This is a genomic window from Pseudomonas sp. TWI929 (assembly GCF_039673335.1).
Classification (GTDB): domain Bacteria; phylum Pseudomonadota; class Gammaproteobacteria; order Pseudomonadales; family Pseudomonadaceae; genus Aquipseudomonas.
Map to the genome: position 1 here is coordinate 1 of NZ_JBDJLK010000018.1, position 57671 is coordinate 57671.

Annotated in this window: 48 protein-coding genes (1 of these 48 running past the window's edge); 23 read left to right on the forward strand and 25 right to left on the reverse strand. The window is 64.2% G+C overall.

Translation table 11 applies throughout. The annotated features are described in order from the left end of the window. The first annotated feature begins 162 nt into the window (after positions 1-162). Positions 163-1056, forward strand: a complete 894-nt coding sequence (locus tag ABE456_RS10370) for a pyridoxal-phosphate dependent enzyme (RefSeq protein WP_346643813.1) — start codon at positions 163-165, stop codon at positions 1054-1056. Here the strand turns inward: ABE456_RS10370 and cybB are convergent. Together cybB and ABE456_RS10380 are read right to left on the reverse strand one after the other, a co-directional pair. Further along, positions 1047-1592 (reverse strand): cytochrome b561, encoded by a 546-nt coding sequence (gene cybB / locus ABE456_RS10375; RefSeq protein WP_346643814.1) that lies wholly within the window; start codon positions 1590-1592, stop codon positions 1047-1049. The genes ABE456_RS10370 and cybB overlap by 10 nt on opposite strands. A gap of 316 nt (positions 1593-1908) precedes the next feature. After that, a complete protein-coding gene (locus ABE456_RS10380; protein ID WP_346643815.1) occupies positions 1909-2841 on the reverse strand; it encodes a DUF1853 family protein in 933 nt (310 codons plus the stop codon). Between the two features lie 88 nt (positions 2842-2929). On the opposite strand from ABE456_RS10380, the gene ABE456_RS10385 reads away from it, so the two are divergent. The 11 genes from ABE456_RS10385 (at position 2930) to ABE456_RS10435 (ending at position 15007) form a co-directional block, all read left to right on the forward strand. Then, complete coding sequence (locus ABE456_RS10385; RefSeq protein ID WP_008090067.1) at positions 2930-3820, forward strand: NAD(+) kinase; 891 nt, start codon at positions 2930-2932, stop codon at positions 3818-3820. After that, the gene (locus ABE456_RS10390; protein WP_346643816.1) at positions 3820-4791 is read left to right on the forward strand and encodes a metallophosphoesterase; all 972 of its coding nucleotides are present in this window, start codon (positions 3820-3822) and stop codon (positions 4789-4791) included. The genes ABE456_RS10385 and ABE456_RS10390 overlap by 1 nt, the downstream gene beginning before the upstream one ends. After that, entirely contained in the window at positions 4788-5675 is an 888-nt protein-coding gene (locus tag ABE456_RS10395; RefSeq protein WP_346643817.1) for a rhomboid family intramembrane serine protease, read from the forward strand. Before ABE456_RS10390 ends, ABE456_RS10395 begins: the two co-directional genes overlap by 4 nt. 13 nt (positions 5676-5688) lie before the next feature. Then, positions 5689-5949: a DUF1315 family protein gene (locus tag ABE456_RS10400; protein ID WP_003260154.1), complete on the forward strand. Its 261-nt coding sequence runs from the start codon at positions 5689-5691 to the stop codon at positions 5947-5949. Beyond that, a complete protein-coding gene (locus ABE456_RS10405; protein ID WP_346643818.1) occupies positions 5946-6776 on the forward strand; it encodes a DUF2797 domain-containing protein in 831 nt (276 codons plus the stop codon). Before ABE456_RS10400 ends, ABE456_RS10405 begins: the two co-directional genes overlap by 4 nt. Positions 6777-6789: 13 nt before the next feature. Beyond that, positions 6790-9462 (forward strand): aminopeptidase N, encoded by a 2673-nt coding sequence (gene pepN / locus ABE456_RS10410; RefSeq protein WP_346643819.1) that lies wholly within the window; start codon positions 6790-6792, stop codon positions 9460-9462. A 268-nt stretch (positions 9463-9730) separates the two neighbouring features. Next, on the forward strand, positions 9731-10759 hold the full coding sequence (locus tag ABE456_RS10415; RefSeq protein ID WP_346643820.1) for a YCF48-related protein: 1029 nt from the start codon (positions 9731-9733) through the stop codon (positions 10757-10759). Between the two features lie 20 nt (positions 10760-10779). Then, a complete protein-coding gene (locus tag ABE456_RS10420) occupies positions 10780-13155 on the forward strand; it encodes an RND family transporter (protein ID WP_346643878.1) in 2376 nt (791 codons plus the stop codon). A gap of 163 nt (positions 13156-13318) precedes the next feature. Continuing rightward, positions 13319-13609, forward strand: coding sequence for a DUF5629 family protein (locus tag ABE456_RS10425; RefSeq protein ID WP_346643821.1), 291 nt, complete (start codon positions 13319-13321; stop codon positions 13607-13609). After that, a complete protein-coding gene (locus tag ABE456_RS10430) occupies positions 13575-14705 on the forward strand; it encodes a lactonase family protein (RefSeq protein ID WP_346643822.1) in 1131 nt (376 codons plus the stop codon). Before ABE456_RS10425 ends, ABE456_RS10430 begins: the two co-directional genes overlap by 35 nt. A 122-nt stretch (positions 14706-14827) precedes the next feature. Then, positions 14828-15007, forward strand: coding sequence for a hypothetical protein (locus ABE456_RS10435; protein ID WP_346643823.1), 180 nt, complete (start codon positions 14828-14830; stop codon positions 15005-15007). A 33-nt stretch (positions 15008-15040) separates the two neighbouring features. On the opposite strand, the gene ABE456_RS10440 is transcribed toward ABE456_RS10435, so the two are convergent. From ABE456_RS10440 to ABE456_RS10485, 10 genes are all read right to left on the reverse strand, one after another. Continuing rightward, the gene (locus tag ABE456_RS10440; protein WP_346643824.1) at positions 15041-15634 is read right to left on the reverse strand and encodes a glutathione S-transferase; all 594 of its coding nucleotides are present in this window, start codon (positions 15632-15634) and stop codon (positions 15041-15043) included. Next, a complete protein-coding gene (locus ABE456_RS10445) occupies positions 15631-19275 on the reverse strand; it encodes an AAA family ATPase (protein WP_346643825.1) in 3645 nt (1214 codons plus the stop codon). The genes ABE456_RS10440 and ABE456_RS10445 overlap by 4 nt, the downstream gene beginning before the upstream one ends. Continuing rightward, positions 19272-20510, reverse strand: a complete 1239-nt coding sequence (locus ABE456_RS10450) for an exonuclease SbcCD subunit D C-terminal domain-containing protein (RefSeq protein WP_346643826.1) — start codon at positions 20508-20510, stop codon at positions 19272-19274. Before ABE456_RS10450 ends, ABE456_RS10445 begins: the two co-directional genes overlap by 4 nt. 169 nt (positions 20511-20679) lie before the next feature. Continuing rightward, positions 20680-20946: a hypothetical protein gene (locus ABE456_RS10455; protein ID WP_346643827.1), complete on the reverse strand. Its 267-nt coding sequence runs from the start codon at positions 20944-20946 to the stop codon at positions 20680-20682. Between the two features lie 605 nt (positions 20947-21551). Then, positions 21552-23183, reverse strand: coding sequence for a BatD family protein (locus ABE456_RS10460; protein ID WP_346643828.1), 1632 nt, complete (start codon positions 23181-23183; stop codon positions 21552-21554). Beyond that, the gene (locus ABE456_RS10465; protein WP_346643829.1) at positions 23180-24898 is read right to left on the reverse strand and encodes a tetratricopeptide repeat protein; all 1719 of its coding nucleotides are present in this window, start codon (positions 24896-24898) and stop codon (positions 23180-23182) included. Before ABE456_RS10465 ends, ABE456_RS10460 begins: the two co-directional genes overlap by 4 nt. After that, on the reverse strand, positions 24895-25971 hold the full coding sequence (locus tag ABE456_RS10470) for a VWA domain-containing protein (protein ID WP_346643830.1): 1077 nt from the start codon (positions 25969-25971) through the stop codon (positions 24895-24897). The genes ABE456_RS10465 and ABE456_RS10470 overlap by 4 nt, the downstream gene beginning before the upstream one ends. Further along, positions 25964-26458 (reverse strand): DUF4381 domain-containing protein, encoded by a 495-nt coding sequence (locus tag ABE456_RS10475; RefSeq protein ID WP_346643831.1) that lies wholly within the window; start codon positions 26456-26458, stop codon positions 25964-25966. Before ABE456_RS10475 ends, ABE456_RS10470 begins: the two co-directional genes overlap by 8 nt. Beyond that, complete coding sequence (locus tag ABE456_RS10480) at positions 26455-27399, reverse strand: DUF58 domain-containing protein (protein ID WP_346643832.1); 945 nt, start codon at positions 27397-27399, stop codon at positions 26455-26457. The genes ABE456_RS10475 and ABE456_RS10480 overlap by 4 nt, the downstream gene beginning before the upstream one ends. A gap of 4 nt (positions 27400-27403) precedes the next feature. Next, positions 27404-28363 (reverse strand): MoxR family ATPase, encoded by a 960-nt coding sequence (locus ABE456_RS10485; RefSeq protein WP_016714824.1) that lies wholly within the window; start codon positions 28361-28363, stop codon positions 27404-27406. 229 nt (positions 28364-28592) lie between these two features. Here ABE456_RS10485 and ABE456_RS10490 point away from each other — a divergent pair, with 229 nt between their 5' ends. Then, a complete protein-coding gene (locus tag ABE456_RS10490; protein WP_346643833.1) occupies positions 28593-29903 on the forward strand; it encodes a DUF2235 domain-containing protein in 1311 nt (436 codons plus the stop codon). 174 nt (positions 29904-30077) lie between these two features. Here ABE456_RS10490 and ABE456_RS10495 read toward each other — a convergent pair whose 3' ends face one another. From ABE456_RS10495 to ABE456_RS10515, 5 genes are all read right to left on the reverse strand, one after another. After that, positions 30078-30806, reverse strand: a complete 729-nt coding sequence (locus tag ABE456_RS10495; protein ID WP_346643834.1) for a type 1 glutamine amidotransferase — start codon at positions 30804-30806, stop codon at positions 30078-30080. 72 nt (positions 30807-30878) lie between these two features. Next, the gene (locus ABE456_RS10500; protein WP_346643835.1) at positions 30879-31772 is read right to left on the reverse strand and encodes a dihydrodipicolinate synthase family protein; all 894 of its coding nucleotides are present in this window, start codon (positions 31770-31772) and stop codon (positions 30879-30881) included. Positions 31773-31816: 44 nt separating this feature from the next. Next, positions 31817-32599, reverse strand: a complete 783-nt coding sequence (locus ABE456_RS10505; protein ID WP_346643836.1) for an aldolase — start codon at positions 32597-32599, stop codon at positions 31817-31819. A gap of 226 nt (positions 32600-32825) precedes the next feature. After that, a complete protein-coding gene (locus tag ABE456_RS10510) occupies positions 32826-33686 on the reverse strand; it encodes a CAP domain-containing protein (RefSeq protein WP_346643837.1) in 861 nt (286 codons plus the stop codon). 409 nt (positions 33687-34095) lie between these two features. Further along, complete coding sequence (locus ABE456_RS10515) at positions 34096-35001, reverse strand: LysR family transcriptional regulator (RefSeq protein ID WP_346643838.1); 906 nt, start codon at positions 34999-35001, stop codon at positions 34096-34098. 214 nt (positions 35002-35215) lie between these two features. Here ABE456_RS10515 and ABE456_RS10520 point away from each other — a divergent pair, with 214 nt between their 5' ends. Then, positions 35216-35902 carry a hydrolase gene (locus ABE456_RS10520; RefSeq protein ID WP_346643839.1) on the forward strand — a complete coding sequence of 229 codons (687 nt, stop codon included), beginning with the start codon at positions 35216-35218 and terminating at the stop codon, positions 35900-35902. A 122-nt stretch (positions 35903-36024) separates the two neighbouring features. Here ABE456_RS10520 and hutH read toward each other — a convergent pair whose 3' ends face one another. The 4 genes from hutH to ABE456_RS10540 all read right to left on the reverse strand — a co-directional run bounded on the left by hutH (position 36025) and on the right by ABE456_RS10540 (position 40286). Then, positions 36025-37548, reverse strand: a complete 1524-nt coding sequence (gene hutH / locus ABE456_RS10525) for a histidine ammonia-lyase (protein WP_346643840.1) — start codon at positions 37546-37548, stop codon at positions 36025-36027. Positions 37549-37560: 12 nt separating this feature from the next. Continuing rightward, positions 37561-38394, reverse strand: coding sequence for a glycine betaine/L-proline ABC transporter ATP-binding protein (locus ABE456_RS10530; RefSeq protein WP_346643841.1), 834 nt, complete (start codon positions 38392-38394; stop codon positions 37561-37563). Then, a complete protein-coding gene (locus tag ABE456_RS10535; protein ID WP_346643842.1) occupies positions 38391-39242 on the reverse strand; it encodes a proline/glycine betaine ABC transporter permease in 852 nt (283 codons plus the stop codon). The genes ABE456_RS10530 and ABE456_RS10535 overlap by 4 nt, the downstream gene beginning before the upstream one ends. Before the next feature lie 75 nt (positions 39243-39317). Beyond that, a complete protein-coding gene (locus tag ABE456_RS10540; RefSeq protein ID WP_346643843.1) occupies positions 39318-40286 on the reverse strand; it encodes an ABC transporter substrate-binding protein in 969 nt (322 codons plus the stop codon). 174 nt (positions 40287-40460) lie between these two features. Here ABE456_RS10540 and ABE456_RS10545 point away from each other — a divergent pair, with 174 nt between their 5' ends. Further along, the gene (locus tag ABE456_RS10545) at positions 40461-41375 is read left to right on the forward strand and encodes a LysR family transcriptional regulator (protein WP_346643844.1); all 915 of its coding nucleotides are present in this window, start codon (positions 40461-40463) and stop codon (positions 41373-41375) included. Positions 41376-41418: 43 nt separating this feature from the next. On the opposite strand, the gene ABE456_RS10550 is transcribed toward ABE456_RS10545, so the two are convergent. Next, a complete protein-coding gene (locus ABE456_RS10550) occupies positions 41419-42318 on the reverse strand; it encodes a LysR family transcriptional regulator (protein WP_346643845.1) in 900 nt (299 codons plus the stop codon). Between the two features lie 147 nt (positions 42319-42465). Here ABE456_RS10550 and ABE456_RS10555 point away from each other — a divergent pair, with 147 nt between their 5' ends. The 5 genes from ABE456_RS10555 to ABE456_RS10575 all read left to right on the forward strand — a co-directional run bounded on the left by ABE456_RS10555 (position 42466) and on the right by ABE456_RS10575 (position 48071). Continuing rightward, positions 42466-43545, forward strand: a complete 1080-nt coding sequence (locus tag ABE456_RS10555) for a 4-oxalomesaconate tautomerase (protein ID WP_346643846.1) — start codon at positions 42466-42468, stop codon at positions 43543-43545. A 74-nt stretch (positions 43546-43619) separates the two neighbouring features. Further along, on the forward strand, positions 43620-44936 hold the full coding sequence (locus ABE456_RS10560) for a dicarboxylate/amino acid:cation symporter (RefSeq protein WP_346643847.1): 1317 nt from the start codon (positions 43620-43622) through the stop codon (positions 44934-44936). 123 nt (positions 44937-45059) lie between these two features. Beyond that, positions 45060-46364: a citrate:proton symporter gene (locus ABE456_RS10565; RefSeq protein WP_346643848.1), complete on the forward strand. Its 1305-nt coding sequence runs from the start codon at positions 45060-45062 to the stop codon at positions 46362-46364. Positions 46365-46430: 66 nt separating this feature from the next. Next, complete coding sequence (locus tag ABE456_RS10570; protein WP_346643849.1) at positions 46431-47684, forward strand: OprD family porin; 1254 nt, start codon at positions 46431-46433, stop codon at positions 47682-47684. Between the two features lie 90 nt (positions 47685-47774). After that, positions 47775-48071 (forward strand): DUF3144 domain-containing protein, encoded by a 297-nt coding sequence (locus ABE456_RS10575; protein WP_346643850.1) that lies wholly within the window; start codon positions 47775-47777, stop codon positions 48069-48071. A 62-nt stretch (positions 48072-48133) separates the two neighbouring features. Here the strand turns inward: ABE456_RS10575 and soxR are convergent, their stop codons facing one another. Beyond that, a complete protein-coding gene (gene soxR, locus ABE456_RS10580; RefSeq protein ID WP_346643851.1) occupies positions 48134-48589 on the reverse strand; it encodes a redox-sensitive transcriptional activator SoxR in 456 nt (151 codons plus the stop codon). Between the two features lie 85 nt (positions 48590-48674). Here soxR and ABE456_RS10585 point away from each other — a divergent pair, with 85 nt between their 5' ends. Beyond that, positions 48675-49772 carry an efflux RND transporter periplasmic adaptor subunit gene (locus ABE456_RS10585; RefSeq protein ID WP_346643852.1) on the forward strand — a complete coding sequence of 366 codons (1098 nt, stop codon included), beginning with the start codon at positions 48675-48677 and terminating at the stop codon, positions 49770-49772. Next, positions 49769-52849, forward strand: coding sequence for a MexW/MexI family multidrug efflux RND transporter permease subunit (locus ABE456_RS10590; protein ID WP_346643853.1), 3081 nt, complete (start codon positions 49769-49771; stop codon positions 52847-52849). Before ABE456_RS10585 ends, ABE456_RS10590 begins: the two co-directional genes overlap by 4 nt. Positions 52850-53140: 291 nt before the next feature. Here the strand turns inward: ABE456_RS10590 and ABE456_RS10595 are convergent, their stop codons facing one another. Continuing rightward, entirely contained in the window at positions 53141-53878 is a 738-nt protein-coding gene (locus ABE456_RS10595; protein WP_346643854.1) for a GntR family transcriptional regulator, read from the reverse strand. 284 nt (positions 53879-54162) lie between these two features. Here ABE456_RS10595 and ABE456_RS10600 point away from each other — a divergent pair, with 284 nt between their 5' ends. After that, the gene (locus ABE456_RS10600; protein WP_346643855.1) at positions 54163-55086 is read left to right on the forward strand and encodes a LysR substrate-binding domain-containing protein; all 924 of its coding nucleotides are present in this window, start codon (positions 54163-54165) and stop codon (positions 55084-55086) included. Between the two features lie 178 nt (positions 55087-55264). Here the strand turns inward: ABE456_RS10600 and ABE456_RS10605 are convergent, their stop codons facing one another. Next, a protein-coding gene (locus ABE456_RS10605; RefSeq protein WP_346643856.1) for a TonB-dependent siderophore receptor crosses the window boundary here: on the reverse strand, positions 55265-57671 show its 3' portion. It continues 65 nt past the right edge of the window; 2407 of the gene's 2472 nt are visible here — the last part of the coding sequence; its start codon lies beyond the right edge, outside the window; its stop codon occupies positions 55265-55267.

Here is a 57671-nt window from a genome sequence, read left to right on the forward strand (position 1 = left end):
TGAATGGCAGCTTGTGCTCCCACACGTGCTCAAGGCACCTCCGGCATTCAGCTTGCCATTCACCGCTCTCACTCCAGATTCTAATCCCCTCTCAAGACACAAGCGGCCTTGTCGCGAAAGGGGCGCACAGCGCCCCCAGGGTTTCCCTGTAAACTGCAACCCATGCATGTATTCGACCTCCCCCAAGCCCCCCTACACCCCCTGAACCTGCCTTGGCTGGCAACCGCCAAGGTCAACGCCGCCATCCTGCGCCTGGACCTGATCGACCCCCTGATCAGCGGTAACAAGTGGTTCAAGCTCCGCCATCACCTGCAACAGGCCGCTACCAGCAACGCCCCAGGCCTGATCAGCCTCGGCGGCAACCATTCCAACCACCTGCACGCCCTGGCCGCCGCCGGCAAGCGCTTCGGCTTCGCCACCGCCGGCCTGTTACGCGGCCACGCCCAGGACACGCCAACCGTGCGTGACCTGCACGCGCTGGGCATGCAATTGCACTGGCTCGGTTATGGCGGCTACCGCACGCGTAACGAACCTGGCTTCTGGGAGCCCTGGCAGGCACGCTACCCCGGCTGGCACTGCATCCCCGAGGGCGGCGGCGGGCAGGCGGGTGCACAGGGCTGCGCGCTGATCATGCAGCAGGTGCGCGCACAAATCGCAGCACTGGGCTGGGCGGACTACGACGCCTGGTGGCTGGCTGCCGGAACCGGTACGACCCTGGCCGGCCTGGTCTTGGCCGAGGCGGGCGCGCATGCCGTGCACGGCGCATTGGCGGTACCCAGGGATCATGGTGTACCGGAGATGGTAGCGACACTGGCTGGCGCGCATGGCTACCAGCTACACGACGCCTGCCGTGGCGGTTTTGGCAAGTTCGACGATGACCTGTTGGCCTTCATCGCCGATTGCGAGCAGCACACGGGTGTGCCGCTCGAAGCCCTTTACACGGGCAAGGCCCTGCTAGCCCTGCGTGATCAGGTGGTGGCCGGGCTGTTCGCACCCGGCACCCGCCTGATCGTTGTACACACCGGCGGCCTGCAGGGCCGGCGCGGTTACTTGTAGGGCAGCATGCGCAGCAGCGTGTTGTCGCGCTGCACATAGTGGTGATACAGCCCGGCCAGCGCGTGCAGGCCGATCAGCCAGTAGCCCCAGCTGCCGATACGTTCATGCCAGCCTTTGATGAACTTGGCCTGGTCCGGGTTCGGGCCGATCAGGTGCGGCAGCTCCAGGCCGAAGAACGGCACCGGTTTGTCGGTGGCGCTGAGGATCAGCCAGCCGGCCAGCGGCAGGCCGATCATCAGCAGGTACAGCGCCAGGTGCATCAGGTGCGCAAGGCCAGTCTGCCAGGCGGGTGGCTTGGGCACGATGGGCGGGGTAGGGCGGCTCAGGCGGATGGCCAGGCGTAGCCAGACCAGTACGAATACGCTGAGCCCGAGCATGAAGTGCAGGTCTTTCATCAGATTGCGTTCGGCGCTGTCCTTGGGGAACAGGCCACGCAGTTCGATAAGGGCGTAGACAGCGGCCAGCAGCACCAGCATCAGCCAATGCAGGGCGATGGACAGGCGCGCGTAATGGGTCGCGGGGGTGGATGAAACCATGATCGGTCCTCGTCATCAGGTCGGAATGGCGCTCTTGCTGGCGCTCAGGTGTCATTTTAATGGCTACCGGGAACAGATCTTTGCGCTGGGTCTGTGAAAATTGTGTTGTCTTTACTTTGAAACCTGCGCAGTACCTGTAGGAGCGGCCTTGTGTCGCGAAAGCAGCCCCGGCAATTTGTGCATCTGCGCTGAAACCCTGGGGCCGCTTTGCAGCCCTTTCGCGACACAAGGCCGCTCCTACAGGGATCGCGCCGGCTTGTGGGGGGCGGGTTTATCTAGGCGTCGAACCGCCGCGATAGGGCCGGTACAGGCAGCATCAGGTATTGGGCAAGTGCGGCCAAGCATCAGCCACCAGAAACACCCGCCCAGCCTCCTGCCAGGCGCCATCAGCATCCACCTCCAACCGCACCAGCAACTGCGCCGGTGCCTGCCGCTCCAGTACATGCAGCCACGCTGCAAACTGCTCCGCCTGCCAACACTCACTCGCCTCGACCCGCGCCGGTGCCAGCCAGGCATGCCGCTGCAACGGCTGCCAACGCTCACCCTCTGCCATGAGCCAATCCCGCCGCCGCACCCAGCGCCCGCGCAAATGCAGCGGGTTGGCGCCCTCAGGCGGCTCGGCATGCCCAGGCCATGGATAGAACAGATAGCCACCCAGCCACACATGCGCCTGCACCTGCTCAACCCCCAGCCGGGCCAGTACCTCGCGGCTGTGCACAGCAGCCGACATGGGCAGCTGGTGTCCTGCCAGGTGCGCAAGCTTGGTTCCCAGCCGGTCATGGCAACCAGGCCCAAGCCAGGCGGCAGGGTCGTACCCAGCGCGCTCCGGGCCCAGGTACAACTTGATCGCCAGTTCCAGGTGGTGCACGCCGTCGCGGTCGCGCAGCACCACGTCCAGTTCGCCCAAGGTGCGCCCACCATCGCGAATCGCCAGGTTGGCCGCCAGCAGCTCGATGCCTGGCGCCTGGCCCAGGGCAAATTGCCACAGGCGTTCGTAGTAGTGCCCTAGCCGCCGGCTGCCCAGCTTGGCCAGCCAGTCGCGCAAGGGACGGTCGTCGGCATCCAGCGCCCGCAGCCACTGCTCAAGGCGCTGCGGCTGGTCCGCCCACAGGCTGCCCGCCAGCGGGTGGCGCTGGGGGCAGGGCGGGGCGCTGAGCAAGGGCGGCGACAGCAGGGCCCAGGCCAAGTCGCGCACGGCGGGGCGGCGTAACTGCCGGGGCAGGTCTTTGAGCAGGGCAAATGGCATCATCCTGCGAGCATAGCCGGTTTGCCGCTACCCAGTGGTTTCGCCCATAATCGGCACATCGTCACCCGCCGCAGAGCCTCGCAGGAGCCCCATGGAGCAATTTCGCAATATCGGTATCATCGGCCGCCTTGGCAGCTCGCAGGTGCTCGACACCATTCGCCGACTGAAAAAATTCCTCCTCGAGCGCCACCTGCACGTGATCCTCGAGGACACCATCGCCGAAGTGCTGCCCGGCCATGGCCTGCAAACCTCCACCCGCAAGCTGCTGGGCGAGGTCTGCGACCTGGTCATCGTGGTCGGCGGCGACGGTAGCCTGCTGGGTGCCGCCCGCGCGCTGGCCCGGCACAATATTCCGGTGCTGGGCATCAACCGTGGCAACCTGGGCTTCCTCACCGACATCCGCCCGGATGAGCTGGAAGAGAAAGTCGCCGAAGTACTCGACGGCCACTACCTGGTGGAAAACCGCTTCCTGCTGCAGGCCGAGGTGCGCCGCCATCACGAAGCCATTGGCCAGGGCGATGCGCTGAACGACGTGGTGCTGCACCCGGGCAAGTCGACGCGCATGATCGAGTTCGAGATCTACATCGATGGCCAGTTCGTCTGCAGCCAGAAGGCCGACGGCCTGATCGTCGCCACCCCCACCGGCTCCACCGCCTATGCGCTGTCGGCCGGCGGCCCGATCATGCACCCCAAGCTCGACGCCATCGTCATCGTGCCGATGTACCCGCACACCCTGTCGGGCCGGCCGATCGTGGTCGATGGCAACAGCGAACTGAAGATCGTGGTGTCCAAGGACCTGCAGATCTACCCGCAGGTGTCCTGTGACGGCCAGAACCACTTCACCTGCGCCCCCGGCGACACCATCACGGTGAGCAAGAAGCCGCAGAAGCTGCGCCTGATCCACCCGCTGGACCACAATTACTACGAGGTCTGCCGCACCAAGCTCGGTTGGGGCAGCCGCCTGGGGAGCAGGGACGACTGATGCTCGATCCGGCGCGAAGTTTCGACATCATTGGTGACGTGCACGGTTGTGCGCTGACCCTTGAACGCCTGCTCGACGCCCTCGGATACAAGCGTGTGGCCGGCGTGTGGCGCCACCCGCGGCGCCAGGCGCTGTTCCTCGGTGACATCGTCGACCGTGGGCCACGCATCCGCGAGGCGCTGCACATCGTCCACGACATGGTCGAGGCCGGCCAGGCGTTCTGCATCATGGGCAACCACGAGTACAACGCCCTGGGCTGGGTTACCCCGGCGCTGCCCGGCAGCGGCAAGGCCTATGTGCGCGAGCACACGCCACGCCACGCCCGGCTGATCGATGAAACCCTGACCCAGTTCGCCCACCACCCCGGTGACTGGCACGACTTCGTCAACTGGTTCTACCAGCTGCCGCTGTTCATCGACGCCGGGCGCTTCCGCCTGGTGCATGCCTGCTGGGACCCGCGGCTGATCGAGCCGCTGCGCCAGCAATACCCCAATGGCTGCATTGATGAGCACTTCATCCAGGCCTCGGCGGTGAGCAACAGCTTCGCTGCCACCGTGTGCAACCGCCTGCTGCGCGGTACCGACATGCGCCTGCCAGACGGCCTTACCCTGACCGGCGGCGACGGCCTGACCCGCGCCTTCTTCCGCACCAAGTTCTGGGAAGAAGACCCGCAAACCTACGGCGACATCGTGTTCCAGCCCGACGCCTTGCCTGCGGAAGTGGCCAGCACCCCACTCAGCCACAGCCAGAAAAACGCCTTGCTGCGCTATGCCGAAGACGAGCCGCTGCTGTTCGTCGGCCATTACTGGCGCAGTGGCCGCCCGGCGCCGATCCGCGCCAACCTGGCCTGTCTGGACTACAGCGCCGTGCTTTACGGCAAGTTGGCCGCCTACCGGCTGGATGATGAAACCCGTATCGACCCGCACAAGTTCGTCTGGGTCGACGTCGACCGCCCACAGGCCAACCAATGAACATTATCGAAGTGATGCGCCTGCCGCTGTCGGTCGACCTCAGCGGCTTCGTCCACCTGCTGCAGCGCCTGCAGGTGCCGCACCGGGTCAGTGAGGAGGGCGACGCCCAGGTGCTCTGGGCCCCCGATACCCTCGCCGAAGATGTCCGCGAGCTCTACCAACGCTTCCCCGAAGGTAACGCCGACATCCAGGCAACTGATGCCCCTGTGGGAGCGGGCATGCCCGCGAATGCCCCAACACAGCCCTCCCTGGCAGAACAGGCCAAAGCCTGCAAGATCACCACCCTGACCCTGCTGCTGTGCTTCATCGTCGCCGGCCTGACCAACCTGGGCGACAACTTCACCACCATCAGCTGGTTCACCTTCCTCGACTTCCGCGTGCAGGGCGATTACCTGTACTTCACCTCGCTGGCGCAAAGCCTGGACCAAGGCCAGTGGTGGCGCCTGGTATCGCCCATGCTGTTGCATTTCGGCGTGCTGCACCTGGCCATGAACAGCCTGTGGTACTGGGAACTGGGCAAACGCATCGAACTGCGCCAGGGCCCATGGATGCTGCTGGGCCTCACCCTGTTGTTCAGCCTGGTGTCCAACCTGGCCCAGCACTACACCAGCGGGCCGAGCCTGTTCGGTGGCCTGTCTGGTGTGCTGTATGGCCTGCTGGGGCACATCTGGCTGTACCAGTGGCTGGCGCCCAACCACTACTTCAACCTGCCCAAGGGCGTGCTGGTGATGATGCTTATCTGGCTGGTGGTGTGCCTGACCGGCGTGGTCGGCACCCTCGGCCTTGGCCAGATCGCCAACGCCGCCCACGTCGGCGGGCTGCTCATCGGATGCCTGACCGGGCTCTTGGGTGGGGCGCTGGCCCGGCGTAAACTGTCGGCTTGAATCAGGAGACACTATGTCCACTTTCGCGCAAATGATTGAAAACATCACCCCGGAAATCTACGAGAGCCTGAAACTGGCCGTGGAAATCGGCAAATGGTCGGATGGCCGCAAGCTCACTGCCGAGCAGAAAGAGCTGTCGCTGCAGGCAGTGATCGCCTGGGAAATGAAAAACCTCCCCGAAGACCAGCGCACCGGTTACATGGGCCCGCAGGAATGCGCGTCGAAATCCGCGCCGATCGCCAACATTCTGTTCAAGTCGGACTCGGTACATTGATCGAACTCGCTCGTGGCTCGTTGAGCAAGATGGCGGTAAGCCTGCAGGCACCGGTGGTGCAGTACAGCTTCCGCCTGGATGACACGCAGGTGCCGGTCAACCCGCTGATCGGCCAGCGCCTGCGCCTGGAATACCTCGGCGCCATTCACTGCAGCCATTGCGGCAAGCGCACCAAAACCAGCTTCAGCCAGGGTTACTGCTACCCGTGCATGACCAAGCTGGCCCAGTGCGACGTGTGCATCATGGCCCCGGAAAAATGCCACTACGACGCCGGCACCTGCCGCGAACCGTCGTGGGGCGAACAGTTCTGCATGACCGACCACGTGGTCTACCTGGCCAACTCGTCGGGGATCAAGGTTGGCATTACCCGCGCCACCCAATTGCCTACCCGCTGGCTCGACCAGGGCGCCAGCCAGGCCCTGCCGATCATGCGCGTGGCCACCCGCCAGCAGTCGGGCCTGGTCGAAGACGTGCTGCGCAGCCAGGTGCCAGACCGCACCAACTGGCGTGCGCTGCTCAAGGGCGACGCCGAGGTGCTCGACCTGCCGGCTATTCGCGACCAGGTCTTCGACGCCTGCGCCGATGGCCTGCGTGAACTGCAAGGGCGTTTTGGCCTGCAGGCGATCCAGCCACTGCCGGACGCCGAAGTGGTGCAGATGAACTACCCGGTCGAGGCCTACCCGAAGAAAATCGTCAGCTTCAACCTCGACAAGGACCCGGTGGCCGAAGGCACGCTGCTGGGCATCAAGGGCCAGTACCTGATCTTCGACACCGGTGTGATCAATATTCGCAAGTACACGGCCTACCAGTTGGCCGTGCTCCAGTAAAAAGGACCTGCACATGCGTACCGAACAACCGCAAGTGATCTACCTGAAGGATTACCAGGCGCCCGAGTACCTGATCGACGAGACGCACCTGACTTTCGAGCTGTTCGAGGACCACACCCTGGTTCACGCGCAACTGGTGATGCGCCGCAACCCGGCACGCGGTGCCGGCCTGCCGCCACTGGAACTCGATGGCCAGCAGCTGGAGTTGCTGCGTGCCTCGCTGGACGATCAGGAGCTGCAGCCGGGCGACTACCAGCTGGGCGCCGACAGCCTGACCGTGCAGCCCAAGGCCGAGCGCTTCACCCTCGACACCAGCGTGAAGATCCACCCCGAAAGCAACACCGCGCTGGAAGGCCTGTACAAGTCCGGCAAGATGTTCTGCACCCAGTGCGAGGCCGAAGGTTTCCGCAAGATCACCTACTACCTCGACCGCCCGGACGTGATGAGCACCTTCACCACCACGGTGATCGCCGAACAGCATCGCTACCCGGTGCTGTTGAGCAACGGCAACCCGATCGGTAGCGGGACCTTCGAGAAAGGCCAGGGCGAAGACGGCCGCCACTGGGCGACCTGGGAAGACCCGTTCATGAAACCGGCCTACCTGTTCGCCCTGGTGGCCGGTGACCTATGGTGCGTGGAAGACAGCTTCACCCGCCAGTCCGGCCGCGATGTGACCCTGCGCATCTACGTCGAGCCCGAGAACATCGACAAGTGCGACCACGCCATGGTCAGCCTGAAGAAGTCCATGCGCTGGGACGAAGAAGTCTACGGTCGTGAGTACGACCTGGACATCTTCATGATCGTTGCGGTCAACGACTTCAACATGGGCGCCATGGAAAACAAGGGCCTGAACATCTTCAACTCCAGCTGTGTGCTGGCCCGTGCCGAAACCGCCACCGATGCCGCGCACCAGCGCGTCGAAGGCGTGGTTGCCCACGAGTACTTCCACAACTGGTCGGGCAACCGCGTCACCTGCCGCGATTGGTTCCAGCTGTCGCTGAAAGAAGGCTTTACGGTGTTCCGCGATGCCGAGTTCAGCGCCGACATGAACTCGCGCACGGTCAAGCGCATTGAAGACGTGGCCTACCTGCGTACCCACCAGTTCGCTGAAGACGCCGGCCCCATGGCCCACCCGGTGCGCCCGGACAGCTTCATCGAAATTTCCAACTTCTACACCCTGACCGTGTACGAGAAGGGGGCCGAAGTGGTGCGCATGGTTCGCACCCTGCTGGGCGCCGAGGGCTTCCGCAAGGGCAGCGACCTGTACTTCGAACGCCACGATGGCCAGGCGGTGACCACCGACGACTTCATCAAGGCCATGGAAGACGCCAACGGCGTCGACTTCAGCCAGTTCAAGCGCTGGTACAACCAGGCCGGCACCCCGCGCCTGGACGTCAGCGAGGCGTATGACGCCGCCGCGCAAACCTACAGCCTGACGTTCCGCCAGAGCTGCCCGCAAACCCCGGACAAGGCCGAAAAGCTGCCGTTCGTGATCCCGGTGGAACTGGGCCTGCTGGATGCCGCCGGCAACGACCTGCCGCTGCAACTGGTCGGCGAGGCCGCTGCTCACGGTACCAGCCGCGTGTTGTCGGTGACCGAGGCCGAGCAAACCTTCATCTTCCAGGGCATCGCGGCCAAGCCGCTGCCGTCGCTGCTGCGTGGTTTCAGCGCCCCGGTGAAGCTGAGCTTCCCCTACGACCGCGACCAGCTGATGTTCCTGATGCAGCACGACAGCGACGGCTTCAACCGCTGGGAAGCGGGCCAGCAGCTGTCGGTGCAAGTGCTGCAGGAACTGATCGGCCAGCATCAGCGCGGCGAAGCATTGAAGCTCGACCAGCGCCTGATCACTGCCCTGGGCACCGTGCTCGGCAACGAAGCGCTGGACCCGGCCATGGTTGCCGAAATGCTCTCGCTGCCAGGTGAGGCCTACCTCACCGAGATCAGCCAGGTGGCTGACGTGGATGCCATCCACGCCGCCCGCGAGTTCGCCCGCCAGCAGATCGCCGCGCAGTTGTTCGACGCCCTGTGGGCGCGCTACCAGGCTAACCGCGAGGTGTCGCGCAATACCGCCTACGTGGCGTCTGCCGAGCACTTCGCCCGCCGCAGCCTGCAGAACATCGCCCTGTCGTACCTGATGCAGAGCGGCAAGCCGCAGGTGCTGGAAGCGACCCTGGAGCAGTTCGAGCAGTGCGACAACATGACCGAGCGCCTGACCGCCCTGGCGGTACTGGTCAACTCGCCGTTCGAGGCCGAGCGGGCCAAGGCCCTGGAAGCCTTTGCCGAGCACTTCAAGGACAACCCGCTGGTCATGGACCAGTGGTTCAGCGTGCAGGCGGCCAGCGCGCTGCCGGGCGGGCTGGCGCGGGTCAAGGCGCTGATGCAGCACCCGGCGTTCACCCTGAAGAACCCGAACAAGGTGCGTGCGCTGATTGGGGCGTTTGCCGGGCAGAACCTGGTCAACTTCCATGCGGCGGATGGCTCGGGGTATCGCTTCCTGGCGGAGCTGGTGATCGAGCTGAATGCGCTGAACCCGCAGATTGCCTCGCGTCAGCTGGCGCCGTTGACCCGCTGGCGCAAGTATGACGATGCGCGCCAGGGCCTGATGAAGGGCGAGCTGGAGCGGATCCTGGCTTCGGGTGAGCTGTCCAGTGATGTGTATGAGGTTGTGAGCAAGAGCCTGGCTTGAGTCTCCATAGCCTGAGCTGGCCTCTTCGCGGGTAAACCCGCTCCCACAGGTACTGCACTGCTCTCACGGGCGGTGGAGGACCTGTGGGAGCGGGTTTACCCGCGAAGCTTTTTTTGGCCGATAACAAAACATAACACCCCGCCCGTTGTCTTCCCGCAAACATCCCCGCTACGATCCCCTCAAGCTATTGCAGGCCTCTAGATCAGGCTTTTTCGCAGTACCTGCAATGCATTGACCCACCAAATAAGAACACAACAGGGGGACAGTCATGAGGGAACAGAACAGGCGCCTCGCCTGGCCATTGGCAGCTGCAGCGGCACTGGCGCTGGCACTTGGCACGTGGGCTGACAGCGTGCAAGCTGCTGCCGCCGACGAATACTCCACAGAATCGGCCAAGGCCAGCCAAAGCCTGCTGATCGGCGCCACCCATGCCGGCAAGCGCCTGGTGGTGGTAGGCGACCGTGGCCATATCCTGTTCTCCGACGACCAGGGCAACACCTGGACTCAAGCCCGGGTGCCCACCCGGCAACTGCTCACCGCCGTATTCTTCCTCGACGACAAGCGCGGCTGGGCCGTCGGCCATGATGCGCAGATCCTCGCCAGCAGCGATGGCGGCGCCACCTGGAGCAAGCAGTTCGAAGACCTGGCCCGTGAAGCGCCCTTGCTCGATGTCACCTTCCTCGACGCACAGCACGGCTTTGCCGTGGGTGCCTACGGTGCATTGCTGGAAACCACCGATGGCGGCCAGCAGTGGCAGGATGTGGCTGAGCGCCTGGACAACACCGACCAGCTGCACCTGAACGGCATTGCCCGGGTGCGTGATGCCGGCCTGTTCATCGTTGGCGAGCAGGGCGGCATGTTCCGCTCTGCCGACAACGGCCAGACCTGGGCCAAGGTCCAGGGCCCCTACGAGGGCTCGCTGTTCGGCGTTATCGGCACCGCCCAGCCACACACCCTGCTGGCCTACGGCCTGCGCGGCAACCTGTTCCGCTCTACCGACTTCGGTGACAGCTGGCAGCCGATCGAACTCAAGGCCGCGCGTGGCACCCTCGAATTCGGCCTGGCAGGCGCTACGCTTGTCGAAGATGGCAGCCTGGTGCTGGTCGGCAATGGTGGCAGCGTGCTGCGCAGCACCGACGACGGCCAGACCTTCAGCGTGTACAACCGTGCTGACCGCCTCGCCTTGGCTGGCGTCAGCGGCCTGGCCAATGGCGGCCTGCTGCTGGTGGGGCAGGGTGGTGTGCACCTGGCCAGTGCCGAAGGTGCAGACCAGGCAGCCAAGGAGGTGCGTCCATGACCAGCAAGGAGAGCATCACCATGCGCCCGCATCATCAGGACAAGGCCACGCTGCTTGAGCGCCTGATCTTCAACAACCGCCCCGTGGTCATCGCCCTGTGCGTGCTGGTCAGTATTTTCCTGTTCTGGCAGGCCACGCAGATTCGCCCGTCCACCAGCTTCGAGAAGATGATCCCGCTGCAGCATCCGTTCATCGAGCAGATGATGGAGCACCGCAACGACCTGGCCAACCTCGGCAACACCGTGCGCATTTCGGTGGAGGCGGTCAACGGCGACATCTTCGACAAGGACTACATGGAGACCCTGCGGCAGATCCATGACGAAGTGTTCTACATCCCCGGCGTCGACCGTGCCGGGCTGAAGTCGCTGTGGAGCCCCAGCGTGCGCTGGAGCGAGGTCACCGAAGAGGGCTTCTCCGGTGGCGAGGTGATCCCCAACACCTACAACGGTTCGCAGGACAGCCTCGATACCCTGCGCGACAACGTGCTCAAGTCGGGCCAGGTGGGGCGCCTGGTTGGTAACAACTTCAAGTCCAGCATCGTCGATGTGCCGCTGCTGGAAAGCTACCCCGACCCGCAGGACCCAGGCAGGCAGGTGAAGCTGGACTACCAGCAGTTCTCGCACCTGCTTGAAGAAAAGATCCGCGACAAGTTCCAGGCGCAGAACCCCAATGTGAAAGTGCACATTGTCGGCTTCGCCAAGAAGGTCGGTGACTTGATCGACGGCCTGGTCATGGTGGCGATGTTCTTCGGCGTCGCCTTGGCGATCACCTGGGTGCTGTTGTACTGGTTCACCTGGTGCATCCGCAGCACCATCGCCGTGCTCATCACCACGTTGGTGGCGGTAGTCTGGCAGTTGGGGCTGATGCATGCGGTGGGCTTTGGCCTGGACCCATACTCGATGCTGGTGCCGTTCCTGATCTTCGCCATTGGTATTTCCCACGGGGTGCAGAAGATCAACGGCATCGCCTTGCAGTCGAGTGATGCCGACAACGCGCTTACCGCCGCGCGGCGTACCTTCCGCCAGCTGTTCCTGCCGGGGATGATCGCCATCCTCGCCGACGCGGTGGGCTTCATCACCCTGCTGATCATCGACATCGGGGTGATTCGCGAGCTGGCGATTGGTGCCTCCATCGGTGTCGCAGTGATCGTGTTCACCAACCTGATCCTGTTGCCGGTGGCCATCTCCTACGTCGGTATCAGCAAGAAAGCCATCGAACGCAGCAAGAAGGACGCTACCTGCGAGCACCCGTTCTGGCGCCTGTTGTCCAACTTCGCCAGTGCCAAGGTGGCACCGGTGTCGGTGGTGCTGGCGCTGGTCGCCTTCGCCGGTGGCCTGTGGTACAGCCAGAACCTGAAGATCGGCGACCTTGACCAGGGCGCGCCAGAGCTGCGCCCCGACTCGCGCTACAACCAGGACAACAACTTCATCATCAGCAACTACTCGACCAGCTCCGACGTGCTGGTGATCATGGTCAAGACCCCGTCGGAGCAGTGCTCGATCCACTCGACCATGGCCCCGATCGACGAGCTGATGTGGACCATGCAGAACACCCCTGGCGTGCAGTCGGCAATATCCCTGGTGACCGTGTCCAAGCAGGTGATCAAGGGCATGAACGAGGGCAGCCTGAAATGGGAAACCCTGTCGCGTAACCCGGACATTCTCAACAACTCCATTGCCCGTGCCGACGGTCTGTACAACGGTGACTGCTCGCTGGCACCGGTGCTGGTGTTCCTCAACGACCACAAGGCCGAGACCCTGGAGCGGGTGACCGCCGCGGCCAAGGCATTTGCCGACAGCCACAACAAGGAGGGCCTGCAGTTCCTGCTGGCAGCGGGCAACGCCGGGATCGAGGCAGCGACCAACGAAGTGATCAAGTCGGCAGAATTGACCATCCTGATCCTGGTGTACATCTGCGTGGCGGTGATGTGCCTGATCACCTTCCGTTCGTTCGCCGCCACCCTGTGCATTGTGCTGCCGCTGGTGCTGACCTCGGTGCTGGGCAACGCGCTGATGGCCTACATGGGCATCGGCGTGAAGGTGGCGACCTTGCCGGTGGTGGCGCTGGGCGTGGGTATTGGCGTGGACTACGGCATCTACATCTACAGCCGGCTGGAGAGCTTCCTGCGTGCCGGGTTGCCGTTGCAGGAGGCCTATTACGAGACCTTGCGCTCGACTGGCAAGGCGGTGCTGTTCACCGGGTTGTGCCTGGCCATTGGCGTGTGCACCTGGATTTTCTCGGCGATCAAGTTCCAGGCGGACATGGGGCTGATGCTGACCTTCATGCTGTTGTGGAACATGTTTGGAGCGCTGTGGCTGTTGCCGGCGCTGGCGCGGTTCCTGATCAAGCCGGAGAAGATGGTGGGCAAGGAAGGGGGGTCGATTTTCGCCCATTGAATTGCAGGGGGCCGCTTTGCGGCCCAATCGCGACACAAGGCCGCTCCCACAGGTACTGCACCGTCCCATGTGGGAGCGGCCTTGCCGGGGCGCCGGACCGGTCGGATGGGCTGCAAAGCAGCCCCAGGGCTATAATGCCAACTCATTTCTGATTGGTACCCCCATGTCCCCCCTCGCCACCGCCCTGCAGTCCTGCGACATGCTCCTGATCGACGGCCTGCACGCCTTCGACTTCACCTCCAACGATTCCGGCCTCACCGTCGAATGCATGGACGGCCGCCAACTGCGCCGCTGGTCGTTCACCCCCGAGCAAATCACCGCCGCCATCGCCAGCGGTGATGAATGGCAGCTCAACGATGCCAATGGCGAGCATCGGCTAGTCTGTATGAGTGCCTTTCGTGCCCCGGACGAGGACCAAGATGAAGCGGATCTGGACGAGCCTGCTGACCGCTAGCCTGATGAGCCTGACTATCCATGCCCACGCCGCCACGTTGCTGGTGGGCAGTTACACCGATGGCGCCAGCCAGGGCATCTACCGCTATCAGTTCGACGACAAGACTGGCCACATCAACCCCACACCGCAGCAAGTGGTGAAGAGCGTAAGCCCGTCGTGGCTGGTGTTGTCGGCCGACCAGCGCCAGTTGTTTGCGGTCAATGAAACCCCCGACGGCCACGCCAGCAGTTTCAGTGTCAGCGCCAAGGGCGAGATCAAGCCGCTCAACCAGGTGGCTACCCGAGGCGACGAGCCGACCCACGCCAGCCTCAGCCGTGACCAGCGTTATCTGTTCGTGGCCAACTACGCGGTCAACCCCGCCCCCGGCGGCAGCCTGGTGGTAATCCCGGTGGCCAAGGACGGCAAGCTCAAGGCCGTGGTGCAACAGGCTCGGCACAAGGCGAGTGGGGTCAACCCCGAGCGCCAGGCCGGGGCCCATGTGCATTCACTGGTGCTTTCGCCCGATGGCCAGCATGTCTATGCCTGCGACTTGGGCGCCGACAAGGTGTTCATCTACCGCTACGATGGTGCCAGCCCGGACCACCCGTTAAGCCCGGCGATTCCGGCCTCGGTAGACTTGCCACCAGGCAGCGGGCCACGCCACCTGCTGTTCGACGCCAAGGGCCGGCATGCCTACCTGACGCTGGAAATGAGTGGCGAGGTGGTAACGTTCGACGTCAAGGACGATGCCCTGCTTGAGCGCCAGCGCCTGCCGCTGACCGAACAGCAGGATGCGGCAGCCAAGGCGGCGGGAGGCCTGCACCTGTCGGCGGACGGGCGCTTCCTGTATGTGAGCAACCGCGGCACGGCCAATGAGATCGTGGTGTTCAGCGTGGGCAAGGGCGATGGCCAGCTGACCTTCCTGCAACGCCGTGCGGTGGAGGGTGATCACCCGCGGGAATTCGCCCTCGACCCGAGTGACAACTTCCTGCTGGTGGCCAACCAGAAGAGCAACCAGATCGTGGTAATGCGCCGCGACCCGCGCAGCGGCAAGCTGCTGGAGACGGTGCAGACGCTGAAGCAGGAGGCACCCTCGGACCTGAAGTTCATCGAGTGATATCGATCGGCGTGATAATCGATACTGCCGCAATGAATTTTTGCCTGCGGCTGCGGCGGCGTAAGTTTGACCCAAGGCCCAAACGGGCCAACGTCAAACCACCGCCGTCGAGGTCAGCCCAGATGAACTTCAATCTCTTCCCGGTCATTGCCGCTTCCGCCATTTCTGCTTCGGTCGTACTGCCGGCACACGCCCATGCCGACACCAGCGGCAAGGCGTCCGCTACCCACAGTTATACCGAGCAGTACCTGCGCCAGAGTGCCCATTTTCATGCGGCATTGAGTGGCAAGCACCACTCGTGAAGCTGACTCGCTCCTACAAGGGATCGTGTGAACCTATTTGGCCATGACTGACCTGAACAGCTCCGAAGCCAGCCACCCCTCCAGCCAGCTCCGCACGCGCGGATAAGCCGCCTCGGCGAACCACTGCGGTTCGACCCCGGCAAACTGGCGCATCAGGGGCAACAACGCGGCATCGGCAATGCTCGGGTGGTCGGCCAGCAAGTAGGGCCGGCTAGCCAGCAGGCCTTCGAGCTCCGCCAGCCAGGCCTCGGCCTGCTGGCGGTAATGCTCGCGGGAATGCTCCGGGTAGCGCTCGGCGTACTTGTACAGGTTCACCTGCGCCTTGAACGTGCTGTCGTTGCGCACGATCAGGGCTTCAGCCTGCTGCGCCGCCGCAGGGTCGGCCTGTAGCTGCCAGTCCTGCGGGTCGTTTTGCGCCAGCGCCCAGCGCATGATGTCCAGGCTCTCCTCCAGCACACCGGCACCGGTATCCAGCACCGGCACCGTACCTTTCGGCGACAAGGCCAGCAGTTCTGCCGGCTTGTTCTTCATCGCCACCTCGCAAATTTCCACCGCGCAGCCGGCATAGCGCAGGGCCAGGCGCGCGCGCATGGCCCAGGGGCAGCGGCGGAACGAGTAGAGGATCACCCGCACACCTCCACATCGCTCAGGCCATTACCCTGGCGGCGCACCTGGATCTGCACCGGGATGCGCTCGTGCATTTCCTGCACGTGGGAAATCACTGCCACCTTGCGGCCTTGCGCCTGCAAGCCGTCGAGGGCGTCCATGGCCAGTTGCAGCGACTCGGGGTCGAGGCTGCCGAAGCCTTCGTCGATGAACAGCGACTCGATGCGCAGCGTGCTGGAAGCCATCGAGGCCAGCCCGAGGGCCAGGGCCAGCGACACCAGGAAGGTTTCCCCGCCTGACAGCGAGTGCACCGAACGCAGTTCGTCGCCCATCTCGGTGTCCAGCACCAGCAGGCCGAGGGCGCTGCCGCCACGCTTCAGGCGATAACGGCGGGCCAGTTGGCGCAGCTGAGCGTTGGCGTGGTGCAGCAGCAGGTCGAGGTTGTAGCCCTGGGCGATCTTGCGGAACACATCGCCCGAGGCCGAGCCGATCAGGGTATTCAGGCGGGCCCAGCGTTGCCACTGCTGGTGGGCCTGTTCGATTTCTGCCGCCAACGCCTGGTGGGCCTGCTGGCGGCGCTGGTCGTCGGCCTGCTGTGCGCGCAATTCGGCGCATTGCTGCTCATGGCCGGCCAGGCGTTCACGCAGCTCGGCCAAGGCTTGCTCCAGGGCTTCAGCCGACGTGTCCACGGTCATTTGCGCGGCGTGTCGTTGCAGGCGCTGTTCACGTTCCTGCAGCAATACGCGGCCTTGCTCGATGGCTTTTTCGGCGCCTTGCAGGCGTTGGCGCAGTTCGTTTACTTGCGCGTCGTCCATGGCCAGCAGGCGATCCAGGCCGGCATCGTCCAGTTCCGGGTGTTCGCTGCGCCACTGGGCGATATGGCCTTGCAATTGCTGGCACTCGGCGTCCAGCGCCTGCTGCTGCTGGGCGTTGGCCTTGAGTTCGCTGGCCAGTTGCACGCCTTGGGTACGCAACTCCTGCAGGCGCTGGGCGGTGTCGGCGTCGAGGGCACGGGCGTGTTGCAGTGCGGTGTCCATATGCTGCTGCCAGGCTTCGGCGCTGGCGTGCTCGCCAAGCAGTTCGCCAAGCGAGGCCTGGGCCTGCTGGCGCTGCTCATCAAGGGCAGCGAGTTTCTGCTGCAACTGCTGCAGGCCTTGCACACGCGCCTGCTGCTGGTCGCGCAGCTTGTCTAGCTGGGTTTGCCGGGCAAGCTGTTCTTCCTGTTCGTCCTTGCGCTGCTCCAGTTGCTGCAGGCGCTGGGCAATCTGCTGGTCGAGGGCAAGGAAGGCATTGGCCGGGTCGTCATTCAGGGCCTTGAGCGCTTCCTCGGGCAATACGCCGGCCAGGTCGTTCAAGCCTTGCTGTAACTGCTGCTCGTCGTTGGCCAGCGCCTGGTGCTGGTGCTCCAGGTGGCGCTGCGCCTGCTGCTGGGCGTCGTGGGCAGCCTGCAGTTGCTGGTTGAGGCGGGCGGCGTCTTTCTGCAGGGCGAGCAGGGCGCTCAGGCGTTTCTCGTCCTGGTTGATCTCTTCTTCCAGGCGCCGCAGCTGGCTGTCGAGCCAGGTGCTGCGGGCCTTGTCGTCTTGCGGGGCGAGAGCGGGCCAGAGGCTGTGCGCCTGGACTTCGGCCACCAGTGGTTGCAGCTGCTCACCCAGTTGCTGCTGTTGCTGCTGGTAGTCCTTGAGCTGGGCGTTGACCACACCCAGCTGAGTACGCAGGTCCACCAGCTTGCCATTGAGGGTTTCGACCTGCTTCTGCGCGGCGTCTTCTTCGGCCTGGTCATGGCGACCCAGGCTTTGCAGCAGCGCTTCGGGCTGATGGAACGGGTGTTCGGCGCTGCCGCATACCGGGCAAGGTTCGCCGTTGCGCAGCTGGCCACGCAGTTCCTCGACGCTGGTGTTACGGGCCAGGCGCTGGCGTTCCAGCAACTGGCGGGTGAGGTTGAGCGCCTGTTCGGCGGCCTCCAGCTCGGCCTTGGCGGCGGTGCCTTCGCTGATCAGTTGCTGGCGTTGCTGCATGGCCTGCTGTTGCCGCTCACGCAAGGCATCCAGCTGCTGGCGCAGCTCCAGCTCACGGCCATGCAGGCGCGCAAGCACTTCGACGGTGCGTTGCTGCTTGCGGTTGTCCTGCAGCATGCCACCGAGCAGGTCGATCTGCTCGGCCAGGGCCTGGGGCTCGGCCTTGGCCTCGCGGAACAGCATGTCGTAGGCGTCGCGCTCGGCCTGCAGGTGCGCATTGGCCTGGCTGGCCTGGGCCTGCAGGCTGGGCAGTTCTTCACGGCCCTTGGCCAGCCGGCCACCGATCAGCATCACCTGCTTCAGTTGCGGCAAGTAGGCGTGCCAGGCATCGGCCAGGCCGGCCAGGTGCTGGCTGTCGGCGAGCGCGGTGTCGATCTGTGCCAGTTGCTGCAGGCTGCGCTGTTGGTTGTCCTCCAGCTGCTGCAGCTGCTGCTGGCCGTCGGCGACTTGCTGCTGCGCCTGTTGGCTGCTGCTGTGCTGGGCGGCCAGCTCCTGGTCGAGGCGTGCCAGGTTGTCCTGGGCGGCAAAGGCCTGGCGCAGGCGTGGGGCGTTTTCGCCGTGCTGGGCCTGGCTATCGGCCAGTGCTTGGCGTGCCGCGTTCAGCGCCTGTTCGTGCTCGGCGGTACGTACCTGCAGTTCGGTTTGCAGCTGCTGTTGCTCAGCGATCTTCGCTGCCACTGGCGCCAGTTGCGCGGCCAGTGTCTGCTGGCGGTGGAACTGGTGGCGCTGTGGGGCCAGGCGCTCCAGGCGCACCAGGTCCAGGCGCGGCTCGGCCAGTTGCTGCCAGTCGTGTTCGGCGGCCTGCAGCGCGGCGCTGGCTTCGGCGTGCTGGGCCTGCAGCTGACGCTGCTCGCTCAGCCAGTTGCGCTGCTGTTCCAACTGGCGCTCGCCGGCCTGGTCGGCCTTGAACTGCTGCTGTGCCTGTTCCAGGTGCTGGTCAAGCTCGGCGCGCGCTTCGGCAACCATTGGCAGCAGGTGGCTGGCGCGGTCTTTCAGGGCGTTGTGCGCCTCGCCGGCTTCGCGCGCCTTGCTGAAGGCGCGCTGGCCCAGGCGGGTGTAGATGGCGGTGTTGGTGAGCTTTTCCAGCAGCTCGCTGCGCTCTTTGTCGTCGGCCTTGAGAAACGCGCCAAACTCGCTCTGGGCCAGCATCACCGCCCGGGTGAACTGCTCGAAGTTCAGCCCCAGGCGGGCTTCGACCAGTTGCTTGTATTCGTTCTTGCCACTGCCCAGCACCTGCTCGCTGTCCAGGTCGTAGAAGCTCTGGCGGCTAAGTTGCAGCTTGCCGTTGGCCTTGTCGCGAGCGCGGTTGGCTTCCCAGCGGGCGCGGTAGCGGCGGCCATCGATGCCGACGAAATCGACTTCGGCAAAGCCACTGCCGGTGCCACGGCGCAGCAGGTTGCGCGGGTCAGAGGTGGGGATTTCGCCGTCGGCGTCCGGCACCTTGGCCTCGCGGCCGATGTCATTGAGCCGTGGTACGGTGCCGAACAACGCCAGGCACAGGGCGTCGAGCAGGGTGCTCTTGCCGGCACCGGTAGGCCCGGTGATGGCGAACAGGCCGGCGCTGGCCAGCGGTTCGGCGGTGAAGTCGATGTCGATTGGGCCGGCCAGCGATGCCAGGTTCTTCAGGCGGATGGCGAGAATCTTCATGGCTGTTCCTCTTCCTGCTGCACGTCCTGCAACAGCAGGGCAAAGTCGGCCAGCGCCTGCTCGTCGGCGGGGTTGCCGTAGGCCTGCTCCCAGGCACGGCTGAACAGGTCTTGCGGGGTCATCTGGGCCAGTTCGACAAAGGCCAGGTCATCGTCTTCGGCGTTGTTGCGGCCGGCGTACTCGGCGCTGATGCGGATCAGCCGTACGGCCTTGCCTTCCAGTGCTGTTTCGATCTGCTGGCGCAGATCGGGTTGCGGTTCGTCGAGTATCACCCGCACTTCCAGCCAGGGCTGGCGGTTGGGGTCCTCGAGCAGGTCGATAACCGGCAAGTCGGCCAGTTGCTGCAGCAGCTCGCCCAGCGGCGCCGGGCCCACCCGTTGCAAGGCCACGGCGCGTGGTACCGGGCGCGGCTCGACACTGACCAGGCCGTTGCCGTCCAGCTCCACTTCCAGCACCTGGTGCGGGTAGTTGATTTCGGCGAACGACAGCGGGATCGGCGAGCCGCTGTAGCGGATGCGTTCTTCGCGGTTGACCTTCTGCGGCTTGTGCAGGTGGCCCAAGGCGACGTAGCTGATGGATTTGTCGAACAGCTTGGCCGGCAGCGCCTCGGCGTTGCCGATGATCAGGCTGCGCTCGGAGTCCTCCGACACTGCGCCCCCAGCCATGTGCGCATGGCTGATGGCGATCAGCGCCTGGTCTTTCTTGCGTTTTTTTTGCGCGGCGGCGATCAGTTGCTGGTGCACCTGGGTGATGCCTTGCAGATAGTCGTCGCCCAATTGCGGGCCGGTGACCTCGGCTGGGCGCAGGAAGGGCAGGGCCAGGCACCAGGCAGCGACCTTGCCACGGCCGTTGGTCAGCGGGATCAGCAGGCGCTCGGCATCCAGCTGGCCCTCGTCCAACCAGTGCACCCGGCCCAGGGCATGGGTGCGCAGGCGGCGCATGAGCGCGGCGGGCAGCTCGATGCGCGAGCCGGAGTCGTGGTTGCCGGCGATCATCACGATGTCCAGCTTGGGCTGTTGCTCGTGGGCCTGGACGATGAAGTCGTAGAGGCGCTCCTGGGCTTTGACCGGTGGGTTGACCGTGTCGAAGATATCGCCGGCGATCAATAGCGCATCCGGCTGGCGCAGGCGCAGCTGGCCGAGCAGCCAGTCGAGGAAGCAGGCGTGTTCGAAATCGCGTTCCTGGCCGTGCAGGCTTTGGCCCAGGTGCCAGTCGGAGGTATGAAACAGACGCATGGATGACCTGTTGGTGTCGAGTCGAGCAAGCGAGGGCTTGGCTTTGGGGGATGGGCGTTGCGCGGGTCGTATGGTAACCCAAGCATGGGGCCGCTGTGCGGCCCAATCGCCGGCAAGCCAGCTCCCACAAGGGCCGTGCATGCCTTGAGCCTTGTGCGGTGGCTCAACCTCAGTGCCAGGTGATATCCCCGGTCTGCCGGTGCAGCAGCAACTCGGCCAAGGCTTTGGTCATCTGCACATGATGCACCGCATTGACCAGCATGTTAATGCCAGGCTCGCCGGCGTTGGCACAGATGTATTCGTCCAGCGAGTCTTCGATGCCGGCCATCAGCTGGAGGGTGTGGATCAGGGCGTCAACCGAGGGTGTGTCCTGGTTGATGGTGTAGAAGGGGCGGGCTGTCAGTATTGCGGGTGGATCGGGGACGATCTTCTTCATGGCGTATTCCTCTGAAACAGAAGGGAGCTGCCACCTGAATCTTTCTCACGGATCGAGGGTGGCAGCCGTACGCGGGGTGAGAAACCGAGGAGAAATACGCAAAGACTCGGCCAGGCCAAGGCCTGCCCACGTACGGCCACCATAGAGGTGCTGCGTAAAATCTCTGTCGGGTTCTCACACCCGGTCACCGGAGCGACTCGGAAACGTTATCCGTGAGGTGTTTCCCCGACAACAGCGATAGTTCGGCAGCGCGCGTAGGATAATTCCTAAGCGAGTTGATCCTGAAGCATTTGGTTGCAGGTTCAGAAATGTCTTACGGCGGTGCGTGGTGGTGGCTGGCACCGGCTGCGCTGGTGTTCGCGGGCGCGCCTGCACAGGTACAGCGCGATGCTCAAGGTATGTGTTGTACCTGTGGGAGCGGCCTTGTGTCGCGAAAGGGGTGCGAAGCGCCCCCAGGATCTTCGCATCGATGCAAAAATGCCGGGGCCGCTGTGCGGCCCTTTCGCGACGCAAGGCCGCTCCCACAGGATCTGTGCTGCCCTTGAACTTTGTGCAATTTCTGTGGGAGCGGGATTACCCGCGAAGAGGCCTGCCCAGGCAGCACATCACTTGGGATAGAGCGGTGGCAAGCTGCCATTCTCCCCAGCCGGCAACAACACTTGCTCTGCCGGCGGAATGGTGCCGATCGCGCGCCACAAATCCTCACCCTGCCAATACTGGCCACTCTCGCTGTACAACGCCCCGTTCAACCCATCCAGCGCATCGGACAGTGGCACGAAGCGTGCCGCCATCTCGGCCAGGGTCTCCGGCTGCTGCCGGGCCCATGCATCCAGCGCTTGGCGGGTGGCCTGTGGGTCGTTGGCCTGGCACGCGCGCTTGAGGTCGTCCAGCAGGGTGCGCGGGCTCGGCCCGGTCTGCGCAGCGCGCAGTATTGCCGGTTGCGAGCGGGCGCGCCACCATAGGGTGAAGCCCAGTAGGGTGGTGAGGGCCAGCACCAGGGTGGCCAGCTGCCAGGGCCACAGCAAGGTGCTGGCACTGCTGTTGTCACTCACCGGGGTATCGGCGCTCAGCGCCGGGTTGTCCTGCACATTCAGTGTGCGCGCTGGCAGGCTGCTGTGCTCCAGGTGGTCTTCGCGGGTGTTCCACCAGGCCACTTCCAGTGCCGGCAAGGCCAGCGTGCCATTGTGGGTCGGCACCAGCGCTTCGCGCTCTTCGCGGTTGGCGGTCATGCCGCGGTCGCTGATTTCGTTGCGCAGCAGCGGCTGGTCGGGGTAGCGGCGCAGGCCGATGATTTCGGTGGCCGGCAGCGGCGGCAGCTGGGTGCTGGACAAGCCTTCGGCGCGCAGGGTGATGTTGCGCGTCAGCGAGTCGCCAATCTGCACCTGCTGGCTAGTGGGGTCGGGGTTCCAGTGCTCTTCCAGGGTCAGGCTGCGGGCTGGCAGCCACGGCACGCCAGCGGGCCAGGCGGCCGGAATAGGGCGCACGGTAAGCCGCAATGGCAGCGAGCTGACCTGCACCTGGTGGCCAGCGCGGGCCGTGCCGTTGGCTTGCGGGGCTTCGTCGCTGCTGGCAGCGGCGGTGGCGGTGAAGGTCAGCGGCGGGATGTCGAGGCTGCCGCTTTGCTGGGCATACAGCGCATAGCGGGTTTCGATCACGCCGTGGCGCACGCCATTGATTTCCTTTTCATAGGTGCGCGATTCGCCCAGCGGCTCGACCTTGGCGTTCTCCAGTTGCAGTGGGCTGAGGCTGCTGTCGTCGTACAGCGCCACCGAGTGGTAGATGCGCAGGGTCAGCACGGCCTGGGCCTGCACGTACACGTCGGTGCTGTCGAGGGTTGCCTCGATGAACACTTGAGAGGTGTCCTGGTGGCTGGCATCGGCCTGCAGCACTTGCAGCTCGATGGCCTGGCTGTGCGACTGGCCCAGCTGCAGCTCGGGAATGCGCAGGCTGCCGCTGCGCCGTGGCAACAGGGTAATGATCCAGCGGGTGCTGGCGCGGGTTTCACCGTCGAGGGTATGCAGGCTGTTCAGCTGACGTGTGCCGCGCACTTCGAAGTCGCCTTCCAGGGCCCGCAGGTCGGGTTTGCCGAACTGGGTGACGTCCTGGCTTTCCAGGGTCAGCTCCAGGCTTTCGCCAGCTTCCAGGCGGGTACGGTCAACGCTGGCCCGCAGCAGCGGATCGGCCTGGGCCAGCACGGCCCACAGCAGGGTGAGGAGAAAGACGCCGAAGCGACTCATCGTGGGGTTTCCTGATGCAATTGCTGTTCATACCAGAATTTGCGCCGCAGCAGCTCCGCCGGGTTGTCGGGGATCTCCCGCAGCCATTGTTCCAGGGCCTGGCGTTGTTCGGCATCGAGGTTGGTCGACACCGGGCGCTGCGGCGGCTGGATCACGCTGTCATCGGCACCCGCCTGGTTGCCGGGCGCGGCCTGGTTATTGTTGCTGCCTTCGCCGGGTTGTTCGGCGCTGGCTTGTTCTTCGTTGCCGGGGGGGCCTTGCGCAGGGCTGCTGGCCGAGCTGCTGTTGCCTTCGGTTTCGCTGCCGGGCGTGCCTTGGGCATCGCTGTTGGCCGGTTGCTCCTCGGCCTTGGCCTCGCGCTGTTGCAACATCTGTTGCACCAGCGCCTGGTTGTCCAGCGCTGGTTGCAGGTCGGGCTGGCGCTCCAGGGCTTGCTCGTAGGCGTCCAGGGCAGCCTCCAGTTCGCCGCTGCGGGCCAGGGCATTGCCTCGATTGTAGTGGGCTGCCGCGGAGTCGCCTTGGGAAAAGGCCTCGGCGGCACCAGCATAGTCACCGGCCTGGTACAGGGCCATGCCGCGCCATTGTGGGTCCTGGAAGTGGCGCGCAGCACTGGCCGGGCGGTTTTGTTCCAGCAGACGTTGGCCTTGCTGGTCGGGGCGCAGCCACAGGTCGTTGAACTCGAAGGCCTGGCTGGGCTGTGGCAGGGCCAGCAGCAGCGGCAGGCAGAACAGCCAACCACGGCGGCCGGCGCAGGCGGCCAGCAGCAATAGCGGGATTAGCAGCCAGTAACCCTGGTCGGCCCAGCTGTCCAGTTGCAGGGTCTGGCCGTCATTGCGCCCGACGCGTGGGTTGTCGAACAAGCCCAGGCCGCGCAGGTCGAGGTCGTCGATGCGGGCATGGCGGTAGCGCCCGCCGGTGCCGCTGATAAAACCTTTGAGGCTGGCGCTGTCCAGGCGCGGCAGGAGGATGCCGCCCTGATCGTCCTTGAGGTATTCGCCATTGGCCTGGCGCACCGGCGCGCCTTCGCGGCTGCCAATGCCCAGCATCAGCAGGCTTGGGCCTTGGCGGCCAAGGGCCTGGGCGATGCCTTGGCGCTCCGGGGCGCTGAGCGAAGAGCCGATCAGCAGCAGGCGGCCTTGGCCGAGGCCGCTCTGGGCCAGCAACGCCAGGCCTTTTTGCACGGCCAGGTCGGCGCGTTGGCCAGGCTTGGGCATGATCGACGGGTCGATTGCTTCCAGCAGGTTGCGGGTGGTGGCCAGGTCATCGGACAGCGGCACCAGGGTGTGTGCGGAACCTGCGTAGACCACCAGCGCGGTCTGGCTGTCGCGGCGGTGTTCGAGCAGGTCGAGGATTTTGCGCCGCGCCTGTTCCAGGCGATTGGGCGGGCTGTCCTCGGCAAGCATCTGCGGGGTCAGTTCAAGCAGGATCACCAGCGGGTCGGCCGGGCGCTGGCGGCTTTCTTCCACGCGCTGCCAGCTAGGCCCGAGCAGGGCCAGGATCACCAGCGCCCAGGCCAGGCCCAGCGCCACCCACGGCAGCTTGCTGGTGCTGCCGCTGCCACCGCCGAGCAGTACGCCATGGAACGCTGGCGGCAGAATCATCTGCCAGCGCCCGGCGCGCTTGCGCCGGTGCCACAGCTTGTAAAGCAGCCAGCCGAGCAGCGGCACGAGCAGCAGCCAGAGCGGGCGCAACCATTGTGGCCATAGGTCGATCATCGCCGCCTCCTCAGGCGCAGGCGCTTCAGGCGCTGGCGCCATTCCGGGTGCGGCTGCAGGAAGCGCGGTTTGCGCAGCATGCGTTGCAGCTGGTTGTCGGGCCATTGCACGGCCACAACCGCCAGCACGCTGAGCAGCAGCGCCAGGGCCAGGGGCCAGGCGTACAGGGCTTTGGCCGTACGTGCCTGGGTCGGTTGCTGGGCCACCGGCTCCAACTGGTCGAGGGTGTCGCCGATGGCGTCCAGTTCGGCGCCGTGATGGGCGCGGAAGTAGGCACCGTGGCTGATGTCGGCAATTTCCTTGAGCGAGGCTTCGTCCAGGTCCAGGCTCGGGTTGAGGCCGAGCAGGCCGGGGGTGCCACTGGCGTCGGGGTTGGCGCCGATGCCGATGGTGTAAATGCGCACGCCTTCCTGGGCAGCCAGGCGGGCGGCGGTCAGCGGGTGGATCTGCCCGCCGTTGTTGGCGCCGTCGGTAATCAGCACCAGCACCCGGCTTTGCGCCGGGCGCTGGCGCAGGCGCTTGACCGCCAGGCCAATGGCGTCACCGATGGCGGTGTTTTTGCCGGCGATGCCGATTTGCGCTTCGTCGAGGAAGGTGCGCACGGTGCGCCGGTCGAAGGTGAGCGGCGCCTGCAGGTAGGCCTGGCTGCCGAACAGGATCAGGCCGACGCGGTCGCCTTCGCGGTCTTGCAGAAAGTCGCCGAGCAGCGCCTTGACCAGGTCGAGGCGGCTGATGTCTTCGTTCTTCCATTGCATGTCGGGGAAGTCCATCGACCCGGACACGTCCACCGCCACCAGCAGGTCACGGCCGCTGGCAGCGACCGGTACCGGCTCGCCCAGCCATTGCGGGCGGGCGGCGGCGCACAGCAGCAACAGCCAGATGACCACGAATGGCGCCTGCTGGCGCCAGGTTGGCAGGTTGAGCCGCGCGCGGCGCCCGGCCAGGCTTTCCAGCTCGTTAAGGAAGCCTACCTTGAGCACCGGCTCGCCGCTGTCGGCGGCAGGCAGTACCAGCCGCGCCAGCCACGGCAACGGCAACAGGGCGAAGACCCACGGCCAGGCCAGTTCAAACATGCTTGCGGATCCAGGTTTCGACAGCTTGGCTGAGCCCGGCAATGGCTTTGTCGTCGAGCTTGCATTCGGGTTTGTAGGCACCTTCGACCAGCACCATCCAGCGGGTCAGGCCGGCGGCCGGGCAGCGGTTGTCGAGAAACGCCAGCCATTGGCGGCCGTTGAGGGTGTGGCTGTTGGCGCCGGGGTAGTGGCTGCGGCACAGGCGCTTGAGCAGGGCGTTGATCTGTTGCAGCCAGGCACCGGCTGGGGCGCCGTCGTACGGGCGTGGCAGGCGGGCCAGTTCGGCCAGGGCCTCCGCGCGCACTGGGTCGAGTGGTTGTTCGGCACGTACGATGCGGCGTTTGCCCGGGCGCCAGCGGCGTAGCCGCCACAGGCCCCAGCCCAGCAGCGGCAGCATGGCCAGCAGCACCCACCAGCCGGGTGCCGGCGGCCACAGGCCGATCGGCGCCGGGTCGATCAGCGGGTGCAGTTGGTCGAGCGGGTTCATGACGCGCTCCGTGGCCGCTGGGCGTTCAGGTACTCGCGCAGTTGCTCGATCATTTCGCTTTGTGTGCTCAGTGGCATCAGGACCACGCGCATTTTTTGCGCCATCAGCTCCCAGCGCTCGATGCGTGCTTCGGCCTGCTGGCGGTAGGCCAGGCGCAGGTTGGCGTCGAGGGTGTCGAGCTCCAGCTGGGCGCTGCGCTGGGCAAAGCGCAGCAGGCCGGCGGCAGGCAGGGCATGGTCGAGTGGGTCGGACACCGGCAGCAGCAGCACGTCGCAATGGCGCGAGAGCATGGCCAGGTGCTGTTCAACCTGGGCGTTAAGCGAGCGTTCGTCGCAGATCACGATGGCCAGGCTGCCGGGGCGCAGCACTTCGCGGGCCCGGCGCAGGGCCATGCCGAGGCTGTCGGCCTGCGGCACGGCCTCGGTATGCAGCCCCTGGTTGACCTTGGCCAGGCGGTTGAGCAGTTGCAGCAGGCTTTGCTTGCTGCGCCGGGGTTTGATTTCGTGGTGCTCGTTGTCGCCGAACACCAGCCCGCCGATGCGGTCGTTGTGGCCCAGCGCAGCCCAGCCGAATAGCGCCGCAGCCTGGGCTGCCAGCACCGACTTGAACATCAGCCCCGAGCCGAAGAACAGCCGCTGGCTTTGCTCGACGAGGATGAAGATGGGGCGTTCGCGCTCTTCGTGGAACAGCTTGGTGTGCGGCTCCTGGGTGCGCGCGGTGACCCGCCAGTCGATGTTGCGCACATCGTCGCCGGCCTGGTACACGCGCACCTGGTCGAAGTCCACACCACGCCCGCGCAACTTGGAGTGGTGCAGGCCCACCAGCGGGCTGCGCTGGCCGGGCTTGGAAAACAGCTGAATTTCGCGCACGCGGTGGCGCATGTCGATCAGCTCGGCGAGGCCGATGCGGATGCCGGGTTCGGCCAGCTGCGCGGTGGGCATAGGGTCAGGCAACGGCGACAACGTCGAGGATGCGCTGGACCACTCGGTCCTGGTCGATCCCCGCCGCCTCGGCCTCGAACGAGAGGATGATGCGGTGGCGCAGCACGTCGAACAGCACCGCCTGGATGTCTTCGGGGCTGACGAAGTCGCGCCCGGCCAGCCAGGCGTGGGCGCGCGCGCAACGGTCCAGCGAAATGGAGCCGCGCGGGCTGGCGCCGTAGGCGATCCAGTCGGCCAGCTCGGCATCGAACTTGGCTGGGGTACGGGTGGCCATTACCAGTTGCACCAGGTATTCCTCCACCGCATCGGCCATGTACAGGCCGAGGATTTCCTTGCGTGCGGCGAAGATGGCCTGCTGGCTGACCCGGCGCTCGGGCTTGGTCTCGCCGCCCAGCGCTTCACCACGGGCCTGCGCCAGGATACGCCGCTCTACCGCAGCGTCGGGGAAGCCGATTTTAACGTGCATCAGGAAGCGGTCGAGTTGGGCTTCGGGCAGCGGGTAAGTGCCCTCTTGCTCGATCGGGTTCTGCGTGGCCATGACCAGGAACAACGGCGACAGGTCGTAGGTGCTGCGGCCCACGCTGACCTGGCGCTCGGCCATGGCTTCGAGCAGTGCCGACTGGACCTTGGCCGGGGCACGGTTGATTTCGTCGGCCAGCACCAGGTTGTGGAAAATAGGCCCTTGCTGGAACACGAAGCTGCCGGTTTCCGGGCGGTAGATTTCGGTGCCGGTGATGTCGGCCGGGAGCAGGTCGGGCGTGAACTGAATACGATGGAACTGCGCCTCGATACCTTCGGCGAGTTCTTTGATGGCCTTGGTCTTGGCCAGGCCCGGGGCACCTTCGACCAGCATGTGGCCGTCGGCCAGCAGCACGATCAACAGCCGTTCGACCAGTTTCTCCTGGCCTAGGATCTGGGAAGAAAGAAAGGTGCGCAGCGCGATCAGCGCTTCACGGTGTTCCATCGGCGACGGTTCCTGGTATGGGGCCGCGGGCGGGCTGAACGCAGCTGCCCTGGCAAGGGGTGATACTTTAATCCATCCGGGGGGGTGGCGACCAATGGCGGCCGGTAAATTTATCCGGGCCGAGGGGCGTGCGTTTACAGAAATGTCCTGCACATGGCTGGCCATTGGCTGATGTTGCGTGACGGCGTCCTGGCGCCTGCTTGTGCTTTTTGCACAAGCAGGATGCACGATGATGAAACTGAACAGCCGCAGTATTGAACCTTCTACCCCAGTCACCTTGCGTTTTGGCGTGTTTTTCGATGGCACAGGCAACAACCAGAGCAATGCCATGCCGATGCAGGCGGGTGGAGGCAAGGGCGCCAGTTATGGCAATGCCCTGAGCAATGTGGCCCTGCTGCACGCGCTGTATGCGGCGGATGGGGCCGACACCGACGGGCCAATGGTTTATCTGAAGTTGTACGTTGAAGGCGTGGGTACTTTGGCGGGCGAGGCGGATGACATGTACGCCTCGGCCACCGGGCGTGGGCGCACCGGGGCTGAGGCGCGGGTTGCCGAGGCGTTGGCAAGCATTGCCGAGCAATTGCGGGGTTGGCGCCAGGCCCATCCGCTGGCAGCGCTTGAGCGGGTCGAGTTCGACGTGTTCGGTTTTAGTCGCGGCGCGGCTGCGGCTCGGCATTTGGCGAACCTGTTGCACGAGGGGGCCGACAAACAGTTACCTGTGGCCTGCGACGTTGCGATCAACTTCATCGGCCTGTTCGACACGGTGGCGGCGATCATCGCGCCGTTGCAGGGTGACCTCGACCCTGCCGACGACCGCCATGGCGGCCTGCGCCTGGGCCTGGGCGCGGGTATTGCCCGGCAGGTGGTGCAACTGGTGGCAGGGGACGAACAGCGGCACAACTTCCCGCTGGTGCGCAGCGGGCACGATATCGAGCTGCCAGGCGTACATTCGAACATTGGCGGTGGTTACCCGCAAAGCACGCAGGAGCAGGTGCTGCTGTGCAAGCCGCAGTCACAGCGTGTGCCGTTGGCCATGCGCGCCGAGCAAACCCGCGTGTATGCGGCGGTCAGTGCCTTGCTGGCCTCGGCATTTGGCGAATTGGGTGCGCCCAGGCCATGGGTGCAGACCTGGGAGGCGCCGATTGCCGGTGGCCGACCGGGCGAGGCACAAAAGCAGGTGTATGCAGCGGTGTACCGCGAGCGGGAAGTGGCGGGGCAGCTTTCCCGGGTGTACCTGAGCGTGATGCGTGAGCTGGCGGTAAAGGCTGGCGTACCGTTTGCGCCGCTGGGTGAGCAGGCTGAGCATCGGTTGCCGGATGAATTGCTGGAAATCAGCCGCAAGCTGCATGCGTTTGCCCTGGGGGAGTGTGAGCAGCCTGGGTTGACCGAGGCTGAGCAGCGTTTGTTGCGTGACAGGTACGTGCATGCGTCGGCGAACTGGAATGCATTGAAGGGGTTGCGCAACAGTGTGCTGGATGTGTTGTTCGTCAATCGGCCGAGTGCCGGTGGGCGGGTGGTGCATGTGAACCCGGTTGCTTGATCAGCCTGTTCCGGCCTCATCGCCGGCAAGCCAGCGCCCACAGGGATAGCGTGTGGCTTAAGATCAATGCGATCGAGGTAGGCGCAACTGTCTTGCATCAATCTTCTGAGCTGCGTGGGCCCTGTAGGATCGGCCTTGTGTCGCGAAAGGGCTGCAGAGCAGCCCCGGCAAAGTTCAAACGCCGTTGGCAGCCTTGTACGCTTCGACCAGCTTGTCGAGGAACACGAACAGTTGCTGGTTCATCTCCTCCCAGTCGTTGGCGCGCAGCGCGGCGGGTTGCTGCACGAAGCGGCGCTCGGTGAGGGTGGCCAGTTCAACTTCGGATGCAGCGATCAGCAGTTCGACCACTTCGGCGGTGAATTCCATGTGGCACTGGAAGCCATACACCAGCGTGCCGTACTCGACAATCTGGCGCGGGCAGCCTTCGCTGGTGGCAAGGACTTTGGCGTCGCTTGTCAGGCCCGGCATGTCGTTGTGCCAATGGCCGACCGGCAGCACGTCGCCAAAGTGGGCGACTTTGTCATTGGCTTTGCCTGCGGCCGTCAGGCGGATGGGGAATTTGCCGATTTCCTTTTCCGGGCTGTGGCCAAACCGGGCGCCCAGTGCCTCGCCAATGAGCTGGGAGCCCAGGCAGACACCGACCACCGCCTTGCCGGCAGTGATGGCTTGCCGGATCAGCCGGCATTCGGCGGCAGCATCGAAGTGTGGGCATTGCGCGACGGTGGTGGCCGGGTCTTGCGGCCCACCGAGTACGACCAGCAGGTCGAAGTGGCTGGCATCCGCAGGCAGGGCCTGGTTGGCGTAGACACGGGAGTAACTGGCGCCATGCCCGCGGGCTTTGACCCAGGTCTCATAGGCGCCGGGCGCTTCGAACGATTCATGGACGATGAAGTGGACTTTCATGGTGAGTCTCTACGGTGATGGGGCAGCAGGCACTGCCCGGCAGCGAGGGGCTGCCGGGCAGGCATCAATGGGTCAGTCAGCCGCGCCCAGCGCGTCCAGCAGGCCCTTCAGGTAGGCGCTGCCTTGCGCATCCAGCGGCTGCAGGGGCAGGCGTGGGGCGCCGACTTCCTGACCGAGCATGTTCAAGCCGGCCTTGATGGTGGTGGGCAGGCCACGGCGGGTGATGTACTCGAGCAGTTCGAACTGGCGGTAGAACAGCGCGCGGGCTTCGCCCAGGTCGCCCTGCTGCACCGCGTCCCACAGCGCCAGGTTCAGCGCCGGGACCAGGTTGGGCGCGGCGGTGCACCAGCCGCTGGCGCCGGCCACAAGGGCCTCCAGGGTGAGCGGGTTGCAACCGTTGTAGAAGGCCACCTGGCCATTGCTGGCCTTGAACAGGCGGTGCATGCGCTGGATGTCGCCAGTGCTTTCCTTGACCATGGTCACATTGGGCACTTCGCCGAGGATGCGCAGGATCAGCTCCACCGACAGGTCGGTGCCGCTGGTGCCCGGGTTGTTGTAGAGCATGATCGGGATGTCGATGGCCGCGCCCACTGCCTTGTAGTGGGCGACCACTTCGGCTTCGGTGAGCTTCCAGTAGGAGATGGGCAGCACCATCACCGCCGTGGCGCCGCAGGCCTGCGCCAGGCGGGCGCGCTGCACGGTGCGGGCGGTGGTCAGGTCGGAGACGCTGACCACGCTGGGCACGCGGCCGGCAATGCGTGCCAGGCTGAAGCGCACCACCGTTTCCCATTCGCTGTCGGACAGGTAGGCCCCTTCGCCGGTGCTGCCCAGCGGTGCGATGGCGTGTACGCCGCCTGCGATCAGGCGGTCGATGGACGTGCCCAGGGCATCCAGGTCAAGCGTGCCGTCTGCCGTGAAGGGAGTGATGGTGTAGCCGATAACGCCGCGAATTACAGGTGTAGACATGACCAGGCACCTCTGCCGTTGTTAAGGAAAGAGTACAGCTTCAATCAGCCCAGGCAGTCGCCATGGGCACGCAAGGCACGGCGCGCGTAGTAGCTGAACGCGGCACCATGGCGTTTGGGGGTGGAGATCCAGTCGTGGGCTTCCTTGCCCAGGGCCTCGGGGATGGGGCGGATGTCACCGGCACCCATGGCCAGCAACTGCATCTTTGCCGCGCGCTCGAACAGCAGGGCGAGCACGCAGGCTTCCTCGATCGAGCGGCCGGCGATCAGCAGGCCGTGGTGCGAAAGCAGGATCGCGCGCTTGTCGCCGATCGCTGTCGCGATGATTTCACCTTCTTCGTTGCCCACCGGTACGCCGGGCCATTCCTTGAGGAACGCGCAGTCGTCGAACAGCGGGCACAGGTCCATGTGCGAGATGGCCAGTGGCACTTCCAGCATCGACAGGGCGGCGCTGTGCAGCGGGTGGGTGTGGATGATGCAGTTGACGTCGGGGCGCGCGCGGTACAGCCAGCTGTGGAAGCGGTTGGCCGGGTTGGCCATGCCGCGGCCTTGCAGCACGGTGAGGTCTTCGTCGACCACCAGCAGGTTGGAGGCGGCGATTTCGTCGAAGCCCAGGCCGAGTTGCTGCGTGTAGTAGGTGCTGGGTTCTTGTGCCCGTGCGGTGATCTGCCCGGCCAGGCCGGAGTCGTGGCCGCCGTCGAACAGGATGCGGCAGGTGAGGGCGAGTTTTTGTCGTGGGGTGTAGGTGTTGTCGGCCAGCGCGGTCAGCATCTGCTGTTGGGCGAGTTTGACGAGCTGGTCCTTGGGGGTCTGCATGGTGGTCGTCATGGGCGGTACCTGCATGGGGAAGGGCTATAGATTGCTGATCGGCGCGGGGCACCGTCAGGACACAGGAGGGATATTAATGACACAAAGTGTCATATGCAAGCGATGTGTCATCACCCGCGCCAGTCATCAGGACTGCGCGGTGGGTGCAGGTGCGGCGGGGTGGTTCGGGGGGCAGGCAAAGCTCGGCAGGTCAGCCCTGGTCATAGGGCTGGCCTGCCGAGCCCTTTCAAGGCGCGCCGAACAGCATCGTCCAGTACACGCCGTTGTCGCTACGCGAGTTCTCGGCAAAGGCCGCACCCACCTGCGTAAACATCGGGTTCATCAGGTTGGCGCAATGCCCGGGGCTGGCCAGCCAGCCTGTCATCGCCTTGCTCGGTGAGCCTTGGCCGGCGGCAATGTTCTCGCCGATCTGCCGCCCACGGTAGCCGGCATCCCACGCCCGGTCTGCCGGCAGGTCACCGTCGAGGTCGCGGTGGGCGAAGAAGTTGTCGTTGGCCATCGCTCGGCTGTGGCGCTGCGCTGCTGTTCCCAGGGCGTTGCTCCAGGTCAACGGACGTGCCGCGGCGAAGCGCTGGCGGCCACAAAGGCGCGGCTTCGCCCGTGCAGCGTTGACCTGTGCCAGTAACGCTTTGCTTGCGGAGCGCCCATCGCCGAGCTGAGCATCGAGCAAGGGCCGCGCCAGCACCACCTGCCACTCGTTGCGGGCGCGACTGATGCCGATATCGGCATATTGGCTATCGAGCAAGGTTGTGCAGTAGTCGCTGCGCAGCATGTCAAAGGCCTCCTCGGCATCTTGTGCGCCGACCACGCGGATGGCGCGCACCTTCACCGCCTGGTAGCCGGCATCCTTCAACCGTTCCCGCAAACCACCGCCGTAGCCTACCGGCAACGCCAGTTTCGACTTCACCACCAGCGGCGTCGAGACCCGAATCATGCGCCGCTCGCAGCGCTGTGGCTGGGCGCGATAGTCGTTGATGGCCGCCACCAGTTGCCTTTCCCCGCTGGCATGGGCGGGGCTGACGAACAGCGGGAGCAAAGGAATGAGGCAGAGCGAGGCGAAGGGGGAGCGGCGGACTGCTTGGCGCATGGGCGAACGGCTCTGGTGGATGACGGCAGTGATGCCAATTGAGGGGATCGGCTAAGACTGCGTTCCTCGACACAAGGTTCACGAGCAGGGGGGACAAATTTATGGTTGGCGCAATGCGGCTGATCCAGGCTCAGCCCGGCATGTCAGGCCGGCAAAAAACGACCCAGAGCGGTCTGAATGGGATTCAACTGTGGGAGCAACTGTCTTGTGCTGCCTGTCCTGGCCTCATCGCCGGCAAGCCAGCTCCCACAGGTACTGCACATAACTTGAAATCGGTGCGGTCGAGGTGGGAGCGGGCGTGCCCGCGAACACGGGCGAAGCCCGTGCCATCCAACTAGCCCGCGCAGGCCAGGAGATTGATGCAAGACAGTTGCTCCCACACGACGTTAGTGGCCGGCAGGGCGAGCCGTTAGCTGATCCCGCTGTTGGCAAATTCGTCGCCAAGAAAGTCCAGTAGTGCCCGCACCGATGGAAGCAAGCCGCGACGGGACGCATAGACCGCATGGACAACCCCGGTACGGGGCGACCAGTCCGGCAGCAGGTTTACAAGCTTGCCGTCCTTCAGGTCGTCACATACCACCACGGCGGGCATGTGCACCGCGCCGGCACCTGCCAGCGCTGCCTGGCGCAGCGCGACAAGGTCGTCGGTGACCATTCGCGGCAGATAGCGCACTTGCGTGCTGGCGCCTTTGGGGCCGTCCAGTTGCCAGTGGTATTCGCGCTGCACCACGCCCCAGTGCAGCGTCGGCAGTGCTGCAATATCGGCGGGAGTCGGCCTTGCCGGCAGGCGCTCGCGCAATGTCGGCGCGCCCACCACATGCTGGCGGCTCTCGCCCAGTACCTTCATCACCAGGTCACTGCTTTCCAGCGGCGGGAAGCGCACCCGCAGAGCGATGTCGATGCCTTCCTGAATCAGGTCCACCTGGCGGTTGGTGCTCTGTACATGCAATTCCACCAGTGGGTACTGCACCATGAAGCGTGCCAGCATCGGGCCGACCCAGAAGTTCAGCAGCGCCGTGGGGCAGCTCAGGTTTACCACCCCGCGTGGCTCGGCGCGGTGCTGCTCGACGGCCTCGATGGCCGCCGCTGCTTCCACCAGCGTCGCCACGCAGTGCCGGTAGAACACCTGGCCGATCTCGGTCACCGAGAAGTGCCGCGTCGAACGCTGGATCAGCCGCACGCCCAGGCGCTCCTCCAGCGCGGCGATTCGCCGGCTCAGCTTCGACTTGGGCACGTCCAGGGCGCGGCCGGCCGGGTTGAAACCGCCGTGCTCCACCACTTGGGCGAAATAGTAGAGGTCGTTGAGATCGTCCATTTCAGTGTTCCTCTGGTAGAACACTGATAGTAATTTTTGCCAACTACCGAAGCAATTGTTCCATCCGTATCGTGACCTCCATGCCAGAGCGGACATTTCGGGCAGATAACCCGCTGATGTCACACCCCGGACCCAGGCGTTGCCTGGTCTGGATAAACGCCCGCGCAGGAAGCGCGGGTTTCCCGGCCCGGATGCCCTGTCAGGAGAAACCGACATGACCCACTTCTCGCAAATTGCCAATTTCAACGGCCAGCGCCCGGTGATCGACCCCGACGACACCGCCATGCTGCTCATCGACCACCAGAGCGGCCTGTTCCAGACGGTCAAGGACATGCCCATGACCGAACTGCGCAACAACGCCATCACCCTGGCCAGGATCGCCACCCTGGCGAAGATCCCGGTGATCACTACCGCCTCGGTGCCGCAGGGCCCCAACGGCCCGCTGATCCCCGAAATCCACGAGGCTGCGCCGCATGCGCAGTACGTGGCGCGCAAGGGTGAGATCAACGCCTGGGACAATCCCGAGTTTGTCGCCGCCGTGGAGGCCACCGGCAAGAAGACCCTGGTCATCGCCGGCACCATCACCAGCGTATGCATGGCCTTCCCGGCTATTGCCGCGGTCAATGCCGGCTACCGGGTGTTCGCGGTGATCGACGCCTCCGGCACCTACTCCAAGGCCGCCCAGGAAATCACCCTGGCCCGAGTCGTCCAGGCAGGCGTGGTGCCTATGGATACCGCCGCAGTCGCTTCGGAGATCCAGCGCACCTGGAACCGCCCGGACGCCGCAGAGTGGGCCGAGGCCTACAGCCTGATCTTCCCGCACTATCGCTTGCTGATCGAAAGCTACACCAAGGCCCAGCAGGTAGTGACGGAGCACGAGGTGCTCGATTCGCAACGTTGAGCAGGCGCGCCCGCGAAGAGTCCAACGCGATGCATGGCACCGGCTGCGCCGGTGTTCGCGGGCACGCCCGCGAAACAGGCACCGCGGTGGACGGCACGTGCTTCGCCAGGCGTCTACATCTGTCAGAGCAGCTCGGGGAACGCAGCGCCAAGCAGGCCGGGGTCCTTCAGGAGCGATGCACTGCTGGCGATATCCGGGGCCAGCCAACGGTCCTGGGCATAGGCCGGGACCCGTTCGCGCAGCAACCGCCAGGCAACGTTGGTACCTGCGCCAAAGCGCTGCTCCTTGAGGAACTCGAATGCCTGGGCCGCCAACAGGTATTCGATGGCGAGGATCTGCGTACAGTTCTCCAGGGCGCGGTGCAGCTTCAAGCCGGCATTGGTGCCCATGCTCAGGTGATCCTCCTGCAGGCCGGAGGTGACGTAGTTGTCGATGACTGCCGGTTGTGCCAGCTGACGGTTTTCCGCACACAGCGAAGCGGCCACGTACTGGACAATCATCATGCCCGAATTCACCCCCGGCTGGCTGACCAGGAAGGCCGGCAAGCCGCTGACCAACGGGTTGATCAGGCGATCCAGGCGACGCTCGGCAATCGCCCCGATCTCGGCTACCGCGATGGCCAGCAAGTCGGCCGCCATGGCCACGGACTGGCCGTGCGGATTGGCCTGGGAAACCACCCGATACGACTCGGGTGTACCCAGCAATATCGGGTTGTCGGTGGTGGAGTTGAGCTCGGTTTCGATCTGCCGCGCAGCGTGTGCCAACTGATCGCGCGCGGCGCCATGCACCTGCGGAATCGAGCGAATGCTCAAGGCGTCCTGGGTGCGAATGCCATGGCTGCTGGCAATGATTTCACTGCCGTCGAGCAGGCGACGCAAGTTGCTGCCCACTCGCTGCATGCCGGGGTGCGGCTTCATCGCGATGATTTCAGGGTCGAAGGCATCGAGTTGGCCACGCAAGGCCTCGAAGCTCATGGCGCCGATCACGTCCGCCCATTGGCTCAGGCGCGTGGCGTCATCCAGGGACAGGCAGCTCAGGCCGGTCATGCAAGGAGTACCGTTGACCAGGCACAAGCCGTCCTTGGCACCCAGCTTGACCGGTGCCAGGCCAACCTCGTCCAAGGCTTGCTGCGCCGGCATGATCTGGCCCCGATAGCTGACCTGGCCGACACCCAGCAAGCTGATGCTGATATGGGCCATGTGGGTCAGGTACCCCACGGACCCCTGTTTCGGGACTTGGGGCGTGATGTGCTGGTTGAGCAGGGTCAGCAGCGCCTCGACCACCTTGCGCTGCAGGCCGGAACGGCCCTGGCAGAAATTGATGATCGCCGCGCAGATGATCGCCCGGGTCTGTTCGTCCGACAGCGCGGTACCCACCCCACAGGCATGGCTGAGCAAGGTGTTGCGCGACAGCAGGCTGAGTTGTTCGTCCTGCAGCGAGACATTGCACAAGGCGCCAAGCCCGGTGTTGACGCCATAGGCGCGTTCACCACTGGCAACGATGCGCTGGACGATCGCCTGGGCGTTCTCGATCCGTGCCCAGGCCGATGGGGCCAGCTCAAGCTTCGCCCCATGCCGCGCCACGGCCACCACGTCCTGCCAGCGAACGGGCGTGTCGGCGATGATGATTTTTTCGGCAAACGACATACACGCGGTTCCTTAATGCGAAGCTACGCGGCGCTGCACGAAACGATCGACGTAGTCGTCCGCAGGCTGGTAGAGGATTTCCTTCGGCGTGCCGACCTGGATCAGGCGACCGTCCTTGAGAATGGCAATTCGGTTGCCGATGCGCACCGCTTCGTCCAGGTCGTGGGTGATGAAGACGATGGTCTTGTGCAGGGTCTTTTGCAGTTCCAGCAGCTGGTCCTGCATTTCGGCGCGAATCAGCGGGTCGAGCGCACTGAAGGCTTCGTCCATCAGGATGATGTCGGTGTCGGCAGCCAGGGCACGGGCCAGGCCGACGCGCTGGCGCATGCCGCCCGACAACTGGTGCGGGTACGATTTTTCGTAACCCTTGAGGCCCACGGTGGCGATCCAGTGCAGGGCACGCTCGGTGCAGGTGGCCTTGCTCTCGCCACGGACCTTCAGGCCATAGGCGACGTTGTCCAGCACAGTGCGGTGCGGCAACAGGCCGAAGCTCTGGAACACCATGCTGATCTTGTGCCGGCGGAATTCGCGCAGGGCGTCCATGTCGTACTGCAGGATGTCTTCGCCATCGACCAGGATCTCACCGCTGGTCGGGTCGATCAGGCGGTTGAAGTGACGCACCAGGGTCGACTTGCCCGAGCCCGACAGGCCCATGATCACGAAGATCTCGCCGCTGCCGATGGACAACGAGAGGTCGTTGACCCCGACCACGCAACCGGTTTCGGCCAGGACCTGATCCTTGGGTTTTTTCTGGCGGATCAGGTTCAGGGCATCCTCGGCGCGAGCCCCGAAAATCTTGTAGACGTTCTTGACTTCGATCTTGTTCATCATCTGCTTGGCGCTCATTTGCCCACCCCATGCCGTGGCCGGCCATAGGCCTGGGTAATGCGGTCGATCACAACCGCCAGAATCACAATGGCCAGGCCCGCTTCGAGGCCGCGGCCCACGTTCAGGGTCTGGATGCCGACCAGCACGTCTTCACCCAGGCCACGGGCACCGATCATCGAGGCGATGACCACCATCGACAGGGCCATCATGGTGGTCTGGTTGATACCGGCCATGATGCTCGGCAACGCCAGTGGCAGTTGCACGCCGAACAGTTGTTGCAGGCGATTGGCACCAAAGGCATTGATCGCCTCCATGACTTCGCCGTCCACTTGGCGAATGCCCAGGTCGGTCAGGCGAATCAGCGGCGGCGCGGCATAGATGACGGTGGCAAAGATCGCCGGCACCTTGCCCAGCCCGAACAGCATCAGGACCGGAATCAGGTACACGAAGCTGGGCATGGTCTGCATGATGTCGAGCAGCGGCATCAACACCGCCCGCAGACGATCGTTGCGCGCCGACAGGATGCCCAGCGGAATGCCAACCAGGACCGATATCAGCGTTGCCACCAGCATCAGTGCCAGGGTCTGCATCAGCTTGTCCCAGAGCCCTACCGCACCGACCAGGAAGAGCAAGCCGACGATCACCGCAGTGGGCACGATTTTACGGGTGGCGTGCCAGGCAATACCGCCGACGATGGCCAGCATCAGCCACCAGGGTGTTGCGCGCAGCAGGCCTTCGAGGTTGACGATGGCCCATAGCAGGGTGTCGGAAATGTGCCGAAACACGTCACCGTAGTTGGTGACCAGCGCATCTACCCAACCATTGACCCAGTCGGCAATGGAAAACGTGAAGTTCTTGGGAAACATGGGATTCTCTCGAGCAAGTGCATGAAGCGGACTGCTGTATGACGTGCCCGGCAGGCGCCGGACCCGCTCATACCCTCAGAGTGCCGCATCTACCTTTTTGGCTGCGTCTTCGCTGACCCAGCTGTGCCAGACTTCGGGGTGCTCCTTGAGGAACAACTTGGCCAGCTCCGGCGATTCAATACGCTCCTTGCTCATGCGCCCCAGGTTCTGGTTCAGCAGATCGATCGGCAGATTGACCTTTTCCAGCACCGCCACCAGCTCCGGCGCCTGCTCGTGGAAGGTCCTCGACACACCCACCTTGATGGTCACGGATTTATCCACGCCTGGCTTCTCGTCCAGCTTGACCAGGTCGGCCTGGCCCATCAGCGGGGTTGGCGACCAGTAGTAGAACAGGATCGGCTCGCCACGCTTGTAGCTCGACAGCACGGCGGCATCCAGCGCCGGGCCGGTGCCCGGGCGGAAGTTGGTGTAGGTGTTTTCCAGGCCGTAGCTCTTGAGCATTTCGCTGTTGTCCAGCTCGCAGGTCCAGCCGGCCGGGCAGTTGTAGAAGCGCCCCTTGTCCGGTTCTTCCGGGTCCTTGAATACCTGGGCGTATTGCCCAAGGTCGGCGATGCTCTTGAGGTTCGGTGCCTTGGCTTCGAGTTTGCGCTTGGCATCGCCTTCGATCACATAACGCGGCACATACCAGCCTTCGACCGCGCCAACGACCGGCGAGCCGACGCCAACCACCTTGCCGGCAGCCGCAGCCTTGTTCCAGACCTCGCTGCGCCCCACCCACTCTTCGGCAAACACCTGGATATCGTTGCTGCTCAGGGCGTTTTCCATGGAGATGGAATTGCCCGGCAGGCTATCTGTATCGCAGCCATAACCGTTTTTCAGCACGAACTGCATCACGTCAGTGAGCAGCATCCCGCTTTCCCAGTTCAAACCGGCGAATTTCACCGGTTTGCCAGACTCGCACCAGCCAGCCGCCTGGCTGGCGCCAGCGGATGCCAGCAGCCCGAAAGATAGTGTCGTGGTCAGCAGAGCCTTTGTAATTGTCATTGTGACGCTCCCAAACAAGAACATGGATTGCAGTATTCGAGGGCATCCGGCCCAAAGAGGGACGCCAGCCTGGCTGACGTGCCTTGCCTTGGTGAGCACTGCATGGGAGAAATATTTCATAACGTAAAAAAAGGATAAAATAATAAGTCCTGATGCATCACAAAGGAAAAACCTATGAAGTTCACACTGCGGCAACTTCGCTATGCGCTCGCAGCGGCCAAGCACGGAAACCTGACGACTGCCGCCATGGAGCTTCATGTTTCGCAACCCTCCATCTCGGCGGCCATCACCGAACTGGAGGAGGTGCTGGGTCAGTCGATCTTCATACGCCAACGGGGCCTTGGCATATCGCTGACCCCATTCGGGCGTACCGTGATGGTCCAGGCTCGGCGTGTGCTGGCAGAGGCGCAGACCTTTGCCGAGATCCATGCCAATGCCGGCGAGTGCGTCGGCGAATTGGTGGTCGGCTGTTTTGAAGACCTGGCGCCCTATTGCCTGCCACAAATCGTGCGACGGATGCAGGAGGCCTGCCCAAGGGTCACGGTCGACATGCGCGATGGCAGCTTCGACTATGTTGGCAAGCGGCTCAGTGAAGGGGCGATAGAGTTGGCGATCACCTACGATCTGGGTTTGCCGCCGAACACGCAATGCACTCCGCTGTGCCAGCTGACCGCTCAGGTACTGCTGGCGGCCGATCACCCGTTGGCCAAGGAGCCGCGTGTCAGCCTCAAGGCGCTAGCCGAATACACCCTGGTCGTCACCGATCAGGCCCAAAGTTGGCAGCACGTGCTGGACCTGTTCAGCTTTTACGATCTTTCACCCGCCGTTGTGCACCGTGTGCGCACTTTCGAGTTGCAGCGTAGCCTCGTCGCCAATGGGTTTGGCGTGGCGCTGATTTATACCCGGCCATTTGGTGACCGTAGTTATGATGGTCAAGCGCTGGTCTGTCGCCCGACCGAGGAGAAATTGCCAACGCATAGCATTGTATTGGCACATGACCAGCGCTATCCGCTGACGCCTTCGGCTGAGGCGTTCAAGGAGCTGGCGGTGGCATGGTTCGCGGAACGACCGTCGTTTGCATCCGAATGAATAACGGCTGGGGCGAATGTCACATGACATCGCCGAATTCAAATCAGCTCTGTCGGTTGGGCCACTTCTGCAACAGGATCGAAACGAACTTCTCCGCCGCTGGCGATAGCGACGCACCGCGCCGATAGACCAACCCCAGCGTGCGAGTCACTTGCGGCTCGATCAGCGGCACGCTGACCAGCGTGGGGTGGTCGGCGTTGGGCATGGCCAGGCTGGGCATGGCCGACACCCCCAGCCCGGCCTCGACCATGCCCAGCGAAGTGGACAGGTGCTGCACCTCGTAGAACCATTTGGGCCGCAGGTTGAGCCCGGACAACGCATGGTCGAGCAGCATGCGGTTGCCGCTCAGGCGGCCCACGCCGATCAGGCGGTAATCAGCCAGCTCTGTCCAGGTGACCGCTTCGCGGTTGGCCAACGGGTGGTCGCGCCGGCAGGCCAGCACAAAGTGCTCCTGCACCAGCGAGACAAACTCGATGTCCGGGTGCTGGCCGCTCATCATGTTGATGCCGAAGTCGGCCTCGCCGCGCAGCACCGCTTCAAGCCCGTCGTTGGCGCTAAGGTCCAGCAGGCGTATACGGATTTTCGGGTATTGCTCGTTATAGTCACGGATCACCGACGGCAGGAAGTAGAACGCTGCGGTCGGGATGCAGGCGAGGGTGACCTGGCCGGTCTGGCGTTCGGCCAGTTCGCGGATGCTGAGAATCGAGTCTTCAAAATCATCCAGCAGGCGCCTGGCCTTGGGCAGAAAGTCGCGGCCCACGCTGGTCAGGCTGACCCGCCGCGTGGTGCGCTCCAGCAATGACGTACCCAGGCCTTCCTCTAGCTTCTTGATCCGCCGGCTCAGCGCAGGCTGAGACAGGTGCAGCGCTTCGGCGGCTTCATGGAAGCTGCCGAGTTCGGCGATTTTCACGAAAGATCGGATGTCTTGCAGCTCATATTCCATAACTGGCCCTGCGGCTAACGCTGTGGATGATTGATGTTTAAATAGCAATAATGGCTACGATATTTGCATTGGATTGATTTATCCATCCCTGTCACTCTTTTGTTCACAGCATCAATGATGTCCATTGATCAACAAGAGTGCGAAATCATGCAACGAATTCCTTGCGTACTGATGCGCGGTGGCACCTCCAAAGGGCCGTTCTTCCACGCCTGGGACTTGCCTGCCAATGTGGTCGAACGCGACGAATTGCTGATCAACCTGATGGGCTCCGGCCATGAGCTGGAAATTGATGGCATCGGTGGCGGCAGCCCGCAAACCAGTAAGGTGGCAATCGTCAGCCCTTCGCTGCATGCCGATGCCGACGTCGATTACCTGTTTGTGCAGGTGATGGTTGCCCAGCGTCGCGTCGATACCGCCCCCAATTGCGGCAACATGCTGTGCGCCGTGGGCCCATTCGCCATCGAACAAGGCCTGGTCAAAGGCCAGGATGGCAAGACCTTGGTACGCATTCGCAACCTGAACACCGGTACATTCGTCAATTCGCTGGTGGAAACCCCCGGCGGCCTCGTGCGCTATGAAGGCCGTACGGCGATCGATGGCGTACCGGGCACTGCCGCCCCGGTTCACCTGACGTTCCTCGATGCGGTCGGTAGCAAGACCGGCAAGCTGTTCCCCACCGGCCAGGCCACCGATGTGATTGATGGTGTGCCAGTAACCTGCATCGACATGGCCATGCCGATGATGATCGTGGACGCCAGCCAGTTGGGGCTGACCGGTTCGGAAACCCCGACGCAGCTGGATGCCGACAGCCGCCTGCTGCAGCGCCTTGAAGCACTGCGCCTGAAAGCCGGCAAGGCCATGGGCCTTGGCGATGTCAGCGGCATGGTCATCCCCAAGCCGGTACTGGTGTCGGCACCGCGTTACGACGGCACGCTGCAGGTTCGCTACTTCATGCCGCACAACTGCCACCGCGCTTTGGCCATCACCGGCGCGGTGGGGCTGGCTACCGCTTGCGTCAGCCCAGGCACGGTGATCGGCGAGCTGTTGGGTGAAACTGCCCGACAGCTTGCTGAGGTGCGCCTGGAGCACCCGAGCGGTGGTATCGATATCGCCCTCACGCGCAGTGGTGCCGAGGGCCGGACGATCCAGGCTTCGGTGGTACGCACCGCTCGCCGGTTGTTCTCGGGCTTTGTCTACGCCCCGACCTTGCGCAGGCTGGCAGGGTAGGGAAGGCGGCCACCCCGGCCGCTTCATGCACGCAACAAGCGCATCCGCACAATTTCAACAATGGGTGATGCCAGATGAGACTCGCCAAATCGCTGTACTTCCAGATCCTCTGCGCCGTCCTGCTGGGCGTGGTGGTCGGCCATTTCTGGGCGCAACAGGCCGTGGCGCTCAAGCCGCTGGGCGATGCGTTCATCAAACTGATCAAGATGATGATCGCCCCAGTGGTGTTCTGCACCATCGTCACCGGTATTGCCGGCATGACCGACAAGCGCTCGCTGGGGCGCTTGATGAGCAAGACCCTGCTGCTTTTCCTGGGCCTGACGGTGGTCAGCCTGGTGATCGGCCTGGTGGCGGTGTACGTGTTCAAGCCAGGAGTGGGCATGAACATCGACCCTGCCACCCTCAGCACCGAAGGCCTCAGCCAGTACACCGCCTCGGCAGCCAAGCTGGGTGTGGTGGACTTCTTCATGCACATCATTCCCGACACCTTCATTGGCGCGTTCAACAAGGGTGAAGTGCTGCCGGTGCTGTTCATCGCCGTGCTCAGCGGTTTTGCCCTGTCGTCCATGGGCGACAAGGGCAAACCGGTGCTGGCGGTGCTGGAGTGCGCCTCGACCATTGTGTTCCGCATCTTTGGCTACCTGATGCGCTTCGCGCCGGTCGGTGCCTTTGGTGCGCTGGCGTTTACCGTGGGGCAGTATGGCATCACCTCGCTCGGCGCCCTGGCCAAGCTGGTGGGCACGCTGTACATCGCCTGCGCGTTCTTCGTGCTGGTAGTGCTGGGCGGCATCTGCCGTGCCCACGGCTTCAGCCTGTGGAAACTGCTGCGCTACTTCCGCGAGGAGTTCCTGGTGGTGCTGGGTACCTCGTCTACCGAGCCAGTGCTGCCGCGCATGCTGGAAAAGCTCGAGAAGCTGGGCTGCAACAAAGGTGTGGTTGGGCTGGTGCTGCCAACCGGTTACTCGTTCAACCTCGACGGCACGGCCATCTACCTGTCCCTGGCCGCCATCTTCATCGCCCAGGCCTGCAACATCGACATCACCCTGGGGCAGACGCTGACCATGCTGGCGATCATGCTGCTGTCGTCCAAGGGCGCCGCAGGGGTGACCGGCAGCGGTTTCGTGGCCCTGGCCTCGACCTTGACCGTGATCCACGACATCCCGCTGGCCGGCCTGGCGCTGCTGATTGGCATCGACCGCTTCATGTCCGAGGCCCGGGCGCTGACCAGCCTTGCCAGCAATGCGGTGGCCACCGTGGTGGTTTCGCTCTCCGAGAATGCCTGTGAGCGGGATACCCTGCTGCGTACCCTGAATGGCGAACAACCGGTGCAGCCCGCTGCAACTGCACCTGATCAAACTGCCTGGCCTGCAGAGCCACGCCGCCAAGTCTGAACGTTCTTCGTTACAGCCAAGCCTGACTTAAAATGCCACTCAGCATCACAGCGATGCCGAGTGGGGTAGGGGGCTGCCTGCCCGGCGGGCGGCCACGCACAATAAAAACAAGAGAGAAAGACCATGCTCGCACTCCTGGGCCTGATCATGGTGGTGACGTTCACCTACCTGATCATGAGCAAGCGCCTGTCACCCATCGTTGCGTTGACCGTTGTCCCCGTAGCCTTCGCCGTCATTGGCGGCTTTGCACCCGAGTTGGGGAAGATGATGCTCGATGGCCTGAAGATGGTCGCGCCATCGGCGGCCTTGCTGCTGTTCGCCATCCTGTTCTTCGGGCTGATGATCGACGCTGGCCTGTTCGACCCGCTGATCCGCATGATCCTCAAACGGGTCAATGGCAACCCGGTCAAGATCGCCATCGGCACCGCGCTGTTGTCGCTGCTGGTGGCACTGGACGGTGACGGCACCACCACCTACATGATCACCTGTGCCGCCATGCTGCCGCTGTACAAGCGCATCGGCATGAACCCGATGATCCTGGCCACAGTGTCCATGCTGTCGCTGAGCATCATGAGCGGCCTCAGCCCCTGGGGCGGCCCGGCAACCCGTGCCATTGCAGCGCTGGGGCTGGATGCCAGCGAATACTTCATTCCCATGCTCCCAACCATGGTCGGTGGCGCGGCCTGGGTGGTGTTTACCGCCTACCTGTTGGGCCGCACCGAGCGTCGGCGCATCGGCAACACTGCGCTGCAGGCCGGCGGCGGCAGCTGCTACATCAAGGAAATTCTTGGCGACAACCCGCACAAGCGCCCGCTGCTGGCCTATGTGAACCTGGTGCTGGTGATTGCCGTGATGACTGCGCTGGTGCTGGGGCTGATGCACGCCGCCATCCTGTTCATGATCGGTTTTGTCGCGGCACTGATGATCAACTATCCGCAGTTGGAACTACAGAAGGAGCGCATCCTTGCCCATTCGGGCAACGCGATGACGGTGGTGCTGCTGGTGTTCGCTGCGGGCATCTTCGCTGGCATCTTCTCCGGCACCAAGATGGTCGATGCCTTGGCGCAGACCCTGGTTGACTGGATTCCCGAGGCATGGAGCCACTGGTTCCCGCTGGTGGTGGCGCTGACCAGCATGCCGCTGACGTTCGTGCTGTCCAACGACGCTTACTACTTCGGTGTGGTGCCGATCCTGGCCAACGCCGCTGCGGCGTATGGCATTGACCCGGTGGAGATTGCCCGCGCCTCGGTGCTCGGCCAGCCGGTGCACTTGATGAGCCCGTTGGTGGCCTCGACCTTGCTGCTGGTGGGCATGGTCGACCGCGATATCGGCGACTTCCAGAAGGCCACGGTGAAATGGGCCGTACTCACTTCGCTGGTGATCACCGCGCTGGCGTTGCTCACGGGCGCCTTGTCGTTCTTCGTCTGAACGCTATCGGGCGCTGCCAGGCGCCCACCGCCTGATCAATCTGAAAACAACAATAGAGTACCGATCATGTCCCGAGCTGTTTTCCGTGGGGTCACCTGTGGCCTGCTCTGCGGCTGGCTGCCTGTTGCCGGCGCCGCCGGATTCGTCGATGACAGCAAGCTCAAGTTGCAGCTGCGCAATGTCTATTTCAACGAGAATTTCCGTGACGAGCAGGGGATGAGCGCCCGTGCTGCCGCCAGCGCCAAAAGCGAGCGGGTGGAGTGGGCCCAGGGTTTTCTGCTCGACTACCAGTCGGGTTTTACCCAAGGCGCGATGGGCGTGGGGCTGGATGCCCTTGGCCTGCTGGGTGTTCGGCTCGATTCCGGCCGTGGGCGCAGTGGCACGGGGCTTTTGCCGGTGCACGACGACGGCCGCGCAGCGGACGAGTTCGCCAGCGCCGGGCTAACGGCCAAGGCCCGCGTGGGGCAAACCGTGCTCAAGCACGGCACCTTGCTGCCGAAGACGCCGGTACTGGTCTACAACGATGCGCGGCTGTTGCCGCAGACGTACCAGGGCACGCAGCTGACCAGCACGGATATCGACGGGCTGGCCCTGACGGCTGGGCACCTGGAGCGCTTCAAGCAGCGTGATTCATCCGACAGCACCGGCCTCTTTGTGGATGGCTATGGGGGCGGCAAGTCGGGTGACTTCAGCTTCGCCGGTGCCGATTATGCAGTGAGCAAACAACTTCGCCTGAGCTACTTCCATGGCCAGCTCGAACACTTCTACCGCCAGGATTTCGCCGGGCTGCTACACGACCTGCCGCTGGCCGGTGGGGTGCTGACCACGGACCTGCGCTACTTCAAGAGCCGCGACAGTGGGGCAGCCTACGGTGGCCCCCTCGACAACCACATGTTCAGCGGGCAGGTGGCCTATGCGCGTTCCGGCCACACCATTGGCGCCGGCTACCAGGTGCTTGATGGCGAAGCGGGGCTGCCGTACATCAGCGGTGCGACGGTGTATTCGTTCAGCAACGTCGGCATCGGCAAGTTCGTCGAGCAGGAGGAGAAAACCTGGATGGCCAGCTACGGCTACAACTTTGCGGCTGCCGGTGTGCCCGGGTTGACCTTCATGGCGCGCTACCTGAGTGGCGACAATGGCCGCGCCGGCGCCGAGGGGATCAAGGAGTGGGAGCGTGACGCCGAGGTTGCCTACGTGGTGCAGGCCGGGCCGCTGAAAGGTCTGGGGGTGAAACTGCGCAATTATGTCTACCGCTCGGACTTCGCCCGTGGGCGGGACAGCAACCGGCTTTACCTGACCTACGACATCGCCATCTGGTGACGGCCTGGTCAATCGCCGGTTTCAAGACGTGCGCTTTACCTGTAAAACGGCGCTGTGCTTACTTCGAATGCAGCAACAAGGTAAATCGCAATGACACAAGCTACCGATCAGGCTTTCTACGACCGCGCCGATGCGCATATCGAACTGGCGAACCAGCAGATCGAAAAGATCGAAGACCTGGGCAAGGTCAGTGCCTCACTGACGTTCGGCGCCTCGCGTTTCAACGCCTGGATGAGTGCCCGCAGCTTCAAGACCAGCGCGGAACTGGCTGCCGCCCGGGAGGAGCTGTTGAAGTATTTCTGCGACCAGTACCGGATGATGCTCGAGGACAACCTGGACGAGCATATCGAGCATTTTGACCAGTATGTGCTGGGCAAGAACGCCTGACACCGCGCTTGCTCAGTACGCGCTCCTACAGGAGGCCGCGCATGCCTTGAGGTGTGCGAAGGCTATCGGGCCTTGCTCTCCAGTATCCGCGCCCCAGCCCCTTCCTGCCCCAGCACATCCCCGGGGTTGCGCAGCGGGCAGTCCTCCAGCGACAGGCAGCCGCAGCCAATGCAGTTGTCGAGGCTGTCGCGCAACGCCTCCAGGGTGCGTATGCGGGCGTTGAGGTCTTCGCGCCAGGCAGTCGACATCTCGCCCCATTGCGCCGCCGTGAGCTTGCTGTTGGGCGCATAGCGGCTAAAGGCTTGCTTGATTTCCTCCAGGGCAATACCCGTGCGCTGTGCCACCTTGATGATCGCCAGTGTACGCAGCACCAGCGCCGGATAGCGGCGCTGGTTGCCCGCTGTACGCACACTGGCGATCAGCCCCTTGGTCTCGTAGAAGTGCAGTGCAGACACTGCCACGCCGCTGCGTCTGGCCACTTCACCGACGGTTAGCATCCGCGCGTTGTTCGCTGCCATGGCTGTTGACCTCAAGTTAAGTTGAGCTCTTATAGTCCTGCCCGATCTTCCCCGCAACCGCTTTCCCTGATGATCGGAGCACTGCATGAACAAAAGGACGTTACTGGCCTGGGCTGGCGCTGTTACAGGGGTACTGGCTGCTGCCTATGCATTGGTCGGCAGCGGGTCGGCGCCACCGGCTGCTGCGGCGTGGCCGGCGACCAAGGTGGCGCTGGCCACGGCCGAGCAAGTGCAGCTGGCACGGCAGAACTTTGCCTCGGGCGAGCTGGAGGCGTTCAACCAGGTGCAGGTGGCGGCAGAGACGGCGGGGCGCATTACCCGCATCGCATTCGAATCGGGGCAGGTGGTGAGTGCCGGGCAGTTGCTGGTGCAGCTCAACGACGCCCCGGAGCAGGCCCAGCGGGTGCAGTTGCGGGCCAAGCTGCGCAATGCCGAAGTGGTGCTGCAGCGTTCTCGTAAATTGCGCGCGATGAATGCCGTTTCCCAGGAGCTGCTCGACAATGCCGCCACCGCCGTGGACGTGGCCAGCGGTGAGCTGCAGCATGTCGAGGCGCTGATCGCGCAGAAAGCGATACGCGCACCGTTTGCCGGCAAGCTGGGTATCCGTCGGGTGCATCTGGGCCAGTACCTGAGCGCCGGTGAGACCATCGCCAGCTTGGCCGACATCAGCCAGCTGCACGTCAATTTTTCCCTCAGCGAACAGGCCGCCCCCGAAGTGCATGTCGGGCAACTGCTGGCGCTGACGGTGGACGCGGTGCGCGGGCAAGACTTCCAGGCCCGGGTGGTTGCGGTAGACCCGGTGGTCAGCAAGGCGCGCCTGGTGCAGGTGCAGGCGGCCTTGCCGAACCGCGACGGGCAGTTGCAGCCGGGCATGTACGCCGGCGTGCGCCTGGACGCGGCGCAACCGTCGAGCGTGCTGGCCGTGCCGGAAACCGCGATCACCTACACCGCCTACGGGCAGACGGTGTTCGTCGCTACCCGGGGCCCGCAGCAGGGCACCCGGGTCAGTCGGGTGCGGGTGACCACCGGCGAGCGCTGGCAGGGGCGGGTGGAGATCACCTCCGGCCTGGCGCCCGGTGATCAGGTGGTGGTTTCCGGCCAGCTGAAGCTGAGTGACGGCATGCCGGTCGAACCGGTGGTGCAGGACAGCCTGCAGGCCGGCCAGGGAGGGCGGCAATCGTGAAGTTCACCGACCTATTCGTCCGCCGCCCGGTATTGGCGCTGGTGGTCAGCAGCCTGATCATCCTGCTGGGGCTGTTTGCCATGGGCAAGTTGCCGATCCGCCAGTACCCGCTGCTGGAAACCTCGACCATCACCATCAGCACCGAATACCCCGGCGCTTCCGCCGAGTTGATGCAAGGCTTCGTGACCCAGCCGATTACCCAGGCGGTGTCGTCGGTCGAGGGCATCGACTACTTGTCCTCGTCATCGCAGCAGGGGCGCAGCTTGATCACCTTGCGCATGGTACTCAACCGCGATTCGACGCAGGCGCTGGCAGAGACCATGGCCAAGGTCAACCAGGTGCGCTATCGCCTGCCGGAACAGGCCTACGACCCGGTGGTGGAGCTGTCGGCAGGTGACTCCACCGCCGTGGCCTACGTGGGCTTTGCCAGCGAAACCTTGTCGATACCCGAGCTGAGCGATTACTTGTCGCGGGTGGTGGAGCCGCTGTTCTCCGGCATCGATGGCGTGGCCAAGGTGCAGTCGTTCGGCGGGCAGCGCCTGGCAATGCGCTTGTGGCTGGACAGCGAGCAGATGGCCGGGCGCGGGGTGACTGCCGCTGACGTGGCGCAGGCGGTGCGCGCCAACAACTACCAGGCTACACCGGGGCAGGTGCGCGGGCAGTACGTGCTGGCCGATATCCAGGTGGACACCGACCTGACCCGGGTCGAGGACTTTCGCGAGCTGATCATCCGCAACGATGGCACCGACCTGGTGCGCCTGCGCGATGTCGGCACCGTCGAGCTGAGTGCGGCGGCCACCCAGACCAGCGCCACCATGGACGGCAAGCCGGCCGTGCACCTGGGGTTGTTCCCCACCCCGACCGGCAACCCGCTGGTGATCGTCGAGGGCATTCGCCAGCTGCTGCCGCAGATCCAGCAGACCCTGCCGCCTGGGGTGAAGGTGGCGCTGGCCTACGAGACCGCCCGCTTCATCGACGCCTCGATCGATGAGGTGCTGCGTACCCTGGTGGAAGCCATGCTGATCGTGGTGCTGGTGATCTGGCTGTGCCTGGGTTCGCTGCGCAGCGTGGTGATCGCGGTGGTAGCCATCCCGCTGTCGATGCTCGGTGCGGCGGGCCTGATGCTGCTGTTCGGCTTCAGCCTCAACCTGCTGACCTTGCTGGCGATGGTGCTGGCCATCGGTCTGGTGGTGGACGATGCCATCGTGGTGGTGGAGAACGTGCATCGCCATATCGAAGAGGGCAAGTCGCCAGTTGCCGCGGCACTGGCCGGGGCACGGGAAATCGCCGGGCCGGTGATCGCCATGACCCTGACCCTGGCTGCGGTGTATGCACCGATCGGGCTGATGGGTGGGCTGACCGGTACGCTGTTCCGCGAGTTCGCCCTGACCCTGGCGGGGGCGGTGATCGTCTCCGGCATCGTCGCGCTTACCCTGTCGCCGGTGATGAGTTCGCTGCTGTTGCAACCCGGCCAGCAGCACGGCGCCATGGCCAACCTGGCCGATCGCCTGTTCGGGATGCTGACGGAGGCCTACAGGCGGGTGTTGGCCTACACCCTCGCGCACCGCTGGATCAGTGGCGGTGTGGCGCTTTTGGTGTGCCTGAGCCTGCCCTGGCTGTACCTGCTGCCACAGCGCGAACTGGCCCCGCCCGAGGACCAGGCGGCGGTGCTCACGGCGATCAAGTCGCCGCAGCATGCCAGCCTGGATTATGCGGAGCGCTTCGCCCTGAAGCTGGATCAGGTGATGAAGTCGATCGCGGAAACCACCGACACCTGGATCATCAACGGCACTGACGGCCCGGCCGCCAGTTTCGGTGGCATCAATCTCAGTGCCTGGCAGGCCCGCGAGCGTTCCGCCGCGCAGGTGCAGGCGCAGTTGCAGCAGGCCGTGGCGGACATCGAAGGCAGCAGCATCTTCGCCTTCCAGGTGGCCTCGCTGCCGGGCTCCAGCGGTGGCCTGCCGGTGCAGATGGTGTTGCGCAGCGCCCAGGACTACCCCGAGCTGTACCAGACCATGGAGGCAATCAAGCAGCGCGCCCGTGACAGCGGCCTGTTCAGCGTGGTGGACAGCGACCTCGACTACAACAACCCGGTGGTCAAGGTGCGTATCGACCGGGCCAAGGCCGCCAGCCTGGGCATCAGCATGCAGGCCATTGGCGAGTCGCTGGGCGTGTTGGTGGGCGAACAGTACCTCAACCGCTTCGCCCTGTTCGGGCGCTCCTACGACGTGATCCCGCAGAGCATCCAGGACCAGCGCCTGACGCCGGCGGCGCTGAACCGCCAGTACGTGCGCGCCGAAAACGGCAGCCTGGTGCCGCTGGCCTTGGTGGTGCAGCTGGACCTCGAAGTGGCGCCCAACCGCCTGTTGCAGTTCGACCAGCAGAACGCCAGTACCCTGCAGGCGATCCCGGCACCCGGTGTGTCGATGGGCAATGCCGTGGCATTTCTCGAACAGCTCGCCGCCGAACTGCCACCGGGCTACAGCCATGACTGGCAATCGGAATCGCGCCAGTACGTGCAGGAGGGCTTTGCCCTGATGTGGGCGTTTCTTGCCGCCCTGGTGGTGATATACCTGGTGCTGGCGGCGCAGTATGAAAGCCTGGTCGACCCGCTGATCATCCTGGTGACCGTGCCGCTGTCGATCTGCGGTGCGCTGCTGCCGCTGGCGCTGGGTTGGGCCACGTTGAACATCTACACGCAGATCGGCCTGGTGACGCTGATCGGCCTGATCAGCAAGCACGGCATCTTGATGGTGGAGTTTGCCAACGAAATCCAGGTGCGCGACAACCTCGACCGTGCCGCGGCCATCGTCCGCGCCGCGCAGATACGCCTGCGGCCGGTGCTGATGACCACGGCAGCGATGACCTTCGGCGTGCTGCCGCTGCTGTTCGCCAGCGGTGCCGGGGCCAACAGCCGCTTTGGCCTGGGCGTGGTGATTGTGTGCGGGATGCTGGTGGGCACCTTGTTCACGTTGTTCGTGCTGCCGACCATCTATGCCTGGCTGGCGCGGGACCACCGGCTGACCACGGTGCGCGGGCAGCAGTTGGCGGAGGCTGAGCGGGTGCTGGGTATGTGAGAGAAACATCAATCAGCCGAACTGCGCGGACCCTTGTAGGAGCGGCCTTGTGTCGCGAAAGGGCTGCGAAGCAGCCCCAGGCTTTCAGCGCAGATGCACAAATTGTCGGAGCTGCTTTGCAGCCCTATCGCGACACAAGGCCGCTCCCACAAAGATCGGCGCAGGTCAGAAGGAAAATTGGGGAAGAGTGGCTGCGATTTGCCCGTCGGGGAGGTGGGGTGAGGGCTCCCAGGCACTGAGTATGGGACGGTGAACTCCCAAAGGTGCGGTGCCAGCACCGCAATGGTGTGATCAACCCGGCGAACGATCCCGCCGCATCTGGGTAACCAGGGTAAAGCGGTCATCCGGGTGTACCGTCTCGGAAACCGCCATCAAATCACCATTCTCCTCACGGTAATGGCGGATTATCTTCAACCCCGGTGAACCCGCCTCGGCCTTCAGCGCCCGGGCCATCTCCGCCGTCAGCAATACCGCCCGCACCTGCTGGTCGACCACCGCGATCGCCCGACCATAGTGTTGCTCGATCAACCCGGCAATCAGCTGGTCGGGGTGTTCGCGGGCCCGTTCGATGACTTCGGCGTAGTCGCGCTGCGCATACACATCGGTCCAGCACAGCGGCGTTGCATGGTGCGCACGATCAACACGAATGCTCGACACGCAGAAGTAATGCTCCCCCGGCACCAGCCCCAACCGCGCCGCCTCGCTCAGGTCGGCGACGAAGTGGCGCACGTCCTGGATTTCCCGCTGCTGGGTTTCGGCCAGGTGCGCAAGGTCGGCCACGCTGGCCAGCGACTGCGAATAGCCGCCGCGCGGGCTGCTGGCCTCGACCCGGGTACCGACGCGCTTGCGCCGCGACACCAGCCCCTGGTTGAGCAGCTGGTCGATCGCTGCGCGCACCGTATGCCGGCTTACACCGTAAAGGTCGCACAGCTCGAACTCGGTCGGCAGCAGGCTGCCCACCGGGTAGCGGCCGCTGGCGATACCTTCCATCAAATCCTTTGCCACGGTGGTATAGCGCGTCGGGTTCATACCTTTGGTCTGTCTCGCAAATTTCATCGGTGACAGAGTAACAGCCGTGGGGGCAGGAGTTATGGGGGCTTTACACATATCCTGTGGGAGCGAGCGTACCCGCGAAGAATTCAACGCGTTGGCTGGCACCGGCTGCGCCGGTGTTCGCGGGCATGCCTGCTCCCACAAAGACCGCTTCTACAGGCGGGGGCCGTGCTTGCCGGGTTGCAGGCTTTGACTCGACCAGGATTCTTGTCGATGCTGGAATTGAATCCGCACAACAAGAACCCGGGCCGGGAGCGTCAATGAACCGAAACGAACTGCGCAAAGCCGATATCAACCTGATGGTGGTGTTCGAAGCCCTGATGCAGGAGCGCAACCTCACACGTGCTGCAGAAAAACTGTTCGTCGCCCAACCCACGGTCAGTGCCGCACTGGCCAGGTTGCGGGCAATGTTCAACGACCCGCTGCTGGTCCGTGTGGGCAACCGCATGGAGCCCTCGGCCCGGGCCGAAGAAGTCATCAAGTACCTCACCCCGGCGCTGGATGCGATGTCTGTCGCCCTCAGCCTGACCCATGATTTTGACCCGCTGACCAGCAAGATGACCTTCCGTATCGGTTTGTCCGATGACGTCGAGTCGGGGTTGTTGCCACCCCTGCTGAGGGCGCTGCGGGTGGAGGCGCCAAATGTGGTAGTGGTGGTGCAGCATGTTGATTACTGGCGCATCCCCGACCTGCTGGCGGCGGGCGATGTAACGGTCGGCATCAGCCAGACCAAGGGGTTGCCGGCCAACGCCAAGCGCAAGGTGCTGCGCACCATGCAGGGCAGGGTGGTGCGCGCCGACAAGTCGGCCACGCCGCTGACGCTGGATGAGTTTTGCGAGCGCCCGCACGTACAGGTGTCGCCAACCGCCAACACCCAGGGGGTGGTTGATGACTGGCTGAAAGAGATCGGCCGCGAGCGCAAGGTGGTGTTGTCGGTGCCGCAGTTCAGCTCGCTGCCGGCGATACTGGCTGGTACCGACCTGCTGGCGTGCTGCCCGGACTACGCCGCCCAGGGCATGGAGCGCTGGGGCAACCTGCAGGCCGAACAACTGCCGTTCGAAACCACGGCACTGGAGCTGGCCATGGTCTGGTTGAGCACCACCGACAGCGACCCTGCCGAACGCTGGCTGCGTAGCCGCCTGGAACACTACATGGGCGGTGTGCGTGAAGCTGGCATGGGCTGATCGCAGCGTACGCTTGCAGAATCAGGCAAGGTTCGCATGGGATCGCGCCACTTCGCGCAGTTCACAGGGACCTCTGTGGGCGAGCCCGCGAACACCGGCGCAGCCGGTGCCATACACCGCGTTGAATTCTTCGCGGGCGCGCCCGCTCCCACAGAGGCTGCGCCACGTTCGGGTGGTGTCAGAACGCACCTTGCAGCGTCACCATGAAATTGCGCGGTTCGCCATAGAAGTTGCCCCATGCCGGCGCACCGATGGTGGAGTAATACTTCTTGTCGAACAGGTTGTTGCCGTTGACGGCGACGGTCCAGTTCTGGTCGAGGCGATACTGCACGCGGCCGTTCCACACGGTGTAGCCCGCCTGCTCGACGCGGGTGCCGCGGGTGGTGCGGAAGTTCTCGCTCTGGCTGTTCAGGCCGGCACCTACGGTCCAGCGGTCAAGCGCGCCGTCCAGCTGGTAGTCACCCCACACCTTGAGCATATGCCGCGGGATGAAGCTGGAGGTGAAGTTCAGCTCGGTCGGGTCGGTGTCGTTGATGGTTTTCAGGTACTTGGTCTGGGTGTAGGTGTAGCCCGCCAGCAGTTGCAGGCGCTCGATCGGCGAGCCGCTGATCTCGGCCTCGAAACCCTGGGCACGGACCTTGCCGCTGTCGGTGTAGCAGAAGCCGTCGCCCGACTGAGTGCAGGTGTCGACATAGTCGGTTTCCGCGCGGTGATTTTCGATGGTGCGGAACAGGTTGAACGAGGTGTTCAGCGCGCCTTGCAGCAGCTCGCCCTTGATGCCTACTTCATAGTTGGCGCCGGTCTTGGGCTGCAGCGACTGGCCCTCGGCATTCACCAGGTTGCTTTGCGGCTGGAAGATGTCGGCGTAGCTGGTGTAGGCGGTCCACTGCTCGTTCAGGTCATACAGCACGGCGGCGAATGGTGTGACCTGGCCGTTTTCCTGGGCACGGTTGTGCACGAACTCCGAGTCGCTCTTGTTGCGGTACCAACTGACCCGTGCACCTAGCACCAGTGTCAGCGGTTCTGCCAGCTTCAGGCGCAGGTTGGCGTAAGTGCCCTGCTGGGTAGTGGTGGAGTCGGTTGGAATGCTGCCGCCGCGCAGTGGGCTGGCCAGGTAGTCGGCCTTGGACGGATGCGGGAAGTCCGAAGATGGATTGAACGGATTCTGACTGCCGTCCAGGCGCATCAGCGCGAAGTAGTCATGGGTCTTCTGCCGGCTGGCGTTGGCGCCGATGATCAGCTCGTGCTGCAGGCCGAACGCCTCGAACTTGCCATCGACGTAGCTATCGAAGCCGTAGTCGTCCTGATCGTAGTCGAAGCGGCCTGCATAACGGCCCATGCTGGCGCTGCTGGCACCCACCGGTACCGAACCTTCGGCATAGCCGTATTCGATGTTCTGGTTGTTGTGGGTGTAGACCGAGGCGAAGTTCAGCGTCCAGTCATCGTTGAAGCGGTGCTTGAGGTCGGCAAAACCGGTGATGCGCTGGCTTTGCAAGTCGTTCCAGCTGGCGCCCAGGCAAGTGGAGCGCGACAGCTTTAGGTCGCTGCCATCGGCGTAGCGTGGCAAACCGTGGTAACACGGCGTGGCATCGACGTCCTCATAGGCCAGACCGAAGCCCAGGGTGGTGTCGGCGGATACATCCCAGTCAATGGCGCCGTACAGCACCTGGTCCTGGCGCTTGGCCGTGTCGTAGAAGTACTGGCGGTCCTGAAGTGCTGCCACGGCGCGGCCTCGTACGGTCCCCGAATCGTTGAGCGGGCCGCCTACATCAACCTGGCCACGGTAATTGTCCCAGCTGCCGGCAGACAGGGTGACAGTGGTCGCGGCCTTGTCCTGGCCGCGCTTGCGCACAAAGTTGACACCACCAGCTGAGGAGCCGGAGCCCTTCATCATGCCCGCCGCCCCCTTGAGAATCTCGACGCGGTCATAGAACGCCATATCGCTGGAAAAGCTGTTGGCCTGCACGTAGTTGCCGCCCACATCCAGCGGTACGCCATCGTACTGGTACTGGCCGTCAAGGTTGAACCCGCGGGAATAGAAATACTTGCCACCCATGGGCGAGTCGTACACGGTAATGCCCGGGGTTTTGTCCAGCACCTGCTCCAAGGTGTTGAGGTTCTGGTCGTCAAGCATCTTGCGGGTCATCACGGTAACCGACTGCGGGGTTTCCTTCAGCGTGTGCACGCCCTTGCCGATGGTGACCGCGCGGGCTGTGTACGACTGGGTGCCCTCGCTTGTAGCATCCAGCCGGTTGGCGTCGATGTTCAGTGGCCCCAGTTCCATTGCTGAGCCGTTATCGGCAGGCACCAGCACATAGCCGCCGTTGCCTTGGCGTTGCGCCTGCAAGCCACTGTTGCCCAGCAAGCGCATGAGCCCTTCCTCGACGCTATAGCTGCCGTCCAGGCCGGTGCTGGTGAGGTTGCGCGTCTGCGCGGTGTCGAACGAAATGGTCACGCCCGCCTGCACGCCAAACTGGGTGATGGCATTGCCCAATGGTCCAGCGGCGACATGGAAGGCAGTCTGGCTCTGGGCCATGGCCTGGGCGGGCATTAGCAGCAACGCCGGCGCGCTGGCCAGGGACATG

What these genes read in the sequence shown, in the direction of transcription:
- ABE456_RS10445 (WP_346643825.1), bottom strand. Translation starts at nt 19,275, where the DNA reads ATGAAGATTCTCGCCATCCGCCTGAAGAACCTGGCATCGCTGGCCGGC.
- ABE456_RS10540 (WP_346643843.1), bottom strand. Translation starts at nt 40,286, where the DNA reads ATGACAATTACAAAGGCTCTGCTGACCACGACACTATCTTTCGGGCTG.
- ABE456_RS10520 (WP_346643839.1), top strand. Translation starts at nt 35,216, where the DNA reads ATGACCCACTTCTCGCAAATTGCCAATTTCAACGGCCAGCGCCCGGTG.
- ABE456_RS10560 (WP_346643847.1), top strand. Translation starts at nt 43,620, where the DNA reads ATGAGACTCGCCAAATCGCTGTACTTCCAGATCCTCTGCGCCGTCCTG.
- ABE456_RS10555 (WP_346643846.1), top strand. Translation starts at nt 42,466, where the DNA reads ATGCAACGAATTCCTTGCGTACTGATGCGCGGTGGCACCTCCAAAGGG.
- ABE456_RS10460 (WP_346643828.1), bottom strand. Translation starts at nt 23,183, where the DNA reads ATGAGTCGCTTCGGCGTCTTTCTCCTCACCCTGCTGTGGGCCGTGCTG.
- ABE456_RS10575 (WP_346643850.1), top strand. Translation starts at nt 47,775, where the DNA reads ATGACACAAGCTACCGATCAGGCTTTCTACGACCGCGCCGATGCGCAT.
- ABE456_RS10420 (WP_346643878.1), top strand. Translation starts at nt 10,780, where the DNA reads ATGCGCCCGCATCATCAGGACAAGGCCACGCTGCTTGAGCGCCTGATC.
- ABE456_RS10470 (WP_346643830.1), bottom strand. Translation starts at nt 25,971, where the DNA reads ATGTTTGAACTGGCCTGGCCGTGGGTCTTCGCCCTGTTGCCGTTGCCG.
- ABE456_RS10390 (WP_346643816.1), top strand. Translation starts at nt 3,820, where the DNA reads ATGCTCGATCCGGCGCGAAGTTTCGACATCATTGGTGACGTGCACGGT.
- ABE456_RS10490 (WP_346643833.1), top strand. Translation starts at nt 28,593, where the DNA reads ATGATGAAACTGAACAGCCGCAGTATTGAACCTTCTACCCCAGTCACC.
- ABE456_RS10565 (WP_346643848.1), top strand. Translation starts at nt 45,060, where the DNA reads ATGCTCGCACTCCTGGGCCTGATCATGGTGGTGACGTTCACCTACCTG.
- ABE456_RS10385 (WP_008090067.1), top strand. Translation starts at nt 2,930, where the DNA reads ATGGAGCAATTTCGCAATATCGGTATCATCGGCCGCCTTGGCAGCTCG.
- ABE456_RS10585 (WP_346643852.1), top strand. Translation starts at nt 48,675, where the DNA reads ATGAACAAAAGGACGTTACTGGCCTGGGCTGGCGCTGTTACAGGGGTA.
- ABE456_RS10505 (WP_346643836.1), bottom strand. Translation starts at nt 32,599, where the DNA reads ATGACGACCACCATGCAGACCCCCAAGGACCAGCTCGTCAAACTCGCC.
- pepN (WP_346643819.1), top strand. Translation starts at nt 6,790, where the DNA reads ATGCGTACCGAACAACCGCAAGTGATCTACCTGAAGGATTACCAGGCG.
- ABE456_RS10510 (WP_346643837.1), bottom strand. Translation starts at nt 33,686, where the DNA reads ATGCGCCAAGCAGTCCGCCGCTCCCCCTTCGCCTCGCTCTGCCTCATT.
- hutH (WP_346643840.1), bottom strand. Translation starts at nt 37,548, where the DNA reads ATGTCGTTTGCCGAAAAAATCATCATCGCCGACACGCCCGTTCGCTGG.
- ABE456_RS10545 (WP_346643844.1), top strand. Translation starts at nt 40,461, where the DNA reads ATGAAGTTCACACTGCGGCAACTTCGCTATGCGCTCGCAGCGGCCAAG.
- cybB (WP_346643814.1), bottom strand. Translation starts at nt 1,592, where the DNA reads ATGGTTTCATCCACCCCCGCGACCCATTACGCGCGCCTGTCCATCGCC.
- ABE456_RS10535 (WP_346643842.1), bottom strand. Translation starts at nt 39,242, where the DNA reads ATGTTTCCCAAGAACTTCACGTTTTCCATTGCCGACTGGGTCAATGGT.
- ABE456_RS10530 (WP_346643841.1), bottom strand. Translation starts at nt 38,394, where the DNA reads ATGAGCGCCAAGCAGATGATGAACAAGATCGAAGTCAAGAACGTCTAC.
- ABE456_RS10550 (WP_346643845.1), bottom strand. Translation starts at nt 42,318, where the DNA reads ATGGAATATGAGCTGCAAGACATCCGATCTTTCGTGAAAATCGCCGAA.
- ABE456_RS10485 (WP_016714824.1), bottom strand. Translation starts at nt 28,363, where the DNA reads ATGGAACACCGTGAAGCGCTGATCGCGCTGCGCACCTTTCTTTCTTCC.
- ABE456_RS10515 (WP_346643838.1), bottom strand. Translation starts at nt 35,001, where the DNA reads ATGGACGATCTCAACGACCTCTACTATTTCGCCCAAGTGGTGGAGCAC.
- ABE456_RS10500 (WP_346643835.1), bottom strand. Translation starts at nt 31,772, where the DNA reads ATGTCTACACCTGTAATTCGCGGCGTTATCGGCTACACCATCACTCCC.
- ABE456_RS10480 (WP_346643832.1), bottom strand. Translation starts at nt 27,399, where the DNA reads ATGCCCACCGCGCAGCTGGCCGAACCCGGCATCCGCATCGGCCTCGCC.
- ABE456_RS10475 (WP_346643831.1), bottom strand. Translation starts at nt 26,458, where the DNA reads ATGAACCCGCTCGACCAACTGCACCCGCTGATCGACCCGGCGCCGATC.
- ABE456_RS10600 (WP_346643855.1), top strand. Translation starts at nt 54,163, where the DNA reads ATGAACCGAAACGAACTGCGCAAAGCCGATATCAACCTGATGGTGGTG.
- ABE456_RS10400 (WP_003260154.1), top strand. Translation starts at nt 5,689, where the DNA reads ATGTCCACTTTCGCGCAAATGATTGAAAACATCACCCCGGAAATCTAC.
- ABE456_RS10395 (WP_346643817.1), top strand. Translation starts at nt 4,788, where the DNA reads ATGAACATTATCGAAGTGATGCGCCTGCCGCTGTCGGTCGACCTCAGC.
- ABE456_RS10495 (WP_346643834.1), bottom strand. Translation starts at nt 30,806, where the DNA reads ATGAAAGTCCACTTCATCGTCCATGAATCGTTCGAAGCGCCCGGCGCC.
- ABE456_RS10455 (WP_346643827.1), bottom strand. Translation starts at nt 20,946, where the DNA reads ATGAAGAAGATCGTCCCCGATCCACCCGCAATACTGACAGCCCGCCCC.
- ABE456_RS10435 (WP_346643823.1), top strand. Translation starts at nt 14,828, where the DNA reads ATGAACTTCAATCTCTTCCCGGTCATTGCCGCTTCCGCCATTTCTGCT.
- soxR (WP_346643851.1), bottom strand. Translation starts at nt 48,589, where the DNA reads ATGGCAGCGAACAACGCGCGGATGCTAACCGTCGGTGAAGTGGCCAGA.
- ABE456_RS10425 (WP_346643821.1), top strand. Translation starts at nt 13,319, where the DNA reads ATGTCCCCCCTCGCCACCGCCCTGCAGTCCTGCGACATGCTCCTGATC.
- ABE456_RS10380 (WP_346643815.1), bottom strand. Translation starts at nt 2,841, where the DNA reads ATGATGCCATTTGCCCTGCTCAAAGACCTGCCCCGGCAGTTACGCCGC.
- ABE456_RS10450 (WP_346643826.1), bottom strand. Translation starts at nt 20,510, where the DNA reads ATGCGTCTGTTTCATACCTCCGACTGGCACCTGGGCCAAAGCCTGCAC.
- ABE456_RS10570 (WP_346643849.1), top strand. Translation starts at nt 46,431, where the DNA reads ATGTCCCGAGCTGTTTTCCGTGGGGTCACCTGTGGCCTGCTCTGCGGC.
- ABE456_RS10595 (WP_346643854.1), bottom strand. Translation starts at nt 53,878, where the DNA reads ATGAACCCGACGCGCTATACCACCGTGGCAAAGGATTTGATGGAAGGT.
- ABE456_RS10370 (WP_346643813.1), top strand. Translation starts at nt 163, where the DNA reads ATGCATGTATTCGACCTCCCCCAAGCCCCCCTACACCCCCTGAACCTG.
- ABE456_RS10465 (WP_346643829.1), bottom strand. Translation starts at nt 24,898, where the DNA reads ATGATCGACCTATGGCCACAATGGTTGCGCCCGCTCTGGCTGCTGCTC.
- ABE456_RS10415 (WP_346643820.1), top strand. Translation starts at nt 9,731, where the DNA reads ATGAGGGAACAGAACAGGCGCCTCGCCTGGCCATTGGCAGCTGCAGCG.
- ABE456_RS10430 (WP_346643822.1), top strand. Translation starts at nt 13,575, where the DNA reads ATGAAGCGGATCTGGACGAGCCTGCTGACCGCTAGCCTGATGAGCCTG.